Below are 55301 nucleotides of genomic sequence, written 5' to 3' on the forward strand. Positions count from 1 at the left end.
CAAGTCCGAGCTCGAACCCGGTCTGCCCGATGGCATGAAGTGCGACCAGCACGCCAATATCTGGGTCACCGCACCCGGCGGCGTCTGGGTCTATTCGCCGCGTGGCGAACTGCTCGGCAAGGTCCGCGTGCCGGAGTTGGTCGCCAACCTCGCCTGGGGCGGACCGGATTTCCGCACGCTTTATCTCACCTCGACCCATTCGGTGTACGCAATCCCGACCAGAGTCGGGCCTCGCCATGAGCCCTACATGAGCGGCAGGCGCCCCGGCGGCGGAGCAGGCCCGAGCTCATCGCCGCCCTCGCCCGTTCTGACCGAAGGCGAGATGCGGCTCGATCCGCATCGCTGCGCCATGATCATCCAGGACCTTCAGAACGACGTCATCATGGACGGCGGCGCATTCGCCGAGTCAGGCGCGCCGGATCATGCAAAGCAACAGCATGTCGTGGAGAATGTGCGACGTCTGGCGGAGGCCGCACGCGCCCGCGGTGTCGCCATCATCCATGTCTGGTTCATCGTCGAGCCCGGCGCCCCCGGCGTCACGCTGAATGCACCGTTGTTCGAGGGCCTCGTCGACAGCAAGGCGATGGTGCGCGGAAGCTGGGGTGCCGCACCCGTTTCCGGCCTCGAGCCGCGGCCCGGCGATTTCGTGGTCGAGAAGATGCGCATGAGCGCCTGGGAAGGCACGCGGCTGGAGACGATCCTGAAAGCGACAGGCCGCGACATGATCATCAACACCGGCGCCTGGACCAACATGTCGATCGAGCACACCGCTCGCACGGGCGCGGACAAGGGATATTTCATGATCGTGCCCGAGGATTGCTGCTCGACCATGAATGCCGACTGGCACAACGCCTCGATCAATTTTGCCATGCAGAACGTCGCCGTCGTGACCAGGGCCGATACCGTCATCAGAGCGCTGGGATGAACTGTGGCGAAGCTCCTGCATCTGTCCTGCTCGCCTCGCGCCGAGTCCGAATCGAATGCCGGCGCGCGCGTCTTTCTTGACGGATTCCGCCGGGCTCGGCCGGATTGGGACGTCGACGTCGTGGACATCTGGCGCGAGCGGATGCCGGAATTCACGGGCCCCATCGTCGAGGCCAAATATGCACGCATGAAGGCTCAAGCCTTCAACGACGCGCAACGCGACAGTTTTGCCGAAGCCGAGCGAATGGCGCTGCGCTTTTCGCTTGCCGATCGGGTCTTGATCTCGACCCCGATGTGGAACTTCAGTATTCCATACAAGCTCAAGCAGTGGTTCGACATCATCGTCCAGCCGGGGCTCACCTTTCGGTTCGATCCATCACAGGGCTATATTCCGCTGCTGCAGGACCGGCCGACACTGGTGATCCTCGCCAGCGGCAGCGATTTTGCCACCGGAATGAACCGCGGTCGCACCGATATGGCAACGCCTTACCTGCGGGAAATCCTGCGCTTTATCGGAATCAGCAATGTCCGCTTCCTGCTGATCGGTCCAACCACCGGACCGCAGCGGCCGATCGATGCTGCCCGTGAAAGGGCCCATCAACGCCTCGCTGCCATGGCCGCGACTTTCTAGAGGCCCACTTTGACGACGCATCGAGCTGGATCAGATCAGGCTCGACTTGCCCCGGCTCAGCACATTGCCTGCTCCCTTGGCGCCGACGATCCGACCCTGGTCATAGACCACTTGGCCGCGGGCGATCGTCGTCACCGGCCATCCCGTGACCTCGAAGCCTTCCCATGGCGTGTAGTCTGACCCGTGATGCAGATCGGCCTGCCGGATGGGCTTCTTCAATTTGGGATCCCAGAGAACGATGTCGGCGTCAAAACCGACGCCGATCGAGCCCTTGCGCGGATAGAGACCATAAATCCGCGCGTGATTGGTCGCGGTCAGCTCGACGAATTTTTGTAGGGTGATGCGTCCCTTCGTGACGCCTTCGGAGAACAGGATCGGAAGCCGGGTCTCGACGCCGGGGATGCCATTCGGCACCCAGCGGAACGAGGTGCGGGAATTCGGCGTCAGCTTGCCCTTGGGATCGTCGTAGCGGAACGGGCAATGATCGGACGAGAAGGTCTGGAACACGCCTGACGTGATGCCCTCCCAGATCGCCTGCTGGCTCTCAATATCGCGCGGCGGCGGCGAGCAGACGTACTTCGCACCTGATATGTCCATGTTCAGGCCCTTCATGTCGTCGGCGGTCAGCGTGATGTATTGCGGGCAGGTCTCGGCATGCACCGGCAATCCGCGCTGCTGGGCCCAGCGCACCTGCTCCATCGCCTCGCGGCCCGAGACGTGCACGATCATGATGGGAACGCCGATCACCTCGGCATGGCTGATGGCTCGGTGCGTCGCCTCGCGCTCCACGGCCTGGGGCCGAGAGGTGCCGTGATAATAGGGCGCGATGTGGCCTTCACGTTCCAGCTTGGTGGTGAGGAAGCGGATGGCATCGTAGCCCTCACAATGGACCATCACCAGCGCCTCCTCACGGCGCGCGACGTCGAAGACCTCGAGCAGCTGCTTGTCGCTGAGCACGAGGTCGTCATAGGTCATGAACACCTTGAAGGAGGTGTAGCCGTCCTTGACGAGAGCCGGAAGCTCCTGTCCGAGCACGACAGCCGTCGGATCGGAAATGATGAGATGGAACGCCGTGTCGATGTAGCACTCGCCCTCGGCAAGCTTGCGGTAGTTCTCCACGCAAGTACGCAGCGAGGTGCCCTTCTCCTGAAGCGCGAAGGGCAGCACCATGGTGTTGCCGCCGGCAGCCGCAGCGCGCGTCGCCGAGGCGAAGTCGTCGGCCATGACGACGTCGGGGCCCGAGGGCTGCGAGATGTGAACGTGGCTGTCGATCCCACCCGGCAACGCGAGCAATCCCGTCGCATCGACCTCGCGTGCCGCGCCCTCGATGCTGTCAGCAATGCTGACGATACGGCCGTCGCGAATGCCGATATCGGCGCGAAACTCGTCGCTGGCCGTCACGATGGTGCCGCCGCGAATGGCGAGATCGAGCTGCGTCACTGAGGCCTCCGTCACTTGATGGCTGGCACTGTCTGGAAGATCCGGCCCCATTGCGCAAGGGTCCTGGTGTCGCCGCCGGCGAGGCCGAGGGACCGCCAAAGCGTCACCGTGACCGAGTCGAGCACGGCGATGTCCAGCTCCCGCTCCAGCGTGGCCGCCAGCGCGGCGCCGTCGAGATTGGTGCACAGGATGACAATCGCGTCGGCACCCTCCACCGCCACGGCCCGGATCATGTCGGCGATCGTCGCAGGTGTGACCTCGCCGAACGAGAAATTGTCGCGCAGCCCGAGATGCCGCTCGGCATGCGGCGCCACTCCCTCCCCGGCCCAGACGTCCGCGATACGCCGCTGAACGTCGTCCGTGTAGGGCGAGACAAGTCCGACGCGTTTGGCGCCGATCGCACGGGCGGCATCGATGCAAGCCAGCGTCGACGTCGTCGCCGGCGCGCCTGTGCGCGCCGTGATCGCATCGCAAAGGCTTCGGTCGCGGTCGATGCCCAGCCAGCTCGCCGACGTGCCGTTCCAGGCGATCGAGTCGACCCTGGCATCGGCCAGCAGATCCGCCGCGGGCAGCATTGCCGAGGCATCGAACTGACTCAACGCGGCCGCGTCGAGTGCAATCTCCGTAACGCGGAAGCGCGAGAAATGCGCAGTGACGCCGGAAGCGCCGGCCAACATTGCGCTGGTGACGGGCTCGAGCACCGAATTAGAGGACGGCGTGATCATGCCGAGACGCTTGCGCATGCCGAAACCTTACGACGCCTGCGCAAGGCGCGTCGACTCCTCGCGGATCAGAGACAAGATGTGGCGCTTTGCGTCGTTGAACTCGGGGCTGGTGATATCGCGCGGGCGCGGCAGGTCGAAATTGACGGCCTCCCGGATCCGGCCCGGCCGCCTGGTCATCACCACGATCTTGTTGCCGAGCACCAGCGCTTCGTCGACACTGTGGGTGACGAATACGATGGTGCAGCGGCGCTTCTGCCAGATCGCGACCAGCTCCTCCTGCATTTCGAGCTTGGTCTGGGCATCCAGCGCCGCGAATGGCTCGTCCATCAGGATGACGCTCGGGTTCATCAACAGTGCGCGGGCGATGCCGACGCGTTGATTCATGCCGCCCGACATTTCGGAGGGATGATGATGCTCGAAACCGCGCAGGCCGACGAGATCGATGAACTCCATGGCGCGGTGGTGCCGCTCGGCCTTGGCGACGCCCTTGAGCTTGAGGTGGAAGGCGATGTTATCCATGGCCGTCAGCCACGGCATCAGGGTCGGCTGCTGGAACACCACGCCACGGTCCGAGCCGGGCCGCTCCACCTGCCTGCCGTCGACCAGCGTGCGGCCGGAGGTCGCCTGCTCGAAGCCGGCGATGATGTTGAGGAGGGTCGACTTGCCGCAGCCCGACGGGCCGAGCAGGCAGACGAAATCATTGGCCTCGATGTCGAGATTGATGTTGTCAAGCGTCAGCAGGTCGCGGCCGCGCCGCTTGTCGGAGAAAACCTTGACGATGTTGCGAAGCTCGATTGCCGCCATCAGCCCGTCCTGCCCTGCACCGTGGTTGTCTGCTGCCAGCGCAGCGTGCGCGCCATGATCGCCTTGAGGCCGAGGTCGGAGAGATAGCCGAGCAGCCCGATTGATATCATCGCCGCGAGCACGATGTCGTAACGCAGGAAGTAATAGGAATCCCAGAGCACATAGCCAAGGCCGCTCTTCACCGCGACCATTTCGGCCGTGACCGTCAGCATCCAGGCCGAGCCGACCGCGATGCGCAGGCCAGCGAAGATCGAGGGCAACGCCGCCGGCAGCACGATGTCGGTGAGCATCTGCCGTCCGTTCGCGCCCATCATCGCGCCTGCCCGCACGAGATTGTGGTCCACGGTCTTGACGCCATGAATGCTGTTCATCAGCACCGGAAAGAATGCGCCGAGGAAGACCAGGAAGATCGCCGGCTTGTCGGCGATCCCGAACCAGATGATGGCGAGCGGAATCCAGGACACCGGCGGGATCGGGCGCAACATCTGCAGTGTCGGCTCCAGTGTCTTCTCGAACAGCCGGGACCAGCCGATCGCGACCCCGGCAAGGATTCCGAGCAGGCTTGCCAATGCAAAGCCGCCAAAGACGCGAAGAGCACTGGCGAGCGCATCACGCAACCAATGGCCGGAGTAGGTCTGCGTGGTCTCGTCGAAGCCGAACACCCAGTCGCCGAGCGCATGCAGCACCGCGCTCGGCGCTGGCAGCAGCGCGGGCGGCAGCATGCCGCTGCGCGCAAAGGCCTCCCAGCCCGCGATCAGCAGCGCAGGCACCACGAGGCGCTCGAGCCCGTGGAACGCCCGCGTCAGCCGAAACGCCGGCCTGGCGGGCGAGACGTCAGTAACCGAGGTCATTCTTGGCCTTTCCCGTGGCCTTTTCCAGGAACGAATAGTCCATGTTCTTCTCCGCTTCCGCGGAGACGTCCTTGGAGATGTACTTGAGGTCGCGCATCATCGCCGCGATCGCCAGGGTCTGCGACCGATGGATCGCAGGATCGGGGGAGGCATTCTTGAGCGCCTCGGTCGCCACCGTCTTGTCGAGCCCGGTGAGCTTGTTGATGACCTCGATCCACGGTCCCTTGTCGGCGATCAGCTTGTTGTCGAGTTCGACCACGGCGGCGACGACGCCCTGGACGCCGGCGCGCTGGCTGGCGATCACGTCGGAACGGGTGACGATCAGGTTGGTCAGATTGCCTGCGGCCTGTTCATACGGCAGCACGAAGTGCTTGCCGGCACCGGCGAGCCGGATCTGCGAGGCGAACGGCTCGACCGAGCAGACCATGTCGACCTCACCGCGCTGGAGCGCCGCGAGATGGTCGGACGGATTGGGGATGTTGATGAACTGGATGTCCTTGTTGGGATCGACGCCCTGCTTGAGGAACGCGCCGCGCATATGGATGTCCTGCGCATTGCCGCGGGACGCCGCGACCTTCAGCGGCTGCCCGTCGCTCTTCGCCTTCGCAACGGTCGCCTTGAAAGCGGCCCAGTCCTCGGGCGGCAAGTTCAGCTTCGCGGAGGACAGACATTCCGAGCCACCGTTGATCTGGCCCGATACGGCGACGACGTCAAAACCTTTGTCCAGCGCGGTGATGTAGTGGAGGTAGGTGACCTGCGCGACGTCGATACTCTTCGATACCAGGGCGGTCAGAACGTCGTTCCCCGAGTTGAAGCCGGTAGCCTCGACTTCGACGCCCTTGGCCATGCCTGGGATCAGCGACATCGGCAGGCAGTGCGCGCATTTTGCGTAGCCGAGCTTGATCTTTGCGGTCTGCGCGGAGGCGGTCCCGCTTCCGCCAAGCACCGCCACCATCATCACGAGGCCCAGTCGCAAACCCGTCCGCATCGCTTACTCCGTTTCGAAGGCGCGGGATCCCGCGCGTTGGCAGCAATCATCCGCCGCTCTTCCCCGCAGCGCAATCCGGTTTTTGCATGCTGCATACAATTTGCGCGCTATGCCATTGTTTTCAGCGAGATAGGTCGATATTTTAGGCAGCAGTAGCAGCCGGGAAGCGGCTAGGATGAGCGGAAGCAGTGAGGCACGCGTGCAGCAGAAATCGGATGCGCCGAAGGGACGAAAGTCGCCGAAACTCAAGCGGATGGGCCTGCATGAGCGCGCTGCTGCGCGGATGCGGACGATGATCATTCGCGGCGAGCTGCCGCCGGGCTCGCAGACCCAGGAGACCCGGCTGTCGAAGGAGCTCGGCGTGTCGCGCACCCCCTTGCGCGAGGCCATGAAGGTGCTGGCCGCCGAAGGATTGATCGAGCTCCGCCCCAACCGTAGCCCGCGCATCGCCGACATTGCGGTCGACGGCATCTCGGAATTGTTCGAGGCCCTCGCCGGCATCGAGCGGCTCGCCGCCGAGCTCGCGGCGGGGCGCGCCACCGAGCGCGATCTCGCGCGCCTGCGCACGCTTCAGACCCGGATGGAAGGTCATCACCGCAACGGCAAGCTCGACGACTATTTCGCCATCAACGGCGAGATCCACAACACCATCGTCCGCATGGCCCGCAATACGCCGCTGCGCGAAGCGCACGAGACGTTGATCTCCCGCGCCGAGCGCGCGCGTTTTCTCGCGCTCGGCGCCGATCGCCGCTGGAGCAATTCGGTCGACGAGCACGCCGATATCCTGGCCGCCCTCGAAGCGCGCGACGGCGAAGCAGCCGGCCGCCTGCTCGGCGCGCATGTCGCACGCACCGGCACGGCGCTGCTCGAAGTCCTCGCCGCCTCTCAGGCCAAGCAGACGGCGGCATGAACATGAAGCTCCTGCTGCTTAACCCGAATACCAGCAAAGAAGTCACGCACCTGATGATGGGTGTCGGGCAGCGCGCGGCTTCCCCCGGGACGGAGCTGATCCCCTGCACCGCGACCCGCGGCGTGCCCTATATCGCGACGCGCACCGAGGCGCAGATCGGCGGGGCCATTGCGCTGGAGATGCTCGCCGAGCAGTACAGGACGGTCGACGCCGCGATCATCGCCGCCTTCGGCGATCCCGGCCTCTTCGCCGCGCGCGAGACCTTCGACATTCCCGTGGTCGGCATGGCGGAAGCGGCCATGCTGACGGCCTGCATGGCCGGGCGCCGATTTGCCATCGTCACCTTCGCCCAGGCGCTCGGGCCCTGGTACGAGGAGTGCGTTCGCGCGCATGGATTGTGGGAGCGTTGCGCCGGCATCCGTATGCTCGATACGCCGTTTCAGGCGATCTCCGAGGTCGGCACCGAGAAGGAGGACGTGCTGGTCGAGCTCGCCCAGCGCGCCATCGCCGAGGACGAGGCTGATGTACTGATCTTTGCGGGCGCCCCGCTCTCCGGCCTCGCAGCACGCGTCGCGGACCGGATCCCCGTTCCCGTAGTCGATCAGGTCGTCGCGTCGGTGAAGCAAGCGGAAGCGCTCCATGCACTGCGGTTGCGCAAGGCAAGGGCAGGCACGTTCCGGCGGCCCGCCGCCAAGCCGACCACGGGTCTTGCCGATGCGCTCGCCGCCCGGCTCGAGCATCGCGACAGCTGATCAGAGAGGCGGCCGCCGATGCGAAAAACCCAATTCGTTCTCGAGTACTCGGCCGAAGGCAAACAACCGGGATTCGCCTCCGGGCGGCGCGATGACCTGAATGCCGAAGGGCAATTCGTTCGGTTCTCGTCGTACCGGCACGGTCAGGACGGGGAAGCCGACCAGCGACACGATGAATGTCACGGCGAGATAGTCGATCGGCGTCTCCAGGGCGACCCCGTCAATGGCGGTGACATCGCTGATCTCGTTCGGCCAGGGAAACACCGACGCCGCAGGCACGACCAGGAAATCGGCGCGGGTGAAAAGCTCACGAAAGCTGCGGTAGATGACGGTGCGACGCCGTTCGGCGTTCAGGTAGTCCTCCGCGGACAGATTTGCGCCGGCCTCGATATTCCAGATCACCGTCGGAGTGAGCTCCGCGCGCCGGGCCCTCAGCAACTCGCCGTAGCTGTTGGCGATGTGCGCAGCTCGCAGCGTGCGGAATGTTTCGATCGCGCCGCTACAATCGGGCGAGGCCGGCACGATTTCGGCAACGCGGGCCAGCGCCTCGCACGCGGTGTTGAAACGCTCGCGAACGTCGCGCGCGACCGGTGCAACGCCGAAGTCGGGTGTGACGGCGATCCGGGGACGTCCCGCGATCGACCGGTCGTCGCTGCCGACGCCGATCGACACGGGGTCGCGCAAATCGCTTCCCTCGCACACCGACAGTGCAAGCGCGAGGTCATCGACACCGCGCGCAAGGAAACCGTGGGTGGCGAGCATATCCCAGCCGAGCGGCCGGCCCGGCGAAGGAATGCGGCCGGGCGTCGGCCGGATCGATGCGACGTCGCAGAAGCTGGCCGGCGTGCGTACGGAGCCGCCGAAATCGGTGCCGTGCGCCAGCGGCACCATGCCGGCCGCGACCGCGACGGCAGAGCCGCCGGACGATCCGCCGGAGGTCAGCGCGGTATCGAAGGGATTGCGCGTCGGCCCGCGCAATCGGTTGGTGCAGACCGCCCCGAAGCCGAATTCCGGCGTGTTGGTCTTGCCCAGACTGATCGCGCCGGCGCGGCGCAGCCGCGCCACCACGAGATCGTCCTCGGCCGGAACGTGATCGCGAAACAGCACCGATCCATAGGTCGTCTTGAGCCCGCCGGTGTCGGTGAGGTCTTTGATCCCGATAGGCACGCCGTGCAGCGGACCGAGCGGCGCCGATGCCGAATCGCAAATCTGTGCGGCGCGGCGAGCACCGTCCGCATCGACCGTCACGAACGCCGCCAATTGACTATCGAGACTCGCAATCCGCGCAAGATGCGTTTCAACGGCCTCACGCGAGGACAGTTCGCGCCTCGCAATCGCGCGCGCAAGCTCCGTCGCAGTGAGGTCGCAAACCGATTGATCCGATGTCATCGGGCCACCCTGCCTGAACGCGCGCCGAAAAGCGACAGGCACGGGCACGAGACTTGCTTTCTCCTCCGGAGCAACGGGAGGCAACACCATGGCTGAAACGCAAGGCGGCCGATCGCTCGTCGTCGACGCGGTCACCCACCGGTATCCGAGTGGCGCGCTTGCGGTCGAGAACATCAATCTCGACATCAAGGGCGGCGAGATCATCGCCCTGCTCGGCCCCTCCGGCTGCGGCAAGACGACCCTGCTGCGCATCATCGCCGGCTTCATCGCGCAGACGCAGGGGCGCATCATCATCGGCGACGACATCGTCGATGCGCTGCCTCCGAACCGCCGCGCCGTCGGCATCGTCTTTCAGAACTACGCACTGTTTCCGCATCTTTCGATCAGCGAGAATGTCGCCTACGGCCTCGCCGCCCGCGGCATCGACAAGGCGACACGCCAGCGCGAGGCGCAGCGCCTCTTGGAGCTGGTTCAGCTGCCGACCATGTCCGAGCGGCTGCCGCGGCAGCTCTCCGGGGGCCAGCAGCAGCGCGTCGCGCTGGCCCGCGCACTCGCGATCAAGCCATCGATCCTGCTGCTCGACGAGCCCTTCGCGGCGCTCGACAAGAATCTGCGGCTCGACATGCAGATCGAGGTCAAGCGGCTGCAGCGGGTCTCCGGCATCACCACGCTGATCGTGACCCACGATCAGGAAGAGGCGCTGTCGATGGCCGACCGTGTCGCCGTGCTCAGCCACGGCAAGCTCGAACAGTTCGGATCGCCGTCGGACGTCTACGACCGTCCGCAGACCCTGTTCGTGAACACCTTCGTCGGCTCCAGCAACCGCATGCCCGGCGTGGTGGTTTCGGCCGATCGCACGGCTGCAAAAGTTCGCCTCGATGCCGGCGCGGAGATCATCGCGCGCCCCGCGGGCGGCACGCTCACCGAGGGCGGTCGCGTCACCGTCTGCATCAGGCCCGAGCATCTGCAATTCGTCGGTGACGAGACCGGCTTTGCCGGCGTCATCGGCATGTCGCTGCCGCTCGGCGCCACCGTCGTGCACGAAGTCACAACTGCCGACGGCTCCGGCGTCAAGGTCTCGCAGGCGCGCATCGGCGAGACGCGCGCACTGGAAAACGGCGCTGCGGTGCGTCTTGCGCCGCTCGCCCCGTCGCTCGCCAACGCCTTTCCCGCAACGCTTTAGACCCAGTCATTGTCCAGAGGGAGTTCGACATGATCGTGAACCGCAGAAGCCTGATGACCACGGCGCTCACACTCGGGGCCATGAAAGCGTTTCCAGGCCTGAGCTTCGCCCAGGCCCGCCCGCTGGTCTTTGCGACCTTCACCGGGAGCTGGGAGGAAGCCCACAAGGCGGTGCTGGTTCCGGCCTTTCGCAAAGCGAACGCAGACGCGGCCATCGTGCTCGACCCGATGCTCTCGGTCGACCAGATCGCGAAGGTCAATGCCGCCAAGGCCAATCCGCCGATCGACGTCATGTTGCACGACCCCGGTCCGGCGCTTGTCGCCATCGGGCAGGGTCTGGTCGAGCCTTATCCGGTCGAGAAGAGCACCTACTACAAAGACCTGATCGCCGAGGCGCAGGAGCCGATGGGCCCTGCCCCGTTCTTCCAGGTCGTCGGCCTCACCTACAATCCGGAAGCCGTCAAGACGCCGCCGACGTCGTGGGCCGATCTCTGGAAGCCCGAGTTCAAGGGGCGGGTCGGCATCACCAACCTCAACTCGACGCTCGGCACCGGCTGGCTGGTCGAGATCGCCAAGATGCGCGGCGGCTCGGAAGCCAATATCGATCCCGCCTTCAAGGCGCTGGAGGAACTCAAGCCCAATCTCGCCGCGGTGGCCGCCAATCCCGGCGCACTCGCGACCCTGTTCCAGCAGGGCCAGATCGACATCTCGCCCGGCAATTTCAACGCCATCCAGATCCTGAAAGCGCGCGGCGTGCCGGTCGAGTTCGTTGCGCCGAAGGAAGGCGCCATCGCCTTCAAGACCACGATCCACATCGTCAAGAATTCGCCCAACCGCGAGCTTGCCTTCAAGCTGATCGAGGCGGCGTTGACACCCGAGGTTCAGACCACGCTGATGAACCCGCCTTATCTGATCGTGCCGACCAACTCCAAGGTGACGATGGGCGGCGAGATCGCGCGCGTGCTCGCCAAGGACACCGCCGAGCTGAAGAAGAAATTCGTGTTCCAGGACTGGAAGAAGATCAACGAGCAGCGCTCAGCCTGGATCGAACGCTTCAACCGCGAGATCAAGATCTGAACCATGGGCGCGGCACCGGCATCACGGGACGTCACCTCCTACGGCATGGGATTGGCGGCGCCGCTTGCGCTGTTTTTCCTGGTCTTCTTCGTCGCTCCGCTGCTGCAACTGTTCTGGCTCTCGCTGCACAACGACACGGCCGGGCTCCATTGGGGGCTCGGCCAGTACCTGCACTTTCTCACCGATCCCTTCAGCCTGAGCGTGCTCGGCTCGACACTGTTGTTGGGTGCAGAGGTGACGGCGGTGTGCCTCGTGCTCGGCTTTCCCATCGCCTGGCTCTATCAGCGGGTCGGACCAAAGCTCCAGACCATCATCATCCTGATCGTGCTGCTGCCGCTCTTGACCAGCGTGGTCGTGCGTACCTTCGCCTGGATCGTCATCCTGGGCCGGCAGGGCATCATCAACGCCACGCTGCAATCGCTCGGCGTCATCGATACTCCCCTTAAGCTGCTCTATACACAGTTCGGCGTCGTGATCGCGCTGGCGCAGGTGCAGATGCCGCTGATGACGCTACCGCTGATCACCGCGCTCGGCCGCATCGACCCCAATCTCGACGACGCCTCCTGCTCGCTCGGAGCCGGAAGCTGGCGCACCTTCTTCCGCATCGTGCTGCCGCTGTCGCTGCCCGGCGTGATCGCCGGCTGCACGCTGACCTATGCCGCCGCGATCACCGCCTTCATCACCCAGTCGCTGGTCGGCGGGGGTCAGATGCTGTTCATGCCGATGTATCTCTATCAGCAGGCCTCCACGCTCCAGAACTGGCCGTTTGCGGCGGCGATCTCGATCATCTTCCTGCTCGCCGTGCTCGCGGTCGTCTCGGTCTTCAACACGCTCGGCCGCCTGTCGCGCGGCTATGGAGGGGCGTGATGAGCGGCCGCAGGCGTACCCTGGAAGCCCTGAGCTTCGAGCTCGTCATGACCGTGATCGCGGTGATCGCGCTGATCATCATCATCGCGCCTTCGCTGGTCGTTCTGATCGTCTCCTTTACCAGCGGCTTCTCGCTGCGCTTCCCGCCGCCGGGCTATTCGCTGCGCTGGTACGCCGAATTGTGGAATGCCTGGCAGCTGCATTTCGCGGCGAAGAACAGCCTGATCGTGGCGTTCTGGGCGACCGGCCTCTCCGTCGTGCTCGGCGTCGCGGCCGCGCTCGCGATCTCGCGGTCGCGGACGTTGTCCGCACGGCTGCTCGATTCCCTCTTCATGTCGCCGCTGGTCCTACCGGCGCTCGCCTTCGGCCTTGCCGCCCTGATGCTGTTCTCGCTGGTCGGCCTGCCGGTGTCGCCGCTGACGCTGGTGATCGGACACACCGTGGTCTGCGTTCCCTATGTGGTGCGCAACACGGTCGCTGCCCTCGCCCAGCTCGAGCCGACCCTGCTCGAAAGCTCTGCCGTGCTGGGGGCAAGCCGTCTCTACACGTTCCGCCGCATCGTGCTGCCGCTGATCCGGCCCGGCATCATCGCGGGTGCCTTCATCGCCTTCATGTCGTCCTTCGACAACGTGCCGGTGTCGCTGTTCCTGCGCGATGCCGCGACCGACATGCTGCCGATCCGGATGTGGCAAGATCTCGAAGGCAAGCTCGACGTTACCATCGCGGCACTGTCGGGCGTTCTGATCATAGCCACCGTCGCGCTGGTCGCGGTCATGGAGCGCGTCACCGGCCTGTCGCGGCGGCTGACGAACTGATCAGGCGCCTCGAAACAGCGAGTAGCCCCAGCGCGTGAATTTCAGCGGCAGATGAAAATGCTCGTCAACTTTCTTGATGCGGAAGCGGAACGGCGTCACGGTCAGGAAGCCGCCGCCGTCGGAAAAGAACTCGCCGAGATGAAACAGCACCTCGTACTCGCCGGCCGTCACGCCTGCGCCTTGCGCGACGGGATGATCGAGCACGCCGTTGGCGCCGAGCCGCCCGTCGGCGATGCGCGAGGAGTCCGGATCAATCCGCCAGATCTCGACGCGCAACCCCTGCGCCGGGCGCCCGCTCGCCACATCGACCGCGTGAATGGAAATGCCGCCTGCCACGAGGTTCCTCCCTTGAGCACGCTACCATGGTAGACGGAAACACGGTCGGTCGGCCAGCACCCGCATTGCTGCCGGCGCTTGGCGCGATGACCTCGCTGCAGGCCCTCGTTGCGCTGGCCTTGTTCGCGCCCGGCGTGGTCGCGCCGCGCGCTCATATCGAGGTCTGGCAGCTCTCGCTGTTCTCCTGCGCGGTGTTCGCGGTCGGCATCCCCGCCTCGTTCTGGGGCGGCGGCTTCATCGCGCGGGTCGGCTCGCTGCGGATCGCGAGCCTCTGCGCGGCGGCCATTGTCGTCGGCATGGCACTGGCCTCGCTGGGTTCGAGCGCCGCCCTGCTGGCCGCAGGCCTGTGCATCGGCCTTGCCATGGGGCCCGAGACGCCCGCGAGCGCGGCGCTGCTGGCGCGGCTCGTGACGGCCGAGCGGCGCGCCTTCGTGTTCTCGGTGCGCCAGACCGGTAACCAGATTGGCGCAGTAGTCGGCTCGCTGGCCCTGCCCGCGATTGCCATCGCGTTCGGGCCGGCCTGGTGCTATGCGGTGGTTGGCCTCTGCGCGCTTCTCGCGATCGTTCTGTTTGAAGGCTTGCGGCCGGCCTACGCCGTCAAGCTCGTCCCGCCCCCAACGCTCGATCTCCGCGCACGGCTGGCGCTGATGACGGCGGACCGGCGCATCGCGATGCTGGCGCTGGCCTCGATGCCGTTCAGCGCGATGCAAGTGTCGCTCAATACGGTCTTCGTCACGCTTGGCACCCGTGAACTCGGCCTCAGCCATATCGAGGCCGGCATGGCGCTCGCCTGCGCGCAAGCCGGCGGCCTCGTCGGCCGGCTCGGTTGGGGATATGTGGCGATGCGGCTCGATGGTTCGCGGATGGTGCTCATCGTAATCGGTGTCGGCATGGCTTTCTGCGCCGCGCTGCTCGGCCTCGACGGAGGATCGCTCAGTCGCAACTGGCAGTTCGCGATTGCGACGCTGTTCGGCTTGACGGCATCGGGCTGGAACGGCGTTTTCATCGCCGAGATCGCCCGCCTCGCCCCGCAGGACCGGATCGGCGAAACCACCGGCGCGGTGTTGACCGCGTCCTATGCGGGCCTGCTGGCGGCGCCGGCGCTGGTTTCGATCCTGGATGGGGCCGCGACCCTCGGCGCTGCTTTCTTCGCCTTGGCCTGCCTGGCCCTCTGCGGCACGGTAGCGCTGATCTGGGGAGGCCATGACAATGCCAACGCATAGTGCCCGCGAGATCGCGGCCGATGTCGCAGCCGGGCGGACGAGCGCCGTCGAAACCGCAAAGGCCGCGCTCGCCCGGATCGAGATCGCCAAGGCGTTGAACGCGGTCGTCACGATCGATCCCGAACGCACGTTGGCCGACGCCGCGGCGGTCGATGATCGCCTGCGTGCCGGCGAGGTAATGCCACTCGCCGGCGTCCCCGTCATCGTCAAGGACAATATCTGGGTCGGCGGCTGGCGCGTGACGCAGGGCTCGCGGCTGTTTCGCGATTTCATCGCACCGCGCGATGCCATCGCGATCGAGCGCCTGCGCAAGGCCGGAGCGGTCGTGGTCGGCATCGGCGCAACATCCGAGTTCGCCTGCAAGGGGGTTACCACCTCGCCGCTGTATGGGCCAACGCGGCATCCCCTCGATCCCAAGCTGACTCCAGGCGGCTCGTCGGGGGGCCCGGCGGCCGCGGTTGCGGCCGGCATCGTGCCGCTCGCCATCGGCACCGATGCAGGCGGCTCGAGCCGCAGGCCGCCAGCCCATGTCGGGGTCGCCGGCTTCAAGCCGTCCTATGGCGCGATCCCCTACGGGCCAGGTTTCGCCGAGCCCTTCTTCGGCCTCTCCGTCATGGCACCGATCGCGTCCGATGCGGCCGATATCACGCTGGCGTTCGAAGCCATAGTCGGCGCCGATCCGCGCGATCCGGATTCTGCCGTCATTGCACCGCAGGCCGAAGACATCGCCGGTCAGCGTATCGCGTTCTCGCCGCGCCTGGGTCTCGATGTCGCGATCGATGACGTCGTCGCGGATGGGCTCGCCTCCGCCGTCGACCGGCTTTCCAGGAAAGGTCTGCGCATCGCAAGACGCGACCCGGTCTGGCCGGCAGGCGCCACGGAGGACGCCATCATGCCGCTTCAGCATGCGGGACTCGCTGCGCTCTATGGCGATACCCTCCGCAAGGATCCGGCTGTCTTCGATACCGACATCGCCAAGCAGATCGAACGAGGTCTCTCCTGGTCGGGTGCGGAAGTTGCCGGAGCGCTGCTCGCGAGCGCCGCGATCGCCAATGCCTTCGCAGCCTTCTTCACCGAGGTTGACCTGCTGCTGACGCCCACCGTTCCATGCGTCGCCTGGCCGCTGACGCAGCTCGGCCCGGACATGATCGGCGGAAAGGCCGTAAGTCCGCGCGCCCACGCGGCGTTCACGCCCTTCGTCAATCATGCGCGCCTGCCGGCGATTTCGATTCCTTGCGGAACGGATCGGTGCGGACTCCCGTTCGGCCTTCAGATCATCGCCGCGCGCGGACAAGACCGCTCGCTGCTTGGAGCAGCGCAAGCGATTGAGGCCATCTTGCGAACCTGACGCCAGCGGATCGGCGTCACTCTGCACGATGCAGGCTCGCCGGGCTGGCGCCGGCGCCCGCATCAAAAATGCGAAAACAACCCCATGCACAGTAGAACGCCGTTGATTTCAGAAGCGAATTTTTGAAGACAAATCGACGCGCCGACCGCTTTGACTCGTCGGGCAAAACAGGGGCATGATGCCATCATCGCAGAGGCTGTCGCTTCCGAGCTCGGTTCAGATTCGCGCGCTGATCAGACCTGGCCTAGTCTCACGATGATGTCCCCGGGCACAAGTGCTCCAGCCCCACTTCCGCGCAATCGCCACAGGCTGTCACCCTCGACCAGCCGCGGCATCGGGAGTTCGTGATCGGCGAAGTTGGCGACGATCTGCAGGACCTCGCCCTTCTCCGTCCGCCAGCGCACGTCTACGCCGCCCGTGCGGGGATCCGCGCCGAGTAGTTCCCGCTCTGCCGAAACGAACCCCCGTTTGACCAGCGGCACGATCTTCTCACGCCGTATCGTCAGCAACTGGGTCGTCAGCGCTCGAAACCTCGCGCCGGCAGGAGATTGATCGATGCTCGTCCAGTCCAGCTTGGATACCTGGAAGGTTCTTTCATCGCAGGGGTCCGGGATCTTGGCACGCGTTTCGGGCGTCGCGAAAGCCTTGAAGTTAGAAAACTCCCTGCGGCGGCCCTCCCGCGTCAGTTCGGCAGCTTCACCCGTCCAGTCCGCGAAGAACAGGAATGGCGTCTCGGCTGCGGCTTCCTCACCCATGAACAGCATGGGAATGTGCGGGCTCAGCAGAACCAGTGCCAGGGCCTGCTCCAGCTTCTCTGGGCTGACCAACCTCGAAAGCCGCTCCCCGAAGGCGCGGTTGCCGATCTGATCGTGGTTCTGGGCGAAGAAGATGGTCGCTTCGGGAGGCAGATGAGCGCTCGGCTCGCCGCGGGGCGCCTGGTGCAGAGGAAATATTTCGCCCTGATAGGCAAAGCCCTCGGTCAGGGATCGCGCGAGATGTTCGAGCGGCTTGTCTGCGAAGGCGCGGTAATAGCCCTCGTCTTCGCCCGTGAGCAGGACGTGAAGCGCATTGTGAAAATCGTCACCCCACTGCGCGTCATAGTGCTTCGCCCGTCCCTTCGAGCGCTCGAGCAGGTGCGCCTGATTGGCCTCGTTCTCCAGCATCAGATGCACGTGACGGCCCGCCAGCTGATCGCGCAGAGTCTCGGCGAGCTCGATCAGGAAATGTCGTTCGGAATCGTCTTTCAACGCGTGCACCGCATCGAAGCGCAATCCGTCGAAACCATAATCGCGCAGCCACATCAGGGCGTTCTCGACCAGAAACTCGCGCACGAACGAACCGTCGTGTCCTTCGAGGTTGACGGCCGGACCCCAGCCGGTGGCGTGGCGCGCGGTGAAGAAGTTTTCCGCATAGGAATGCAGATAGTTCAGCTGCGGTCCGAAATGATTATAGACCACATCCAGATAGACCATGATGTCGAGGGCATGCGCGGCCCGCAACAGCCGCTTGAGATCTTCCGGCCGGCCATAACGGGCATTCGGCGCGTTCAGCAGCACGCCGTCATAGCCCCAATTGTGCCGACCAGGGACGTCATTGAGCGGCATCAGCTCGATGGCGGTGATACCGAGATCGCGAAGATAAGGCAGCTTCTCCTCGACGCCGGCATAGGTGCCCGCCTCACTGAACGTACCGACATGCAGCTCGTAGATGACGGCTTCCGCCCAGGGACGGCCCGGATAGAGTAGGGAATCCCGCAGCGCGGCCGTATCGATCACCTCGCTCGCCGCGCCGACATCGTCGGGCTGGAAGAACGAGGCGGGATCGGGAACGACGAGGTCCTCGTTGATCCTGAACTGATAACGCGTGCCGACATGCGCGGTTGGGCTGAGCAGCTGATACCCGCCGTCGTCATCGCGCGGCATCTTGCGGGGCGGCTGGCCGACTTCGAGCAACTCGACCGATCGGGCCGAGGGTGCCCACAAGTTGAACGAGACACCATGATCGACAATTTGAGGACCATGGCGCCGACTCTGCTCGGCCATTCCCAATCTGTGCCTCAAACCCGTCCCCTTTCGCCCGCATGCCTCACGCCCTGGCATGCTTCAAGATCGCTGCGCGCGTCGGGACGACAAAGCGGAGTTGCGTGCGTTCGTTCCTCCACGGCGCCGACGCCGGGCATTTGCAGCACGTTGGGAACGGAATCAGCGGCGCGACGGTTACCGTCCCAGACAGGAGCTGTCGCCATGCGCCCCGCGAAGCCGCAACCGATCCGCAATAAACTCGATCTGACCGACCGCGCCCAAGTGCGCCTGGTCAAAAAGCGCCTTGGATTATCCGATGCTGAACTGACCAGCATCGTCGGCCGGATCGGCAACTCGATTTCGGCCATCAGCAAGGAGGCGGCCCTGCAAAGAGCAGCCGTACCGGCCAAGCCGGCCGATTTGCCTCCCGCCGCTGCGGTCGGCTCGGCAGTCGCCGGCGAGCAGCCGGCACCTGAGGTTGCCCCGATCGCGCCGACGTCCTGATGGCCTTTCTTGGGGGAATAGATGGACCAACCAGTACATTCAGACGATGCGCTGACGCAGGCGGCATCGAGCCTGCGGCGAACCCGGGTCACCGAGGGCAGGCCTTTTCCGCTCGGCGCCACCTGGGATGGGCTGGGGGTCAACTTCGCGCTGTTTTCGGCCCATGCCACCAAGGTTGAGCTGTGCCTGTTCGATGATACCGGCGAGACCGAACTCGAGCGCATCGAGCTTCCCGAATACACCGACGAAGTCTGGCATGGATATCTGCGGTCCGCCCGCCCCGGCACCGTCTACGGCTACCGCGTCCATGGCCCTTATGAACCCGACGCCGGCCACCGCTTCAATCCCAACAAGCTCGTGCTCGATCCCTACGCCAGGCAGCTGGTCGGCCAGCTTCGCTGGGGACCGGAGCTATTCGGCTACCAGCTCGACCATGCGGACAAGGATCTCTCCTATGACGAACGCGACAGCGCTCCGTTGATGCAGAAATGCCGCGTCATCGATCCAGCCTTCACCTGGGGCGTATCGCGCAAGCCGGAAGTGCCGTGGGAGCGGACGATCGTCTACGAAATGCACGTAAAGGGCTTCACCCAGCTGCATCCGCTGGTGCCGGAAGCCGACCGCGGCACGTTTTCGGGCCTCGCGCATTCGGACGTCCCGGCCTATTTGCGCTCGCTCGGCATCACGAGCGCCGAGTTGCTGCCAATCCATGCCTTCGTCGACGACAGCTACCTGGTCGAGAAAGGCCTGCGCAATTACTGGGGTTACAATTCCATCGCCTTCTTCGCGCCGGACCCGCGCTACCTCAAGGCGTCCTCCGCGAACGAATTCAAGGCCATGGTCAATCAGTTTCATGCCCACGGCATCGAGATCATTCTCGACGTCGTCTACAATCACACCGCGGAAGGCAATGAGCTCGGCCCGACCCTGTCGTTCAAGGGCATCGACAACGCCAGCTATTACCGCCTGCTGCCGGACAAGAAGCGCTACTACATCAACGATACCGGGACCGGAAACACCGTCAATCTCTCGCATCAGCGCGTGCTTCAGCTGGTCGCCGATTCCCTGCGCTACTGGGCGACGGAGATGCGTGTCGACGGTTTCCGTTTCGACCTCGCCACCATCCTCGCGCGGGAACCTTATGGTTTCGACGAAGGCGGCGGCTTCCTCGACGCGTGCCGTCAGGATCCCGTGCTGTCCAGCGTCAAGCTGATCGCCGAGCCATGGGACATCGGGCCGGGCGGCTACCAGGTCGGTCAGTTTCCGCCCGGTTGGGCCGAGTGGAATGACAAGTTCAGAGACACCGTACGCGCGTTCTGGAAGGGCGATCCCGGCACGCTGGCCGATTTTGCCAAGCGCATTTCCGGGTCAGGCGATCTCTTCAACAAGCGCGGGCGCCGGCCGTGGGCCAGCGTCAACTTCGTCACGGCCCATGACGGCTTCAATCTGAACGATCTCGTCTCGTACAACGACAAGCACAACGAGGCGAATGGCGAGGACAATCGTGACGGCCACAGCAACAACCATTCCTGGAACTGTGGTGCCGAAGGGCCGACCGACGACCCGGAGATCATCACGCTACGCGAGCGCCAGAAGCGGAATCTGCTGGCGACCATGCTGCTCTCCCACGGCACGCCGATGCTTCTCGCCGGCGACGAGTTCGGTCACACCCAGAACGGCAACAACAACGCCTACGCCCAGGACAACGAAACCACCTGGCTCGACTGGATGGGTATCACCGCGAATGGCCGCAGCCTTCGCGAATTCGCCCGCAAGCTGATTGCCACCCGCAAGGCATTTCCCATCCTCTACCGGAGCCGCTTCCTGGTCGGCTCGCACAACGAGGAGCTCGACGTCAACGACGTGACCTGGCTGTCGCCATCCGGCGAGGAGATGACGACCGAGCAATGGCAGGATGGCAATGCCAAATGCTTCGGAATGCTGCTCGATGGACGCGCACAGGAAACCGGGATCAAGCGCCGGGGCTCGGATGCGACCATGCTGCTGGTCTACAACGCGCATCATGACGTCGTGAACTTCACCCTGCCGGAGGTCACCGACGGCCGCAGCTGGCTGGGCCTGATCGACACCAATCGGCCTGACGCGCCGATGGCCGAATTCGAGTTCGGGCACGCTTACGCGGTGACGGGGCGATCCCTGCTGGTGTTTGGGCTTGCCAACGATAACATCGCGACGCGCCGCCTGCGGCAAGGTCTTGGTGCGCTGTTGGACATCGCCGACACACCCTTGTCTGGTTAGTCGGCGCAATTCCGGCGGCGCCGCTCAGCGGGAGCTCGCTGCCGATCAATCGTTCGATGGCAAGACTGGGGAGCGACGTAGTCGAGCCGATCGAAATACGGAACGGCCTGAAGGCAGGTCTTGGCCTCGATCAGCTTCTCGGTGCCCCGGTGCAGCAGGCCGAATCCGGATCGACACGCTCGACGACTTCGCCATCCAGTTCCAGGACGAGCCGCAGCACGCCATGGGCGGTGGGATGCCGAGGACCGGAATTGATGGCGAAGTTTCCGAGATTGGCAGACTGGCCGGGCATCCCGTTTCCAATCCAAGGCGTTGCACGGTCATGCTAACCGCGATCCGCCCCGGATCGCTTCACACAGGTCGATCGCGAGCCCCAATCCCCGAATACCGATGCTTCGCGCGGCTTTGGAACGCGGTTTCACCGGCCGCGTTCAATGTCAGAACTGGAGATTTCCATGAAACATCGTTTGCTCATGGCTTCCGCCGCCATCGCGATCGTGACGGGCTTCGGCGCCTCGACCGCCGTCGCGCAGGATCGCTACTGCCTTCAGGGCCGCATCTGGGGTTATCCAGGCAATTGCCAGTTTGCGAGTTATGCTCAATGCATGGCGACTGCGTCGGGAACGAACGCCTATTGCGGCATCAATCCTCGCCATGCCCATGCACGCCGCTATCGAGGATACCGGTAAACGAGGCTCGATTCTCGAGATGTCTGTGCCAGCTGAATTGCGCGACTGAGCCGAGCTGCGTCATGGAGCCGGACCGAACCCTTACGGCCGCCGTCTTCTCCGGCGGTTTGGGCCTTGGTGCCTATCATGGAGGAGCTTTCGAGGCCCTGACCGCGCGAGCGCTGCCGATCGACTGGGTGGCAGGTTCATCGGCAGGCGCGATCACGGCGGCGCTGATCGCCGGAAGCCCAGGCGCCGATCGACTACAGAACTTACGTCGCTACTGGCATGCTGGCGGTCCATCCGCCGCGCCGAATGCAAGTCGCCATCTTTTCGCATGGCTGAGCTCGATGAACACGCGCCTGTTCGGGCATACCGGGTTCTTTCATCCCCGCCTTCCCATCCCGGCATCACACTTCGGCGGGCTCTACGATCTTGGCCCGACGCGCGAATGCCTTCGGCACTTGGTCGACTTCGATCGCCTGAACGGCGGCGAGCCGCGCATCACCATCTGCGCCACGGACCTTGAAACCGGAGATGCCATTCTCTTCGACTCGTCATCGGAGCGAATCGAGATGGACCACATCCTGGCCAGCTGCGGCTTCCTGCCTGAATTCGGTCCGGTCCAGATCGCCGGCCGGTGGCTTGGCGATGGCGGGTTTTCGCTGAACACGCCATTTGATCTGGTTCTCGAAGCACCGGCTTCGCTCCGACTCTACGTCATCGACCTCTATGCACGCGACGGCGGAGTCCCCGACGGGCTCGAGGCCGCCGCCGAACGCAAGAACGATCTGATCTTCGGCAATCAGACCTATCAACGCCTTGGCCACGCCCTGCAAGCGCGGCGGCTCCGCGCCGAGATCCAGGGCCTCGTTCGCGACGATCTCATCTATCTCCTGAGCTATCGGCCGGGCCGCGAGGAGGCCGGTCCCGAGAAGTCCTTCGACCTGTCGGAAGCCGCAATGGCACAGAGATGGCGGGCGGGCTTTCTGGATATGCAGCACGCTGCCGGCCTGGCGCCCGACCGGAACGGCATCTGCAGCGTGCGCCGGCACTAGCTCGTGCCATATGGCTGAGAGTCGGGCCGATTCTGCGTATCCTCCTCGATGCGTTGACGGATGTCCTGGAGGAACCGGGTTAGTCCGTCATCAGGCGCGCTTCCCTCAGGCGGCGCAATGGTGGTGATGCCCCAGTTCGCCAGCACGGCCTCCTGCACCGGATTGCGCTGCGCGACGAACACGAAGGATTTCGGCCGATCGTGGCGATGCCCGGATTCGTCCCAGGTCTGCCAGATCCGGTGAAGCAGGAGCCGTATGTTCGGATCGGACATGCTGTAACCGATGAAGAGCAGCGTGCTGCCCAAGGCGTCGGCGCGAAAGCGGATGTCGAGCGGGGAGTCGAAAGCGAGGCGATTGAGAAAGTCGGTTTCGGTCAGAACCAGCGATGCATCATCGTCGAAGTCGCCGTGGAATTTGATGATGTGCGTGACGCCTGCAGCGGCGCTCGCGATCTCCTTCGCGTTGCTGATCTTTGCGTAAGGTTTCCCCAGGACCTCGAAGGCGGTCTCCAGATTGCGGTCGTAATTCGTCGTGTAGATGACGGGAAAATCGAGCTCGACGATCATCCGATGAAGCTGCGAGGCGCCGATCTTCGCAGGATCGATCCGCCAGTTGCGGTCGAGCCAGCTGCGGAGCGGGCCAATTCCGCCGCGCTTCAGCCGATAATACTCCGCGAGCATTTGATAACCGCCGTGCATCCCGTCGATGACGTCGTGCTCGAGACAGAGGTCATGCAGCAGATGGTCTATCAGCGACTGCCAGGATGGCAAACCGACCGCCATCGACACGCCCGCGCCGACGAACAGGATCGCACCGCGCCGCCTGATCGCGGCGGCCAGAATTTCGTGCGGCGGTTGTTCTCCAGACGCCAGGCCGGTGAGTTGCTCATTCATCCAGCTTGAAATGACCAGACCGGAAACGGGTTCCTAAAGGCGGCGCTCGCTCACCCGCCGGACGGCAATGACGCGCTCTTCTGCGTCTGCGCCGCGAAGCGGGCAATCAGGCGCCGGAGCCGAGCCTTGTGCACCAGACGCGCCGCAGTCTTCGGCGAGACCCATATGGCTTCCCGCTCTCCCTTTTCCGGCCACCAGCGCTCCTGTCCGTGGACCTTCATGGGGAAGACGGCCACATTCATGGTCTGCTTGCGGTCACCCTTCCGCTTGCGATGCTTGAAGCGACCCACAGCGCGCTCTGCGACGACGCCGACGAGGCCCGCCTCCTCATACGCTTCCAGCGCAGCCGTGCGGTGCGGCTCCGTGTTGCGCATCGGCGATCCCTTTGGGACGCTCCACCGGCGCTTGCGCCTGGTGGTGATCAGCAGGACGCGCAACCCGGAATTGTCCAGACGAAACGGCAAGGCTGCAAACTGCTTCTTTCCCATCAAGCGTCTCCGGTTCAAGGCTTGACAATCACACGTTGCGCCCATGGTTCCTCGCTGAACGACCGCGTCGGCAATGCGATCAGAACCTGCGCTCCACCATCTTGAGGCGCAGGGCGGAAATGGCTTCTCCAGGATTGAGGCCTTTGGGACAGGCTTTGGCGCAGTTGAGGATGGTGTGGCAGCGATAGATCCTGAACGGGTCTTCGAGCATGTCGAGGCGCTCCCCCGTCGCCTCGTCCCGGCTGTCGTTGATCCATCGCGCCGCCTGAATCAGAGCCGCCGGCCCCAGGAAACGTTCGGAATTCCACCAATAGCTCGGGCATGAGGTGGAGCAGCAGGCGCAGAGGATGCATTCGTAAAGCCCATCCAGCTTCGCCCGATCTTCATGGCTCTGCCGCCATTCCTTCTGCGGCGTCGGCGAAGTGGTCTGTAGCCAAGGCTCGATCAAGGCGAGCTGCGCGTAGAAATTCGTCAGGTCCGGGACGAGATCCTTCACCACCGGCTGATGCGGCAGGGGCAGCACGCGAAGCGGCGCGCCTGCCGGAACATCCTCGCTCATGGATTTAGTGCAGGCCAGCGTGTTCTGGCCGGCGATGTTCATCGAGCAGGAGCCGCAAACGCCTTCGCGGCAGGATCGCCTGAACGTCAGGCTGGAGTCGATGTTGTTCTTGATCCAGATCAGGCCATCCAGCACCATCGGCCCGCACTCGGACATGTCGACAAAGTAGATGTCGAGCCGGGGTTTGCGTCCATCGTCGGGATTCCAGCGGTAGACGTGGAATTCGCGCAAGCTCTCGCCGCACGGCTTGGGCCAGATCGTCCCTTGCTCGATTTGGGAGTTCTTCGGAAGCCTGAATTCGACCATCGTGACATTCTCCGTCAGACCGGCGACAGGCAGCGCAACTGCAAGAGGTCATCCACCGACAGACCGAACAGGACGACGCGAAACGCCGGTGCTGTTGCGAGCACCAGCAGCAGCAGAAAGACCGCGTAGACCAGGGCCGGCGGCGCGTTTCTAACGAGCCTGTAGGTTGCCTTGCGCATGCACTGCCTCCTTCGCTCCCGCACGCGCCATGGCGGCGCCCGTCACGATCATCGCAGCTCCCCACAGCAGGAAGCCGATGTCCCAGAGGAATCGTTGTCCATCAGGCACGGTCTCATTGACCTGATGCAGCCCGAGCACCTCGTGATCGATCACGCCCTCGACCAGATTGAAGATGCCCCATCCCAGCAACATCGTGCCGAGACACTGCCGGCTCGACCAACGCAGCTCCCCGCTGTGCGCTCGCTGCCACAGCAGATAGAGGCCTGCGAGCACGAGAACATAGGTGGCGCTGTGGAAGATGCCGTCCCAGGTCGTATTGAGCCTGATGTTGTCGATCGAGTTGAGCGGATACCAGCCGCTTAACATATGATGCCATTGCAGCAATTGATGGAAGACGATGCCGTCGAAGAATCCGCCAAGGCCGAGTCCGAGAAGGATGCCTGCTGCGGTCGGGAAGTTGCCTGGTCTGCCGTCTTTCATCGATGAGCTCTCGTGCGTGGTAGCAATGGCGGCGCAAGAACAAGCCATCCCACTTGCAGGCGTTCCTATGCTGATCGCATCCGGCCGCGATGGAGCTCGCGATGGCCGCGCGAGTCAGAGGGCTGATGTGCATGAAGCGGCCGAGGCTGTGCAAACGCGTGTCGGATTCGATCGATCGGATGACAGGAACAATCGAGATAGCGATGCGTCTGTCGCCCAAAGTTGGAAGTGCCTGCGGGTCGCCGTGCGATTCCTCCGCGGAAGGCAGGCGCAACACGGACGGTGAGCATCAAGACGAGAGGAGAGCCGTATGGCATATGCCCTGTTCAAGGACGGTGAGAAATTGAGCCGAACGTTTCCGACCAAAGAGGAAACCTTTGAGAAAGCGGACGAGGCCGGTCTGGTCGAGCACGGCCGGGGTCAGCCCATGCTCGAGGACGAGTTGAAGATCTACTCGTGCCCGGCCGACCCCGAACCTTGCGACGAAGCGGATCTCGATCGGACGCCGGACACACCGGCATCCTGATCATCCGCTAACATCCCTTGCAGATGCTCTTGATCTTCCGATCGACGTCGGAGTCCCGCGAGTTCTCCGATCGGATCTGGTCGTCGCCCGGCAACGATGGACCCGGCGTGACCGTTCCGTCGATCCGGCCGCTGCTGGTGCCGCCCGCCGGATTGCCGGGCCGTCCAACCGTCGTCGATCCGCGGGGGCCGGGCCCGCCACCGGATTGAGCCGTTCCAACGGAGTTGGTTCCCGTGGTCAGCCCACCGGATGGAGTCCCGCCGCTGCCCGCGGACGCAGCGCCTGTGCTTCCTCCTGCGCCGCCCCCCGAACTTCCACCGCCCCCGCCTCCCTGTCCCGATGCCGGCGCGATGGAAGCGGCTGCCAGCACCATGCCCAGCATGAGATGCGTAACGCGCACCGCGCTTCTCCCTTTGCATCTGTTCCGGTTGAGGATCATCGATCCTGCTGATAACCCTGATTGGTCGTGTTCTGCTTGATGTTGCCGTGGCGACCCTGGGTGTCAAAATTCTCGCGGCCCGGCACGCGCTCTTCCGCCTCGATCGCTGGATCTGAACCGGGTCCCTTGTTGCTCCGCTGCTCTTCGGGTACGGGAGGCATTTTCGACATGCATTGCTCCTATCGTCTTCTTGACGTGGAGAAATGAGCTGGCGCCGCGGTCGTTCCTGCGCCGATCGCCGCAGAGGGAGCGAATGCAGAGGGCATGAGGAACCACCTGTCGTCGCTTCGGTTGGTAATTCCATGCGTTAGCTCGAAGGGGATACAGATGCCCAAGGCGACCGAAAACGATCCGCGAGAGACACCGCTTGACGATCCGCGCCGGCAAACGGATATGCCGACGCACCGGCAGACCAATGAACCTTGGCGAGGAAATCCCGAGAAGGACCAAATTGATCCGAAACGGCCACCGGTGGACTTGGAGCGTTGGCAGCGATCGAATACGCACTAGCGCGCGGTGCAGGTGCGGAAACCTAGAATGTCCCCGCCAGGGTGACCCGGAACGTCAGCGGTTCCACCGGATGCAGCACGTAGTCCATGACGCCGTTCTGACAGACTGCCGTCGGCGCCGTTCCTGATGTGCAGAGATTGTAGAGCGTGTCGGTCTTGAGCAGCGACCCGTAGGCATAAGTGATCTGGTTCGCCTTTGCGTCGAAGAGGTTCAGCACGTCGAGCTGAAGGCGCCAGCCATTGTCCATACGGTAGCCGAGGCGACCGTTGACGATGCTGGTCGCAGAGGAGCGGAACGCGTTGTCCTCCGTCAGAGGACTCGAGGCCAGATAGCGCCAGCGCAAGGTTCCGAACCAGCCGGTCTTCTCGCCCAGCGTGACGCCGGCCGATGCAACCATCGCCGGCGCGTTCGGAATGTAGTTCCCGGGCGCATTGCCGATCTGCGCCTCGGGATAGCCGGAGAGCGAGGCATAGACCTCAGCCTGCTCGCTGTCATAGCCGCGGAAGCGGGCATGCGTCATTGCGAGATCAGCGTCGATGTCGATCCAGGACCGTGGCCGATAGTGGTTGGTCCATTCCAAGCCGTAGCGGCGGCTGGCGCGGGTCGCCGATGTATCGCCAGCATCGCCGGCGAACAGGATTTCGGAATCCTGGTCCAGGATGAAGAGGCTGAGCGAGGTGTCGAGACCCGCAACGATCCTGCTGCGGACGCCGATCTCGGCCCCCTTGGTGCGCACCAGGAGCGGCGACGGCGTCAGCCTTGTCGCGGGATCGCTCGGGTCTTCCGTGGTCGTTGAACCGCGCGCGTCGTTCGAGTGCATGCCGTAGCCGGCCCCGAAGAAGAACTCCGTGTGATTGAACGGACCCAGCACCATCCTGAATTTGGGACTGCCGAGGGCAGCATCGGTGCGGCCGGAATTGTTTGAATTGAATAGCGATGTGACGTCGGCGGCGTAATAGTCACCGCGCAAGCCAACGGTGGTCCGCAGCCAGTCAGTCCAGCGCACAGTGTTCTCGGCATAGACGCCGACGCTGCCTTCACCGACCTTGTCGCTGCGGACATTGGAGAGAAAGCTGCGCTGGAAAGTGTTGGTGAGCGCCAGATCAATCGCATCGTAGCGCGATTGCAGGCCGAAGGTGGTCTGCATCGGCAGGCCTGCGAACGAGCCGTTCAGCGTGCGCGAGATGTTGGCCCCGGCCATCAGGCGGTTGTCATGCTGATGGAACTGATCGCCCAGCACGGGATCGTCGAGGAAGTAAGTGAAGTTGTTGAAGAGGTCGAGCTGGCTCTTCACCACATAGGCATTGGCCTTCCACGACCCGAGATCGTCGCTCTGCGCCACGCGGCCGGACAGCGCAAAGCGGTTGGTGTTGCCGCCGTCGCTCGGGTCCTCCGAGCCGAAACGATCGAGCAGGCCGCCGGTGATCGCGCGCTGCGGCACCTGATCTGTCGAATTCCATTTGTTGACGTAGGCCATGCCGGTGACGGAGACGCCGTCGGTCGCGGTGCCCTGGCTGTAGCGCACGAGGCCGTTGATCTTTCGCACATTGTCCGGATTGTCCCACGGGCCGTTGTAGGTCCCGACTTCGCCGGCCATCAGCAGCGAACCGTCATCGACCTTCGCGGAATCCATGCCGAGCAGGCGGCGGTAACCGAAACTCCCGGCGCTCGCCTGCGCGAGTCTCCTGGTGCGATCGATCAGGCCGATATGAACGCTTCCGACCGAAGCGAAATCGCCTTCGTCGGCGAAGTAAGGTCCCTTGCGCACGTCCATTGCGGCCACCGTTTCCGGGATCAGCCAGTTGAGATCGGCATAGCCCTGGCCGTGCGCGTGGGTGCGCATGTTGACGGGAACGCCATCGACAGTGATCGCAAGATCCGTACCGTGATCGAGATTATAGCCGCGCAGGAAATACTGGTTGGCTTTGCCCTCTCCGGAGTGCTGCGTCACGATCAGGCCCGGCACGGCTTCGAGCACCTCACCGGGCCGCGAGACGGGGCGCGCGTTGAGCTCATCGCCGGAGACGGTGATCTCGCTCGCCATCCCGGCTTCGCCCTTTGAACCCGAGCCGGCACTGCGCCCATCCGACTCCTGCGTTGGTGCTGGTTGCACGAGGACGCGGTGACTGGCCCGGGGCGACCTGCCGGTGCGGCGCGATGCGCCCGGCAGCTTGCGTCCTTGCGTCTCGCCGCCACTGACCTCGACCGGCGGCAATTCGCGTGAGGAGCCATTGCTCTGTGCGAAGGCGCGGCCGCCATCCGCCAGAAGAACCAAGGCCGAGATTGCCGCCAGCGCGCCGCAACGACGGCCGGGCTCAGGCCGCCTCGGTCGCATCGGCGCATTCCAGAGCTTTCGTCCCGGCACGACGGTCCGCAAGCATGCGGCGATACAGCACGACCGAAACGAACCACGCCATCGCGAACAGCGCGATCACCGCGAAGCCGACGTTGGCCAGCGACTCGTTGAGGCCCTCGATCAGCGTCCACATGCCGCCGGAGAGACCGAGCCGATCGCCGATCAGGCCGAGCGCCTCGATGCCGCCGATGAACAGCGCGACCGCGACGGACGCCCCCGTGATCGTGAGGTTGTACCAGAGCTTTCGCAGGGGATCGACGAAGGCCCAGCGATAGGCGCTCACCATCAGCACGGAATCGGCAGTGTCGACCAGCGCCATGCCCGATGCGAACAGCGCCGGGAAGACCAGGATAGCGGCGAGCGAGGTGCCGCGCGCGGCTTCGCTGGCGGAGATGCTGAGCAGACCGATCTCGGTCGCGGTGTCGAAGCCGAGGCCGAACAGGAAGCCGAGCGGATACATATGCCACGGCTTCGTCACCATGCGGAACATCGGGCCGAGCAGCCGCGCCAGGACGCCGCGATTGGCGAGAAGCGCCTCAAGCTGCGCAGCATCGTGCACGCCCTGCTCCCGCGCCGCGCGAAACGTCCGCCAAAGGCCGGCGAAGATGACGAGATTGATGGCAGCGACCGCGAGCAGGAACAGCGCCGATACCGAGGTGCCGATGAAGCCGCCGATTTCCTTGAGCAGGCTGTCGCCGCCGAGGCTCACCACCCCGAGCGCGAGCAGCATGGTCGCGACCACGACCACGGTGGAATGGCCGAGCGCAAAATAGAGGCCGACGCTCCGCGGCGCTCCGCCCGTCTGCATCAGCTTGCGCACGACGTTGTCGATGGCCGCGATGTGATCGGCATCGACGGCGTGACGCAGACCGAACACCCAGGCGAGCAGCGCCGTCGCCATCGCCGTCGGCCGGTCGCCGAACAGCGCGAAGGCGAACACCCACGCGGCGACGTTGGCAGCGATGAGCCCGCCGAACAGCAACGCCACACCGGGCTCGACCGCCCGCAAAGTCCGCCTCACCGCTCGTTCCATCCACCTGATCCCGGTATGACGTTTATCAAAATATCTCATACTGGCAATAGCAAGAGCTGGACCACTTTCGCCGGACAGCTGAAAAGCCGACGAGAACAGCGGTCAAACGGCTGATCTCATGGGAGATTTTTGTGCCCAGCCTGGCGCAGGGCCGGAGCGGGACGCGGTGCTTCCATTGGCAGGCAGATATTCAGATTGGCAACCAAGTTGGCGGCAGGAGTTCACGGACCTGCTCGCAGCCTGCCGTCATCTCTCATCTGAAGATGATTGCATGTTGATGCCGCAAATTCAGGCGGCTTCCAGACCAGGCTTCGTCTCAACCGATTGAGCGCGATCGCTGTGAAGTGGCTCACATCCCGCGGGACAAACTGGGTGTATTCGTCGTGCCGGGTGGAGATGGCAGACGGAGATACGCATGAAACGCGTCATGCTCTCGCTCATTGCAGCCCTGCTTCTCGCCGGCGCGGCCAGCAACATGCTCAGATCGCATGCAGTGTTCAATTCTGGTCAGCACGGCATGGCATCCATTCAAGCCATGCAAGCGGGCCAGGGGAACAAGCTTCCCGATCAGGAGCTGCAGGATCGCTCCGTCCTGTATGTGAAAGAGCCGGCTCGGTAGGTCGGAGCGCGCCCGCTGGTGCTCCGCCTATTCGGCCGCCGCAGTTGCCGGTTGCGGTTGTCCGTCGTTCGGTCCCGTTCGCGCCCTCTGCTCGTCGAGCCAGAGGCTGTGGTGCTCGCGAGCCCAGTTGACGTCGACTTCACCGGTGCCCATGGCCTCGAACGCCCCTTCCATCCCGATGGTGCCGATATAGATGTGCGCGATCATCGCGGCGACGAACAGGACCGCCACGATCGAGTGGACGATCTGGGCCATTTGCATGCCCTCGATCCCGGTGCCGTAGAACGGGAACATCAGCGCATAACCGGATGCTGCGACGAGTCCGCCGCCGACCACGACGATCCAGTAGATCATCTTCTGGCCGCCATTGAAGCGGTACGCCGGCGGATGGTCATGTCCGATGAGACCGCCGCCGCGCTTCGCCCATTCGATATCCACCTTGCTCGGGATGTTGCCCCCGATCCACATCAGGAAGATCACGACCACACCGATGGTGAACGGGAAGCTCAGATAATTGTGAGCGAACTTTGCCCATTGCGACCATTCCGAGAAGGCCTCGAAGCCGATCAGCGGCAAAAGCAGCGGCCGGCCGAACGTGATGTTCAGCCCGGAAATGGCGAGGACGATGAAGCAGGTCGCCGTCAGCCAGTGCACGAACCGCTCAAATGCGTTGAAGCGCACGATGGTGCGACCCGACCGTCCGGCCTCGAGACGCACCATCCCGACGGTAAGATAGAAGATCACGATGCCCACGATCATGCCGAGGATCGCAATGCCGCCGATCCAGGGCAGCGTCACATTGCGGAATTCCCGCCACTCCCGTCCCTGCGGCTGCTCGAGAACGCCGGAGCGCTGATCGGGAATGCTGACGCGGCCCTGAATCCTGTTGAGCTCCTGCAGGAGCTGCTGCTCCTTGACCGAGCTCGCGGTCGGATTGACCTGTTGAGCACTCGCGGGCGCCGCCGACACCCAAAGAAGCAGCGCCCAGGCGCCCAACGCCAGACGAATGAACCTTGCAAACGACGCCATCACGTCCTCCCCGGTATTGCGCGCCCCTTCGGCTGCCCGCGTCAGGACTCGATTGTCTCGCGATAGGCGGTTTTCCAGCCCCATGCACCCGAGCCATAGCCGCGCTTCATGACGCGCTCCTTGTAGATCTGCGCAATGATCTCGCCATCGCCCGCAAGCAACGACTTGGTCGAGCACATTTCGGCGCACAGCGGCAGCTTGCCTTCCGCCAGACGGTTCGCGCCGTATTTCTCGTATTCCTCCTTGCTGCCGTCGGCCTCGGGGCCGCCGGCGCAATAGGTGCATTTGTCCATCTTTCCGCGCGAGCCGAAATTCCCGACCTTCGGATATTGCGGCGCGCCGAACGGGCAGGCGTAGAAGCAATAGCCGCAACCGATGCAGAGGTCCTTGGAGTGCAGCACCACGGCATCGGCGGTGGTGTAGAAGCAGTTTACCGGGCACACGGCCGCACAGGGCGCGTCGGTGCAATGCATGCAGGCCATCGAGATCGAGCGCTCGCCCGGCTTGCCGTCGCTGATGGTGACGACGCGGCGCCGGTTGATGCCCCAGGGCACCTCATGCTCGTTCTTGCAAGCGGTGACGCAGGCGTTGCACTCGATGCAGCGATCAGCGTCGCAGAGAAATTTCATCCGAGCCATGTGCGTGCTCCTCTCAGGCTGCGATGATCTGACAAAGCGTGACCTTCGGTTCCTGCATGCCCGTTGCAGGATCGTAGCCGTAGCTCGTAATCGTGTTGGCGCTCTCGCCCAGCACGATCGGATCGGTGCCGGCGGGGTAGTTCTTGCGCAGGTCGTTGCCGCCGAGCCAGCCGCCGAAATGGAACGGCATCCAGGCGACGCCCTTGCCGACGCGCTCGGTCACCAGCGCCTTCATCCTGGCGCGGGAATTGTTCTCGGCACCGCTGACCCAGACCCAGCCGCCGTCCTTGATGCCGCGATCGGCGGCATCGGCCGGGCTGATCTCGATAAACATGTCCTGCTGCAATTCTGCGAGCCACGGATTGGTGCGGGTTTCCTCGCCGCCGCCTTCGTATTCGACCAGACGTCCCGAGGAGAGGATCAGCGGAAACTGCTTCGCGATCCCCTTCTCCACCGCCGCCTTCTGCACGGAGAAGCCGATATTGGGCAGCCGGAACTGCTTGGCATCGGGCAAGGTCGGATATTTCTCGACGAGGTCGACGCGCGGCGTGTAGATCGGCTCGCGGTGCACCGGGATCGGGTCCGGCAGGCCGAACGCATTCATGCGCGCCTTGCCGTTGCCGAAGGGCACGCAGCCGTGCTTCAGCGCAACGCGCTGGATGCCGCCGGAAAGATCGACCGCCCACGACACCGCATCCGGATTGGCCGGGTTGACCCTCTGGATCGTCGCCATTTCAGCCTCTGTGAGATCCTGGTCCCAGCCCAGCTTCTTCAGACTTGCCAAAGTGAACTCGGGATAGCCGTCCTCGATCTCAGAGCCCTTGGAGAAGGATTTGTCGGCGAGCAGGCTCACTTTCCGCGTCGTGCCGTCCGCCAGCTTTTCCTCGCGCTCGAGGCCGAAGCGCGGGCGGAACGCGCCGCCGCCGTCCATGACGTGCAGATCGTTGTTGTAGAGCAGCGGCGAGCCGGGATGCTTCACCTCGGGCGAGCCCCAGCACGGCCAGGGCAGGCCGTAATAATCGCCGCCGACCTCCGGATCATCCTTGGGCGCGCGCATCGTCACCAGGTCGAACTTGTGCTGGTTCTTCATGTGCGCCTTGATGCGCTCCGGCGATTGCCCGCAGTAGCCGGTCGACCAGCTACCGCGGTTGATCTCTCGCAGCACGTCCTCGGCGACCGGAAGATTGTTCTCGACCTTGATGTTCTTGAACATCTTGTCGGCGAAGCCGAACTTCCTGGCCATCAAATAGATGACCTCGAGGTCGTCCTTGGACTCGAAGATCGGCTTGACGATCTGCTCGCCCCATTGCATCGAGCGATTGGAAGCGACGCGCGATCCCGTGCATTCGAACTGCGTAGCCACCGGCAGGATATAGACGCCGTCCTTGCGTCCCGCCTCAACCGCCAGAGACGCCCAGGTGGTCGGGTGCGGATCCGCGATCACCAGCAGCTCCAGCGCCTTCAGGCCCTTCATCGATTCGGGAATGCGCGTGATGCTGTTGCTGGCATGGCCTTGCACGAATACGGCCTTGACGTTGTCCTTCTGTGCGACGTCGGCCTTCGGCAACAGCGCGGCATCGAACCACCGCGTCAGCGGGATGCCTGGCGTCTCCATCAGCTTCTTCTCGTCGAAGCGGGAGACGAGATAATCGTATTCGACCTCCCAGACCCGGGACCAGTGCTTCCAGGCGCCTTCCGCAAGGCCGTAGTAGAACGGCAACGTCACGATATCGAGGCCGACATCGGTCGCGCCCTGCACGTTATCGTGGCCGCGCAGGATGTTGGCGCCGGCGCCGGCCTTGCCGATGTTGCCGGTCATCAGCAGCGCGATGCAGCTCGCCCGCACGTTGGCCGTGCCGACCGTGTGCTGGGTCTGGCCCATGCACCAGATGATGGTCGCGGGCTTGACCGTCGCGAACATCTTGGCGACGCGCTCGAGCTGCTCGGCGGGCACACCGGTGACGCGCTCGACCTCCTGCGGGTTCCACTTTTCGACCTCTTTCCGCAGGTCGTCGAAACCGTAGACGCGCCGGGCGATGAATTCCTTGTCCTCCCAACCGTTCTTCAGGATGTGCCACATCATGCCGTAGAGCACGGGAATGTCGGTCCCGGGACGGATCCGGACATATTCAGTGGCATGCGCCGCGGTGCGGGTCAGGCGCGGATCGAAAACGATGAAGTTGCCCTTGTTGAGCTCCTTGGATTCCAGCAGGTGCTGCATGCTGACGGGATGCGCTTCCGCGGCGTTGCTGCCGATGAACAGCATCGTCTTGGAGTTGCGCATGTCGTTAATGCTGTTCGTCATCGCGCCATAGCCCCAGGTATTGGCGACGCCGGTGACGGTGGTGGAGTGGCAGATTCGCGCCTGATGATCGGTGTTGTTGGTGCCCCAGAACGCGCCCAGCTTGCGGAACAGGTAAGCGCCCTCATTGGTCATCTTGGCCGAGCCGAGCCAATAGACGGAATCGCTGCCTGACTTCTCGCGAACCTGGAGCAGCTTGTCGCCGATCTCGTTCACCGCGGTGTCCCAGGACACGCGCGTCCACTGCCCATTCACCAGCTTCATCGGGTAGCGCAGGCGCCGATCGCTGTGCACGAGCTCGCGCACCGAGGCGCCCTTGGCGCAATGCGAGCCGCGGTTGATCGGCGAGTCCCAGCTCGGCTCCTGCCCGATCCAGACTCCATTGAGCACTTCCGCCGTCACCGTGCAGCCCACGGCACAATGCGTGCAGATGCTCTTCTTGACGACGGCGCCGGCCGCGAGCGGGCCGGCAGCAGCTGCTTCCGCCTTGCGCACGTTGCCGACCGGCATGGCGCCAAGGGCGGCGAGAGCGCCGCCGGCCAGTCCGGATTTGCGCAGGAAAGTGCGGCGATCAAGTCCCCCGCCCTGGCCGGCAAGGGCTTCGGCGACGGAGCCTCGGCGATCGGAACGCTGGTGTGTTCGCTTGATAAGCACGGGCAGCCTCCCTCTCAGGCTGGATAACGATTGACGCGGTAGAACGTCTTCACGTGATCGGATTCCTTGTAGCGCGCCTTCCGCTTCTCATCGTTGTTTTCGCTGTCCGCCTGCGCGGGCCCGACCAGGGGTGTCGCAAGCGTCGCGCCGACACCGGCCGTGCCCAAGCCGACCTTGCGAAGGAAATCGCGGCGTCCGACCTTTGCTTTGGTTTCGTCACTCATCGCATCTCTCCCGGACCAAGGCGCCTCGGTCAGTTGGCGAATGTGAATGCTTCCGTCTCGATTTCGACGAAGATGCGGCCGAGCGCGCCGACAGATCGATAGAAGCGGGCACCATCGGCGTTCTCGATGTCGGCGAACAACCGCCCTATCCAGGGCGAGACATGCTTTTCGAAGAAGGCGCGCTGCGCCTCGGCCGAGGCATCGAAGCGCCCCTCGGCGAGGCCCGACATGATCTCGCACAGGATGGCGGCGTGATCCTCGGGCTCGGAATTGTTGGCAACCCTCTCGATGCCGAGCATCGTCAGGTCGCCGCGCAGGCGCGACAAGGGCCGCTCGTTGAGAAAGCCGGTGAGATAGTAGGAGGCATAGGGCAGCAGTTCGCCGCGGCCGAGGCCTACGAACAGCTCGAAATATTCCCGCTCGACCTGCGCGGCGACGGCATTTGCGGCGGCGTCCGCCAGCGCCGCATGCGCGCGCCCGAGAGGCGTCGCGTCACCGGTCAACGCAGCGAGCTGATCGAGCAGGCGTTTCGACGGAGGCGCAGACAGCAGCGCCGCCAGCAGCGCGTATTCCCGGGCGCGGGCCGCATCGATGGGGTCGATGAGATCGGCGGAGCCGACTTGTTCGCCGTAAAGATCGGGCCGCAGATCGCTTCTGGACACTCCGGTGGCAGTTTCGACTGCAATCACCCGTTGCGCGGGCACGCGGGTCCAATTCGATACGGAGGGCTGGCTGATGCCGATTTTGCGCGCAAGCTGAGCGATGCCACCCGCGGCATCGATTGCGCGATCAAGCCCGTCATCCCGCACGTGGACCTCCCATCCGAGTCCCGTCTGCTGATTATCGCTTTTGTTACATAGCAGTACGAAGCGTAATCCTCCCCCCGTAAACCGTCAACGCTTGCCATAGCCTGAGCCTATAGCCTTTGGTCGTGCTGCTCAGCGCGGCAATGCACTGCCGTGCGTCCGCGGCCTGATGGGCTCGGCAAAATCGTCAGATCTGTCAGCCATATTCGGTTGCACCGCAACAGGGGCAGCCGGGTGCTCCGTCTCGTCCGGCAGCTCGACCACATTGGATATCTCCGGCACATCGGCCTCATGCAGTTCCGCCGAAGAAGCCTCTGTCTCGGTCGGCGTCTCGGGAAGCGACCGGGCCGCCTCGCGCACTCCGCCGACGATGCGGTCGACGAGTGCGGCCAGCTCTTCCGACGTACAATCCAGCGGTCCAAAACCAGGCATCGCAGTCGGATCGTTGAAGTCCCAGGCATTCTCCGCAAGTCCGACGAAGTCGCGAATGGTGGGATCTGTCGTCCAGGCGCGCCGGAGCGCCGCGCGGCTCAACTCCCGAGGAACACCCTTGCTGAGGAAGGCTGTGATGTCGGTTGCGGCATTGATCTCGTCGATCGAGGGCAGGCGCGAGAGATCGAACTCGCCCTCCTCGTCCTTGGCCGCGACCGGCGGCGTGGACTGCGCCGGAGCAGGCTCCGCCGGCTCCGCGCGCGATTCGCGCTTGCGGCGGGACCAGCGTGCCAGGAATTCTTCCTCACTCATTCCTGCCCGCCTTCATGTTCGCGTCGGGCCAGCGCCTCCGGGTCGGCGCGGCGCCGCTTGCGCTTGACGAATTCCCGCTCGACATGGTGCTCCGCCACGAAGCTTTCAATCGCTTCCCGCAGCACCTCCGGCATCGACACGGCCTCGACAAGGTTGTCGGCGCCTTCGGTAAAGCCTTCGCCCTCGGCGGGGTCGGCGGTAACCGCGGTGACGGCATAGGGCCAGGCGCCGTCCGAGGGCGACAGCACAATCCAGATGCTCGGACTGCCGGAGGCGAGATTGTCGCGATAGCGCGCCGTCTCGGACGGATAGAGATCGACGGTCGCGCTTCCGGCATAGAACAGGGTCGTACCGTCCTGCTCGCGAAGCACGGTCCACGGCTGTGTCACCGGCTCGTCCGGCAGCACGGCAAGTCCGCGCCAGATGAAATCGACCCACGGCGAGTCGGCCTTGCGCCGCTCGACCACGACACCGACGGCAATCGAGAGGGACGGCAACGCCGCAGGGCTCATGTCGCCATCTCCAGGTGCTTCACCGGCAAGCCGGTCAGCAAATTCTGTGGCTTCATCCGGAGCTTCTGATCCGCCGTCATCGAGAGGATCAGGTACACCGGTTCACGCCCGACATCGTCGAGAGCGCAGCTTGAATCAGCAAACGTCAGGCGGAACAGCGCGAGCACACGATCCGCCTCGCGCTCGCCGGGTTCTTCGTCGTGCCACAGCCGGTCGCCGAGCCTCGTGGCGTCGGCATCGAGCCCGACATACCAGGTGAGGCTTGCCTCGTGCAGCGCGCGTAGCGGCTCGATCATGACCTCGATGCCGAGCAGATGGGAGACCCAGCGCGTCATCGCCTGCGCCAGCGCGACCGGCCCACGGCCGCCGGCCGTGAGGTCGAGGGCCATGTCGAACTGGTCGCTGCGCTGGCAATAGGCACCGGCATTCTCCTCGCTGAGCACCTCGACCACCGCATCGGTGGTGGCGCCCAGCATCGACATCAGGGAGAGCACCGGAGTCGGGCTCCGGCCGCCGACGATCTCCTCATCGCCGAGCAACAGGGCGTGCTCATGCGGCAGGATTCGCTGGGCCCGGAAGAACAATTCGGCCGCCCGCAGCACGAACGGGTCGTCGCAGCCATCGAGCGCGTTCCGCAGGATGACATGCACCAGCTGGTTGACGAAGATCGGCGGCAGATCGTTCGCGCCTGACCGCACCGATGAAAGATAGGCGGCTTCGAGCGTCGGATGCCGCAACAGAAGATCGCGGAACGCCAGCACGAACAGCCAATTCTCCCGGGCATCGGCATCGGCGATCCCGGCGATTTCGCCGGCGCTGACCGCCTGGCGCGGGTCGGCGAGCAATTCGCGGTGCAGCCGGCGTTCGACCGGGCACGCATCGTCCGGCGGCATCAGTTCGGGACGGGCAAAATAGGCCTTGAGGAACTCGTCCGTGACGCGGAGCCCACCGCCCTCGTCGCGATCGAGCAAATGGTGACCACAGGCGATCCAGAAATCGTTCATCGGACGGTCGGCTCCCGGCCCAGATCCGCAAGCCTGAGATCGCCGTCAGGCTGGACGTCGTCATCGATTTCCATGAACGAGAACGCCTTGCTGTGTCCTTGCCCTTGCCGGAGTTGCAGTCGGCGGAACGACTCGCGGACTTCGCCGTCACTCGAGGTGCGGTGCACTGCAACGAGAGAGCTGATCGGGTGGCTGCAGAGCGACTGCGCGAAAGCGACCTCCTCTTCCGCGGCCGTCTTCGCCGCCGCCATGTCCGGCGCACCGAAGCGATCGACGAGTTGCCTGGCAAGGAGATCGATCAGGCTGCGATAATCGTCTTCGGTTGCCGGAACGATTTGCGCCAGCGTCGACCAGCCCCAGGACTGCACCCCGAGGAAACCGCCGCGAAACGCCGCCCGTTCCTTGCCCTCGAGCCTGACAGCGTCGTGATCCCAGAAGCGGAAAGCACCGGAAACGGCCCATTCTCCCGGCTCGGCCGCCACATCGAAGACGAAGGTGTCGGAGGGATCGAGAGCGATGGTGCGAAGGAGCTTCACAGGCGCGGTCCCCCGAGGGCCGGATCGAGCCAGGACGGCGTCGCGAGCGCCTGCATGAGGTCGCTTCGCTGGATCGCATCCGTCCCGATGCGGCGCGTCAGGACATCGCCGCGATCGTCGATGCGCTGAATCGTCTGCCTTTCACGCGGCATCCGAGTGAGATAGTCGCGCGCGACACTGTCAAATCCGTCAACCCGCCAGCCATCCAGCGCCAGCATCAGGTGCCGGGCAAAGCTTTCCGTGATCTGCGCCGCGCCAGCCTCGCCAAAACCCTCCTGGTCGAGTGCCGAGGCCAGCGGGTGGATACCTGGATCGTCATCGTTCATGGCAACCGTCCGGATCATGGCCCCGAAGACCAGCCAGGGCGGCGGCGCATCCTCGTCAGCGGCGAACGGCCAGCCCATCCGTCCGCCGCCGACCAGCCCTCCGTCGATCCTCACCGCATCCGGCCAGTCGATCGTGATGGGCTTGCTCGGCGGCGCATAGGCGCGAAGCGCATCCGTGAGCGCGACCATACCCGCGTAGAACGCGCGCCGTGCGCTGCGTAGCGGCTCTGCCGGCTCCAGCACCACGGCAAACTCTGCGAGGTCAAAGCGGCCGACATACACGAGCGTTCCCGCGCCGCTCTCCGGTGCAATGCGGCATGCATGGGCAAAAGCGTCGCCGCTCTCGCGCAATCGCACCAATGTGAACGGCGGCGGCAGGTGGATTGGTTCCGCCGCGGAAACATGACTGATGAGGGTCGAGGGCAGGCGGTCCTCCGCTTTCCTTTTCTTCCCGACGGATAATGTCTATACGAGGCGAAGGGCCGGCGCGAGTCCGTCGTCGGCATGCGAATGGCGGAGGCGTTAAACTGGAGCAGCCGGCGAAGACCATCCTGATCTGCTCGTGCGAAGACACGATGCGTCTCGACGTGGCTACGATCCGGCGCGGATGCCCGAACAGCGAGGTCAGGAGCTTTCGCCATTTGTGCGGTGCGGAGCTCGATCATTTCCACAAGTTGGCCGCGGCAGAAGGCGCGTTGACCGTCGCCTGCACCCAGCAGGCAACGCAGTTTTCGGACGAGGCCGGCGAACGGCCTGATGCGATCAGCTTCGTCAACATCCGCGAAGCGGCCGGCTGGTCCCGCGACGGCGCGCGCGCTGGTCCGAAAATGGCCGCCCTGCTCGCATCCGCCTCCGTGCCGTCCCCGGACTATCCGCTCGTCACCTTATCGAGCGAGGGCGTGATCCTGATCTACGGACGCGATGAGGCCGCGATCGAGGCCGGCCGGCTGCTTGCCGACCACCTCGACGTCACGGTGATGCTGAAGCAACTCGATGACACGGTGTTGCCAGCTGCAACGGTCTTTCCGGTCGTGAAGGGCACGATCCGCTCCGCGAAGGGACATTTCGGCGCATTTGAGATTGCGATCGACGACTATGCGCGTCCCCGCCCCTCCTCTCGCGATCGTTTCGTGATGGACCCGCCGCGAAGCGGCGTCACCTCGCGCTGCGACATCGTGCTGGATCTTTCCGGCGACATGCCGCTGTTTCCCGCCCATGAGCTGCGAGACGGGTACCTTCGCGCCGACAGGAAAGATCCCGCTGCGGTGCTGCGCGCCGTGCTGACTGCGCGCGATCTCGTCGGCAGCTTCGACAAACCGAAATACGTCGACGTCGCCCCCGCTCTTTGCGCCCATTCGCGCTCGCAGCGCACAGGCTGCCATCGCTGTCTCGATCTCTGCCCGACCGGGGCGATCACGCCCGTCGGCGATCATGTCGCGATCGATCCGAACGTCTGCGCGGGCTGCGGCCAATGCGCAGCTGCCTGCCCGACCAGTGCGGTATCCTACACGCTGCCTCCGGCCGATGCGCAGCTTCAGAGAATTCGCGCCATGCTGCTCGCCTACCGCGAGGCGGGTGGCGCGAATGCAGTGCTGCTCTTTCATGACAGCCCGCACGGCACGCCTCTGATCGATGCCCTCGCTCGCTATGGAGACGGCCTGCCGGCGAACGTGCTTCCCTTTGCCGTCAACGAGCTCACGCAGCTGGGACTGGAAGCGATCGTCGGCGCCTTCGCCTATGGCGTATCGGCCGTGCGGTTCCTGCTCCGTGCCAAGCCGCGCCACGATGTGACCGGCCTGTCGCAGACGATCGCGATGGCCGAAGCCATCCTCGGCGGTCTCGGGTTTTCGGACCGTCGCCTCGCCACGATCGAAACGGATGATCCCGATGCGCTCGGCGAACATTTGGCGGGGATCGGCACGCACGCCGCGGTCGCGACGCCCGCGACCTTCAAGACCGTCGGCAAGCGGCGCGACCTCCTGCGGTTCGCCCTGAGCGAGTTGCATCGGCTGGCGCCGCAGCCGGTCGATGTGATCGCCCTGCCGCAGGGTGCGCCGATCGGCGCAATCACCGTCGATACCGATGGCTGCACGCTGTGCCTTGCTTGCGTCTCGGCATGTCCGACCGGCGCGTTGCGCGACGATCCCGAGCGGCCCGTGCTGAAATTCATCGAGGATGCCTGCGTGCAATGCGGCCTCTGCCAGAGCACCTGTCCGGAAAAGGTCATCAGCCTCAAGCCGCAGATCGATTTCCGCGCGGCCCGAGCGCCCGCGGCGATCATCAAGGAAGAGGAGCCCGCGCTCTGCATCCGCTGCGGCACGGCGTTCGGCGTCAAGAGCACGATCGACCGCATCGCAGCCAAGCTCGAGGGCCGACACTGGATGTATCCGGCCGGCGACCGTCGGATCGAGGCCATCAGGATGTGCGCGGACTGCCGCGTCGTCGTCATGAGCGAGCAGCAATTCGATCCGTTCAAAGGCGTTCCGGAACGAACGCCGCCGCGGACGACGGACGACTATCTGCGCCAGCGCGAAAGCAAGGACTAGCTAATCTGGACGAGGCAAACATCTTCGCGGGGGCGGAAGGGGCGGCTATCGCGTCGCGCGGCCCAGAAATTCGGTGAGCGCGCGCCGGTCCTCTGCCGAGCCGATGCGCTGCTCCGGCATCTTGGTGCCGGGCGTATAGGCATTCGGTCCAACCTCGAACAGCTTCGCGACCGTCTCCGGCGTCCAGACGATGTCCATGGTCTTCAACGCATCGGAAAAGCGGTATCCCGGCAGCGAGGCGATCTTGCGGCCGTATAGTCCCGCAAGTGTCGGACCTGCGCGCTGCACCTCCTTATCCGAGAGCGTGTGACAGGCAATGCACGCGCGAAACACCTCTGCACCGTGGTCGCCAGCATAGGCCGCCAGCGGATCGGCCGATTTGCCGGATAGGATAGAGCTGATCGGCTCGCCGGTGCGTCCATTCCAGCGCCGGATCTTGCCGTCCGCGCCACCGGTGATCAGCGTCTCGCGATCCGGGAGGAAAGCTACCGACCATACCGGCAGCCCGGGCCCGACCAACGTGCGCAGCAGGCTGCGCGACTTGCGGTCGATGATCGCCACCGTGCCGCCGATGCCGGCCGCGGCCATCAACGAGCCGTCCGCCGAGATCGTCAAGGCCACCACCGGTGTCGGGCCGGCCGCAACCTCGCCGCGGACCTTGCCGTCCGGGGTCAGCATGCGCAGCGTGCCGTCGACTGCGCCCGTGACGATTTCACCATCCGGCGCCACGGCCACGACGTTCAGCGGCGCCGGCAAGGTCACGATTTCGGGCTGCCTGTCCGGCAAACGCCAGATGCGCAACGTCAGATCGTAGCCGACGCTCACAAGCGACTTGCCGTCCGGCATGAAAGCGACGCCGTTGACGTTCTGTGAATGCCCTTCGAGCACGTGCGAGGCGCCGCCCGACAGCGACCAGAGCCGCACCGTCCGATCCCATGAAGCCGATGCGAGAAGCGACCCATCCGGCGACACGGCAAGCGCAACGATCGGAGCGACATGTCCCTCCAGCACCCGGTCCGGCTGCGGGCGGCCCGCCGTCCATATCGCAATTCGCGCATCGGCGCCGGCCGTGATCATGCGGCCGTCCCTCAGAAAGGCGACGGCATTGACGCCATCCGCATGATGCCGCAGCACTTGCTCTGCGGTTTCCATCTTGAGCGACCAGCGGATAGCCGCCGTGTCGAAGCTGCCGGAGAGAAGGCTGTCCCCATCGGAGGAAATGGCAAGTGCCCGTATTGGGCCACCGTGCCCGATCATGTCGGCATGCACGGACGAACCGGCAAAGATGGCCCACAGCGCTACTGCCACCTTCGTCCAGAAAGGTGATCTGTTCACTTCCGGCCGGCCCTGCTTGACGTTCACAGTCTCAAGATTGCCAGAACGGGCGGCCGAAATGAACATCCGGCGCCGGTCTACTTGGCCGGTGCCGTGGTGGTCTTGGAGGATCCCTCCGGCGCGGCCTGCATTCCAGGCGGACTCTGGCCTTGGGGACTTTCGGGGGGCGCACCACCCGAACCTGTATTGATTGGGCCCGTCCAACCTTGCGGCTGTGCCTGGCCCTTCGCTTCAGGAGGGGTTTGCGTCGCCGAAGGGTTGGTTTGCGCGGGTTGGGCCAAGGAACTCTCGACAAAGCAGAGTGCTGCGAAGCACAAGATCGCTCTCGTTAATTTCACGCAAGGCCTCCGATGCGCTCACTAGGCCTGCAAGAAACTTGCGAGGCCTGCTTCCGTTCCGAATCGTGCAGCGCAACAGCCCACCTCGCGCATCCTCCGCGACGAGCTTGCTCGCGACAAGCCGTGTCGTATAGATGGCTTGATGTTCCAATCGAGGGAGGCTGAGGTGAAGGCTTTTTTGCTTGGCTGCGTCGCGGCCCTGGTCATCGCGATTGCGGGAATGGTGATCCTGAATCGAGTCCAGGAGCCCGTCGCCCAAGCGTTTGCTACGTCCGCGGTACGGCTCTGAGAAGCGTCAGTCGCGCTTGAGGCCGATCGACCTGACGATGGGAGCCAGGCGGGCGAACTCGTCCTCAACCAGGCGCTGAAACTTGTCGGGGCCTGAATCGATGTCCGGCTCCAGACCTTGCGACCGATAGCTTTCCTGCAACAGGGGATCAGCCATCGCGGTGCGTGTCGCCGCAGCGATCCGCTCCACGATCGAATCCGGGGTTGCTCTTGGGGCAAACAAGCCAAACCAGCCGGCATATCTGAGGCCGGGCATGCCGGATTCGATGATAGTCGGAATCTCCGGCGCGCCGCTCAGCCGCCGGTCGCTCGTCACGGCGATCAGCCGCAGCTTGCCCGAAGAGTGCAATTGCAGGTTCTGGCTCGAGACCACCGCAATGACCGAGTTGATCTGGCCACTGACGAGGTCGTTGGTAGCCGCCGCCATGCCCCGGTAAGGCACGTGGATCAAATTTGCCGCAAGATCCGATTGCTGCCTGAACATCTCTCCGACGAGATGATTGCCGGTGCCGACCCCCGGAGTGCCGTAGGAAAGCCCGCCCGGGTTCGCCTTCGCAAAAGCTGCCAGCTCCCGCAGGTCCTTCACCGGCAAGGATGGGTGAACCGCGAATGCAAGCGTGCTTGTAATCAGCCGATAGATGGCGCGGAAATCGCGAACCGTGTCGTAGGCAGGCTGCGCCGAGGACAACGGAATCGTCACCTGCGTGCTGCCATTGCCGAGCAGAAGCGAGTAGCCGTCGGGTGCGCTCTGCGCCACCGCTGCGGAGCCGATCGCACCACCGGCACCGCCGATATTCTCGACATAGACCGGGCCGAGCAGCGGCGCGACCTTGTCGGCCCAGGGACGGCCGATCTGATCACCCGCGGCGCCAGCCGTATAGGGAATGACCAGCCTGATGGAGCGGGAGGGGTAATCGTTGGCGGTCGCACCGCCGGGCCAGGCAGCCAGCGCCGTGAGACGCGCCGCCACATCGAGCAGTTCTCGCCGTGAGAGGAGGGACATCTTCTGCGTGTTCGGGACCGAGCGGGCTATCTTGCACGAATGAAGGGTCCCGAATATCCGCGCAGGGAGATCGCTGCCCTGCACAATGCGGGCAGCAGTGGCCGCGCTGGCGCGGTGCGATCACGCGGTCAGACGCGGGTGACAGATTTGCGTTCAGTCTTCAGGCCTCAGAATTGCACACCTCGCGTCAGGGCGCCGTCGACGACGAGGTTCGTTCCCGTGATGAAGCTGGCGGCGCCACTTGCGAGAAATACGACGGCGTTCGCCATCTCCTGCGGCGTACCCATCCGGCCCGTGGGATTGAGCGCAAGCGCCGCCTTGTAGAGGTCGGGATTGTTGTCCTTGATGGTATTCCAGACACCACCTTCGAAATAGGTGTTGCCCGGCGAGACCGTGTTGGCGCGGATACCCTTGTGTGCAAGTTGATTGGCGAGACCCTGCGTGTAGTGAATGATGGCGGCTTTGAAAGTGCCGTAGGGACCGGCCGCGAAATCGACCTCGCGCCCGGAGACGCTGGAGATGGCGACGATCGCACCGGCACGGCTCTTCTCCAGATAGGGCATGGCCGCATTCACCAGCCGGACAGTGCCCATCATGTCGGTCGAGAATTCCTTGGCCCAGCTCTCATCGTCCTGCCCGATGGCGAGCGCGCTCACATTGGCGACGACGACGTCAATTCCGTCCAGCTTGGTCGCCATGTCGGCTACCCAGGCCTTGAGCGCCGCACCATCGGACACGTCAACCGCAGCGCCAAAGGCCGCGACGCCTTTGCTCTTGAGCGCTGCAACGGTGCTGTCGACGTCCGCCTGATTGCGCGCACAGATGCCGAGATTTGCGCCCTCGGCGGCAAAGGTCTCCGCAATCGCACGGCCTATCCCCTTGGTGCTGCCGGTGACGAGAACCTTGGCACCCGCAAGTCCTAGATCCATGATCGGCTCCTTCTTCCCAGTAGATTCACACGTTCAATGGTTATTCGCCGTAGCCCTGACCAACCCTCGATAGCTGTGTGGCATCCGCATCGAAACGAGGTCTTTTCGTCGCACGACGTTGGTCGGATACACGCTGTCGAGGTTGGTGGTATCGACGAGAGCGGTAGCAAGGTTCGTGCCGTCCGCTGCGATGGCTTCGCGGCGCGGGAATTCGAACGTATCGGGGCCGAATACGCCGCTGAGGCCGGGATAGCCGCGTTCCGGGTCGAATACATTGGCAAACGCCAGGAACACGTTGTTCTCACCGGCGCGGACCCGGAAGTGATGCCAATGATGCGGATCGGCGCCGGTCGGGATCGGTGCCGGCTGCAGAACGGAAGTCCCCGGATGTGGTGAACCGAAGGGTCCCTTGACCGCCGCGCAGCATACGATGATGTCGCAGCCCCGAAGTGCGAGTACCCTCCCCGCCTCCGGAAACGCCGCATCATGACCGATCAAGAGGCCTATTCGCCCGATCGGCGTGTCGACCACGGCCCAATCATCGCCCGCAGTCGCCCAGCTACGCTCTTCTTCCGTGAGATGCGTCTTCCGATAGAGCGTGATTTCTCCATCCGGCGTGATCAGGCAGGCGCTGTTATGGACGGCATCGGCCACGCGCTCGGCCATCCCGCAGACGATGTAGATCTGAAGCTGCGCAGCGACCGCGCGCAGGCTCTCGGTGGCGGGGCCCGGTATCGGCTGCGCCGATCTCTCCGGATCTACCAGGCCGGTGACCGCGAGTTCCGGGAATACGACGAGCTCCGCGCCGTCGGCCTTGGCCTGCCGCGCAAGATTCGCGATCACCTCGAGATTTCGCGCAACACTGGCACCGGGTGCGAATTGGGCCACGCCGATGCGCGAGCGTACTCCTTCAGGCCAGGGCTCGTGACCGTAAAGGCCGAAGAAATCTCGCGGATTCCAGCTGAAGGTGTCGGTGAGCAACTCCGGATAGAGCTCGGGCCGGCGCTGACGGAACACGGGCTCGCCCAACACGCGGCGTGCGCGCGCAATATCGAGATCAATCTCGACCAGCGCGAACCCGTCGCCCTTGTCGAGGACCGTGATCACCTGACCATCCGGCGCGATCACGCAGCTCCCGCCGCTGAACTGGACGGTCCGCTCGAGTCCCCAACGGTTGCTCTCGATCACGTAGCAGCCGTTCTCGAAGGCACGGCTGATCCAGTAAGGCGCCGGCGTTCGCTCCGCGAGCCAGTTGGAGATATGGCAGATGACGTCCGCGCCCCCGAGCGCCATCAGTCGCGCGGTCTCCACAAAATGGATGTCCATGCATATGAGGAGCGCGATCCGTCCGATCGGCGTGTCGAAAACCTGGTTATGCAGGTCGCCCGCGGCCGCCCATTTCGGTTCGGAGATAAAAGGATGCGTCTTGCGATGGCGGCCGACAATGCCATCGGGCCCGACGAGCACCGCCGAGTTGAAATAGATGCCGTCCTCGTCGACTTCAGGCATGCCGACCACGATGTAGCAATCACACTTGCGTGCGAGCGCTACAAACCGGTCGGTGGTCGGCCCCGGAATTCTTTCGACAAAGGGCCGAACCTCGGCACGGTCGAACCAGCAATACCCCGTGGTTCCCATTTCCGGCGTGACGATGAGCCTCGCGCCGGCCGCCGCCGCCTGCTCACAGAGTTCGAGCAGGCGCGCGATGTTGCGCTCCTTCTCGAACATGATCGGCTCGAACTGGACGGTGGCGACCTTGTGCACAGTGGACATGAGCAGGCTGGCCTCAACCGAGATAGGACTTCTTGATGGAAGCGCCGAGCGTATATTTCGGATCGACCATGTTGCCGAGACGCACCCGGCCGGCCTGAGTCAGCAGCATGTAGGCATCGATCTCGTCGAAACCGTAGTCCACCGCCATCCAGCGGCAGAGCTCGCGATAGGCGATGCGGGCTGCATCTTCCATCGGACGCGCCGAGCCGATCGTCATGATGAAGTCCTTGGTCTCTAGCCGCGGCCAGGCGATGGTCCAGCCCTTGATCAGGTCGACCTGCACCGTGGTCACTGTCGGATGCTCGATGGCGACGCCGCAGAGCTCGCCGTCGCCCTGCGCTGCATGGCAGTCGCCGAGATAGAGCAGCGCACCCTTGGTGTTGACGGGCAGATAGATGATGGCGCCGACGCCCACGTCGGGCAGATCCATGTTGCCGCCATAGTAATCCGGGACCAGCGAAGAGATCGCCTCGATCTCCGGCGAGGTGCCGATGGTGCCGATGAAGGGCTCATAGGGCAACGTGATCTTGTCGTTCCATTTGGTGCCGGTCGTGGCGTCGATCTCCAGCTTCTTGACGCGCTCGGGCAGCGCCGGATTGAGCAGCGCCGTGTTGCCCGTACTGACCAGGCCACCGAACTCCGGCATGATCACCGTGGTGCCACGCGGCTGCGGCCCACGCGGCACGATGCTCTCGATATAGACCGCGAGCGTATCGCCCTTCTCGGCGCCGTTGACGTGGATCGGCCCGTTCTGCGGATTGAGGAATGGGAAGTTGAGAATCTTCGATGGGCTGTCCGTCTCTTTCTTGATGGCGCCCTCGAACGCGTCATGGGTCTCTGCGGAGACGACGGCGCCGGGGTCGACCGACAGCACCGGCTTCACATACGGGCCGTAGACGTAGTGGTACTTGCCCTGCTCGCTTTCCGTGATCGTGTAGCTGGTGCCGCGCTCACCCTTGGCGACGCCCTTGCGGGCCATGATGGAGTCTTTCTGCCAGGACATTCGCTTTTCTCCTTGTGTCGTTGGCGTAGGTCTTCAAACCGCAAGATGACGGCGCATCTCTGCCGCGTCGTCGAGCGCCGCGCGATCGAGGCTTGCGACGATGCGTCCCTTGTCCATGACGTAGCAGCGCTGCGCCATGGCGCGGATCATGTCGAGATTCTGCTCGACCAGGATGATCGTCACCCCGGTCCTGTGGTTGAGCTCGACCATGTTGCGCGCGATGTCCTGGACGATGTTGGGCTGGATGCCCTCCGAGGGTTCGTCGAGCAGGATGAGGTTGGGATCGGCGATCAGGACCCGTCCGATCGCGAGCTGTTGCTGCTGGCCGCCGGACATGGTGCCGGCGCGTTGATGCCAACGCTCCTCGAGGATCGGAAAAGCTTCGACGATCTTGCGCCGGCCCGCTTCGGGAACGCCGCCGCCCTTGATCGCTGCGCCGACCGCGACATTCTCGCCGACGGTCAGCCGCGGAAACACGTCGCGCCCCTGTGGGACATAGCCCATGCCGAGGCGCGCCCGCTTGTGCGCGGGAAGAGACTCCACCGCCTCGCCGCGAAAGACGATCGAGCCGCTCATCGCCGGTACCAGTCCTATCAGGCTCTTCATCAGCGTGGATTTGCCGACGCCGTTGCGACCGATGACGGCCACGATCTCCCCTTCCCGCACCTCGATCTCGAGGCCCTGGAGCACCGGCTTGCCACCATAGCCGGCGCGCAAGGCCAGGGTCGACAAGATCACTTCCTTGCGCGGCTGATCAAGCATGGGCCTGCCCCAGATAGATCGCCGCCACGCGTTCGTCGGCCACGATCTCGTCGATCGAGCCCTGCGCGAAGACCTGCCCGAGATGCAGCACCGTGACGCGATGCGCGACCTGCCGGACGAAGGCCATGTCGTGCTCGATCGCCAGCACCGTCATGCCGTCGGCATTCAGCCGCTGCACCATCTCGCCGGTCATGTGGGTTTCCTCGGGCGACATGCCGGCGGTGGGCTCGTCCAGCAGAAGAAGCCGCGGCTTCAGGCTGACGGCCATACCGATCTCGAGCCATTGCTTCTGGCCATGGCTGAGATTGCCGGCGATCTGCGCCTGCTCCGATTCCAGCCCGAGGAAGGCCAGCAGCCGGCCGATCTCCGATTCCAGCTCCGCCCCGCGATGCCGGCTCTGCAGCGCGATCTCGAGATTCTGACGGACCGACAGGCCCTTGAAGACGCCGGGCACCTGGAACTTGACCGAGAGGCCGCGGTGAATCCGCGCAAAGGATTTCAGCGCCGTGATGTTCTCGCCGGCGAAGAGAATGTCGCCGCTGCCGGGATGATGCTCGCCCAGGATCAGGCGGAACAGCGTACTCTTGCCGGCGCCGTTCGGGCCGATCAGGCAATGGATCTCGCCGGGTTGCAGCGTGAGATCCACGGAATTGGTGACGTGCAGACCACCGAAATGCTTGTTCAGCTTGCGCAGCTCGAGCAGCGACATCAGCCGGCCCTCTGGGTGAGGCGGGCGGCGATGCGGCCGAGCCAGTTCATCGCCCCGAGCACGAGACCGTTCGGGGCGATCAGGACCGTGAGCACCAGCAGCACACCCATGAAGACCAGCGCGTACTGGCTGCCATAGATGGTGAGCGCCTGGAACGCGGCGAGCACCACCAGCGTGCCGATCACGGTCGACGTCAGGTCGCTGCGGCCGCCGACTGCCACCCAGATCAGCGGCAGCGACGCGGCCGTCATCCCCATGCTCGACGGCGTGATGTACTGCCCCCACACCGTGTAGAGCACGCCGGACAGGCCCGCGAGCGCGGCGCCGATGACGAAGGTGATGAGCTGGTATTTGCGGACGTCGTAACCCAGCATCTCCGCCCTTTCGGGGTTCTCACGGATCGCGACGATGACGTTGCCGAAAGACGAGTTCATCAGGATACGCAAGGCCAGATAAACGAAGACGAGGAGACCAAGCACGAAGTAGTAGAGACCGACATCGGCGAACAGCACGATCGGCTCGCCCGGCCAGGGGATGGTCAGCGGCGGCATCGCACTCATGCCGTTGAATCCGTTGAGCCGCGCAGCTCCGATGTGCCATTCCGGCCCCGCGGTCTGTGCCATGAAGCGTTCCAGCATCAGGGTCACTGCGAGCGTGACGATGCCGAGGAACACCCCGGCGATGCGTCCGAAGAACATGAAGTAGCCGAGCAGGACCGCGAACAGCGCGGCGATCGCTACCGCGATCACCAGCGCCAGCAGCGTAAATCCGTAGGCAGAGCCAAAATTGATGGTGAGGATGCCGTAGCCATAGCCTGCGATCCCGAAGAAGGCGGTCTGCCCGAAGGAGAGCGAGCCGCCATAGCCCCAGATCAGGCACAAGCTGAGTGCGATGAACACCCAGACGAAGAAGTAGACGGTGTTGCCGACCGTGTAACCGTCGCTGAACAGCGGATACGCGAGTGCGACAGCAAGCACCAGTGCGAACAGGCTCCAGAAGGCCGGACCGCGACCGACGGTCTGCGGGCCTTCGAGGCGGCGAAACATTGCGGGGAGACCGGTCACGACGCGATCACTCCGTCAAGTGCGTTCGCGCAGCACGAAGCCGGAAATGCCTTTCGGCAACACCCGGACGACGATGATGACGGCGACCAGCAGACCGATCTGGCCGAACAGCTGTCCCTGCCAGGACGTCATCACCGACTTCACCACCGCAAGCACGCCGCCGGCCGGTGCCGTACCGAGGAAGACGTCGGCGCCGCCGATCACGACGGTGACGAAGGCTTCCATGATGAAGGTCGCGCCCATGGTTGGCACCAGCGTCATGGTCGGCGCATAGAGACCACCGGCAAGACCGGCGAGCCCTGCCCCGCAGGCGAAGGTGAGGCTGTAGATCAGGCGGGTGTCGACGCCGAGCGCGGCCGCCATATGCGGCACCTGGATGGTAGCGCGCGCCAACACGCCGAACCGCGTCCAGTTGAACAGCGCATAGAGCGCGGCGAGCACGCCGAATGCGGCACAGAACAGCACGATGCGATAGATCGAGTAGGAGTAGTCGCCGACCTGGAAGCTGCCGAACGGTGTGCCGACGCCTGCCATGGTCGAGCCGACCATGATCAGCGTGCCCTGCGTGGCGATCAGGCTCAGCCCCCAGGTCGCGACGATGGTGTCGAGCGGCCGGTCGTAGAGATGACGGATGACCGCGAGCTCCACCACGACGCCGACCAGCGCCGACACGAGCGTGCCGGCCAGTATTCCCAGCGGCAGCGGAAGGCCGGCATGCACGGTCGCGGCGGTGACGTAGGCGCCGCACATGATGAACTCGCCATGGGCAAGATTGATCACGCCCATCATGCCGAAGATCACCGCGAGCCCGCAGGCCGAGAGCACCAGAAATGCGAAGGCGTCGCCGAATTGATAAAGCGCCGAGAACACGTGGGTCGCGATGTCCATGAATCAACCAGGATGTGAGAGGATGCGGGGTCGCCGCGCAGATGTCCGGGATCGCCCCGGCGCGCCGCAAGCGCCGGGGCGATCAGCCGCCGGTCAGGGTTTCGGCGGCGGATTCGACGGCGTGTACTGGGCCATCGGATCCTTCTTGGTGAGATCGCAGCCGGCTTCACCCAGCCAGTACGGCTTGATGTCCTCCCAGACCTTCGGGAAGGAGATCGAGTGATCGGCGCCGACCTTGGCGAGATAGATCGTGTGCGACATGTGCTGGCTCTTCGGGTCGATGCAGACCTTGCCCTCCGGCGCGTCCATGCAGACGTCGCCCAGCGCGATCACCTTGCGGATCTCCTCGCGCTTGGTCGACTTCGCACGCTCCACCATCTGCTTGTAGAGATAGACGGCGAGATAGGAGTTCTCCGCCTCCTGGTTCACATAAGGTTCGCTCGGAAACTTGGCCTTGAACTTGGCGTAGAACTCCTTGCTCTTGGGCGAGTCGATCTCCTCGATGTAGTTGGTGGTGACGTACATGTCCTTCAGGCTCGGCGGCTTGAAGCGCTTGTGCTCGTAGCCTTGGCCGACATTGACCGAGGAGGCCATCGGCAGGTTGACGTTGGCGGAGGCCGCCTGCTCATAGTAGGAGGCCTGCGCGGTACCGACCAGCAGGGTGACGACGAAGTCCGGCTTGGCCTTCTGGATGTTCTGAACGCTCTGCGAGAATTGCGACACGCCGAGCGGGATGAACTCCTCGCCGGCCATCTTGCCGCCGTTCTCCTTGACGATCTTGCGGACCCACTCCGCCGAGATCTGGCCGAAATTGTAGTCGGCTGCGAGCGTGTAGACGTTCTTGCCGTACTTCTCCATCATGTAGGGAATGAGCGTCGAGAACTGCTGCTCGGGCACGGCGCCTGTCACGATCATGTGGCCGTCGCAGACGCCGCCTTCATACTGGTTGTTGTAGAAGGCAAAACCGTTGAACTGATCGACGATCGGGCGGTACGCCTCGCGCGAGGCCGAAGAGAATCCTGCGAACACGACGTCGACCTTGTCGCGCTGGAGCACACGCCGCATGAACTCCTGGTAGCGGGTGTTGTCGGACTGCGTGTCGTAAGTGACGAGCTCCAGCGGCCTGCCCATGATGCCGCCGGCCTTGTTGATCTCCTCGGCGGCGAGCTGGATGGCGTGAACCTTGCCGATCGTAGCCGCTGCGAAGTCGCCGGACTGGTCCTCCAGCACCCCGAGCTTGATCGGGTTTTCCGCCGCGTGCGCCAAGTGTGATCCAACGGGTGATCCGAGGACAAGCGTCCCCGAGAGGGCTGCGGCGCGCAGCCCCCGCAATACAGACTTGCTCATTTTGCTTCTCCTAGATGGCCTGCTTGTTGCCGCCTTGCAGCGTGATGCCGGTCGTGCGGCTGGACGTGTCGGGCGGCTTCGCCCGCTTGCTCAGAAACTCTTCGCAATAGAGTTCCATGTTCTGCCGCGCGCGCATGCTCTCGCGGCGGAGCTGTGAATAGGCGCCTTCCTCGTCGAGGCCCTCCTGCCGCATCACCAGGATGACGGCCCGGATCACCGCGCGGCGGCCGCGGCGGCGCTCCTCGAGACCCTGCAGGCGCTCATACATTTCGGCGCGAAGCAGGAACTGGTTGATGCCCATGAACAGGGACGTGTAGACCGCGCCGCCATGCACCGGCTTGCGCAGGAATGAGGTGGCGCCCAGATTGACCAGCGCCTTGAGCCGGCTCGGGGCTTCGACGCCGACGAGGCCGATGACCGGCGCCGGCGGCAATCGCGAGGCGGGATTGACCTCAATGGCGACGGCGCCTTCGAGATCGCCGTCGATGAACAGGATGTCACGGTCGGCCTGCAGACTAGCAACATCGATCTGAGCGCGACCGTCGATGATTTCCGGGTACTCCGTGGAAACGCCGAGCTTGGCCAGCGTCGTTTCCAGCGCGCTCTCCCACCCTCCTCGCCTGGTCACGACGATGGCACGGCCGCCCTTGAAGTTCTGCAGCAGTCGGGAGCTCATGATTGCACCACCTTCAAATGTGGAGAGCGCATTGCGCTGGCAAAGCGCGGCGACGACTGAACGAGATAGGGATCCGGCGCGATCGGCTCGCGGGATTCCAGCAGCACTTCGAATTGCCCGCTGGCGGTCGATCGGCCGATCCGAGGGGTGAGCCAGGCGTGGAAGGTCTGGCGATCGATGCGAACCTCGCCTTGCGGCGCGTGCAGCCGCTGGTCTGCCACGGCGGCGCGGACCGTCCGGGCGTCATCGGTGCCCGCCTGCGACAAGGCCGCTCCGAGCAGCTTGACGGCGATGTAGGACGCTTCGGCGTCCGCCGACGAGACCGGCCCATCCGGGAAGCACGTGGTATAGGCGCGAATGAAGGCGCCATTCTCCGCCGAGTTCAGCGAAGAAAAATAGACACTCGAGGACAGATGTCCGTCGATCGCATCCGGGCCGATCTCCGGCAATTCCGGCTCCGACAGCGTGCAACTCGCGACCGGGATTTCCGCAGCCTGATCGATGCCGCGCGCGCGGCAGGCAGCCCGGAACGCCCGGAAGAACGCGTAGGCGCTGGTGCCGATCAGATTGTTGAAGACGAAGTCGGGCCGTTGGTCGATGATTGCCGCGATCACCTGGTCGACCTCGGTATCGCCGACCGAGAGATACCGTTCGGCGAGCACGGTGCCACCGCGCGCAGCCAATGCCTCTCGGAAGATGCGGTT

General features: G+C 64.4%; 56 protein-coding genes and 1 pseudogene (2 of these 57 cut by a window edge). 18 read left to right on the forward strand and 39 right to left on the reverse strand.

What is annotated here, in order from left to right:
• Together ACYCVF_RS25785 and ACYCVF_RS25790 are read left to right on the forward strand one after the other, a co-directional pair.
• Positions 1-925 carry the 3' portion of an isochorismatase family protein gene (locus tag ACYCVF_RS25785; protein ID WP_459601018.1) on the forward strand. It extends 650 nt beyond the left edge of the window, so the window shows 925 of its 1575 coding nt (coding positions 651-1575); its start codon lies beyond the left edge, outside the window; its stop codon occupies positions 923-925.
• 3 nt (positions 926-928) lie between these two features.
• Positions 929-1555: an FMN-dependent NADH-azoreductase gene (locus tag ACYCVF_RS25790; protein ID WP_459601020.1), complete on the forward strand. Its 627-nt coding sequence runs from the start codon at positions 929-931 to the stop codon at positions 1553-1555.
• A 30-nt stretch (positions 1556-1585) separates the two neighbouring features.
• On the opposite strand, the gene hydA is transcribed toward ACYCVF_RS25790, so the two are convergent.
• From hydA to ACYCVF_RS25815, 5 genes are read right to left on the reverse strand one after another with little or no spacing between them, the layout of a single operon-like run.
• Positions 1586-3046 (reverse strand): dihydropyrimidinase, encoded by a 1461-nt coding sequence (gene hydA, locus ACYCVF_RS25795; protein WP_459601022.1) that lies wholly within the window; start codon positions 3044-3046, stop codon positions 1586-1588.
• Entirely contained in the window at positions 3007-3738 is a 732-nt protein-coding gene (locus ACYCVF_RS25800) for a maleate cis-trans isomerase family protein (RefSeq protein ID WP_459601024.1), read from the reverse strand. The genes hydA and ACYCVF_RS25800 overlap by 40 nt, the downstream gene beginning before the upstream one ends.
• A 9-nt stretch (positions 3739-3747) precedes the next feature.
• Positions 3748-4524 (reverse strand): ABC transporter ATP-binding protein, encoded by a 777-nt coding sequence (locus ACYCVF_RS25805; protein ID WP_459601026.1) that lies wholly within the window; start codon positions 4522-4524, stop codon positions 3748-3750.
• Complete coding sequence (locus ACYCVF_RS25810; protein ID WP_459601028.1) at positions 4524-5375, reverse strand: ABC transporter permease; 852 nt, start codon at positions 5373-5375, stop codon at positions 4524-4526. The genes ACYCVF_RS25805 and ACYCVF_RS25810 overlap by 1 nt, the downstream gene beginning before the upstream one ends.
• Positions 5359-6363, reverse strand: coding sequence for an ABC transporter substrate-binding protein (locus ACYCVF_RS25815; RefSeq protein WP_459606674.1), 1005 nt, complete (start codon positions 6361-6363; stop codon positions 5359-5361). Before ACYCVF_RS25815 ends, ACYCVF_RS25810 begins: the two co-directional genes overlap by 17 nt.
• Before the next feature lie 175 nt (positions 6364-6538).
• Between ACYCVF_RS25815 and ACYCVF_RS25820 the strand changes: the two genes are divergently transcribed.
• Together ACYCVF_RS25820 and ACYCVF_RS25825 are read left to right on the forward strand one after the other, a co-directional pair.
• Complete coding sequence (locus ACYCVF_RS25820) at positions 6539-7273, forward strand: GntR family transcriptional regulator (protein ID WP_459601032.1); 735 nt, start codon at positions 6539-6541, stop codon at positions 7271-7273.
• Between the two features lie 2 nt (positions 7274-7275).
• Positions 7276-8025 carry an aspartate/glutamate racemase family protein gene (locus ACYCVF_RS25825; protein ID WP_459601791.1) on the forward strand — a complete coding sequence of 250 codons (750 nt, stop codon included), beginning with the start codon at positions 7276-7278 and terminating at the stop codon, positions 8023-8025.
• Here ACYCVF_RS25825 and ACYCVF_RS25830 read toward each other — a convergent pair whose 3' ends face one another.
• Positions 8026-9414, reverse strand: coding sequence for an amidase (locus tag ACYCVF_RS25830; RefSeq protein WP_459601034.1), 1389 nt, complete (start codon positions 9412-9414; stop codon positions 8026-8028).
• Positions 9415-9502: 88 nt separating this feature from the next.
• Between ACYCVF_RS25830 and ACYCVF_RS25835 the strand changes: the two genes are divergently transcribed.
• The 4 genes from ACYCVF_RS25835 to ACYCVF_RS25850 are packed head-to-tail and all read left to right on the forward strand — an operon-like array spanning position 9503 to position 13355.
• Positions 9503-10597, forward strand: coding sequence for an ABC transporter ATP-binding protein (locus ACYCVF_RS25835; protein WP_459601036.1), 1095 nt, complete (start codon positions 9503-9505; stop codon positions 10595-10597).
• 29 nt (positions 10598-10626) lie between these two features.
• The gene (locus ACYCVF_RS25840; RefSeq protein WP_459601038.1) at positions 10627-11673 is read left to right on the forward strand and encodes an ABC transporter substrate-binding protein; all 1047 of its coding nucleotides are present in this window, start codon (positions 10627-10629) and stop codon (positions 11671-11673) included.
• Between the two features lie 3 nt (positions 11674-11676).
• Complete coding sequence (locus ACYCVF_RS25845; protein ID WP_459601040.1) at positions 11677-12540, forward strand: ABC transporter permease; 864 nt, start codon at positions 11677-11679, stop codon at positions 12538-12540.
• Positions 12540-13355 carry an ABC transporter permease gene (locus tag ACYCVF_RS25850; protein ID WP_061020900.1) on the forward strand — a complete coding sequence of 272 codons (816 nt, stop codon included), beginning with the start codon at positions 12540-12542 and terminating at the stop codon, positions 13353-13355. The genes ACYCVF_RS25845 and ACYCVF_RS25850 overlap by 1 nt, the downstream gene beginning before the upstream one ends.
• Here the strand turns inward: ACYCVF_RS25850 and ACYCVF_RS25855 are convergent, their stop codons facing one another.
• Entirely contained in the window at positions 13356-13691 is a 336-nt protein-coding gene (locus ACYCVF_RS25855; RefSeq protein ID WP_459601043.1) for a hydroxyisourate hydrolase, read from the reverse strand.
• A gap of 26 nt (positions 13692-13717) precedes the next feature.
• On the opposite strand from ACYCVF_RS25855, the gene ACYCVF_RS25860 reads away from it, so the two are divergent.
• Together ACYCVF_RS25860 and ACYCVF_RS25865 are read left to right on the forward strand one after the other, a co-directional pair.
• Positions 13718-14914, forward strand: coding sequence for an MFS transporter (locus tag ACYCVF_RS25860; RefSeq protein ID WP_459601045.1), 1197 nt, complete (start codon positions 13718-13720; stop codon positions 14912-14914).
• Positions 14895-16262, forward strand: a complete 1368-nt coding sequence (locus ACYCVF_RS25865) for an amidase (RefSeq protein WP_459606675.1) — start codon at positions 14895-14897, stop codon at positions 16260-16262. Before ACYCVF_RS25860 ends, ACYCVF_RS25865 begins: the two co-directional genes overlap by 20 nt.
• A 233-nt stretch (positions 16263-16495) precedes the next feature.
• Here ACYCVF_RS25865 and treZ read toward each other — a convergent pair whose 3' ends face one another.
• Entirely contained in the window at positions 16496-18304 is a 1809-nt protein-coding gene (treZ, locus tag ACYCVF_RS25870; RefSeq protein WP_459601049.1) for a malto-oligosyltrehalose trehalohydrolase, read from the reverse strand.
• 201 nt (positions 18305-18505) lie between these two features.
• On the opposite strand from treZ, the gene ACYCVF_RS25875 reads away from it, so the two are divergent.
• A complete protein-coding gene (locus ACYCVF_RS25875) occupies positions 18506-18787 on the forward strand; it encodes a hypothetical protein (protein ID WP_459601051.1) in 282 nt (93 codons plus the stop codon).
• 21 nt (positions 18788-18808) lie between these two features.
• Positions 18809-21046: a glycogen debranching protein GlgX gene (glgX, locus tag ACYCVF_RS25880; RefSeq protein WP_459601053.1), complete on the forward strand. Its 2238-nt coding sequence runs from the start codon at positions 18809-18811 to the stop codon at positions 21044-21046.
• A gap of 19 nt (positions 21047-21065) precedes the next feature.
• Here the strand turns inward: glgX and ACYCVF_RS25885 are convergent.
• Positions 21066-21338: pseudogene (locus tag ACYCVF_RS25885) on the reverse strand (NADH-quinone oxidoreductase subunit D); the annotation flags it as partial.
• 163 nt (positions 21339-21501) lie between these two features.
• On the opposite strand from ACYCVF_RS25885, the gene ACYCVF_RS25890 reads away from it, so the two are divergent.
• Together ACYCVF_RS25890 and ACYCVF_RS25895 are read left to right on the forward strand one after the other, a co-directional pair.
• Positions 21502-21735 carry a DUF3551 domain-containing protein gene (locus ACYCVF_RS25890; RefSeq protein ID WP_459601055.1) on the forward strand — a complete coding sequence of 78 codons (234 nt, stop codon included), beginning with the start codon at positions 21502-21504 and terminating at the stop codon, positions 21733-21735.
• 62 nt (positions 21736-21797) lie between these two features.
• Positions 21798-22772 (forward strand): patatin-like phospholipase family protein, encoded by a 975-nt coding sequence (locus tag ACYCVF_RS25895; protein WP_459601057.1) that lies wholly within the window; start codon positions 21798-21800, stop codon positions 22770-22772.
• Here the strand turns inward: ACYCVF_RS25895 and ACYCVF_RS25900 are convergent.
• The 5 genes from ACYCVF_RS25900 to ACYCVF_RS25920 all read right to left on the reverse strand — a co-directional run bounded on the left by ACYCVF_RS25900 (position 22769) and on the right by ACYCVF_RS25920 (position 25678).
• Positions 22769-23665, reverse strand: coding sequence for an SIR2 family NAD-dependent protein deacylase (locus ACYCVF_RS25900; protein WP_459601059.1), 897 nt, complete (start codon positions 23663-23665; stop codon positions 22769-22771). The genes ACYCVF_RS25895 and ACYCVF_RS25900 overlap by 4 nt on opposite strands.
• 50 nt (positions 23666-23715) lie before the next feature.
• A complete protein-coding gene (locus tag ACYCVF_RS25905; RefSeq protein WP_459601061.1) occupies positions 23716-24153 on the reverse strand; it encodes an NUDIX hydrolase in 438 nt (145 codons plus the stop codon).
• Positions 24154-24232: 79 nt separating this feature from the next.
• Entirely contained in the window at positions 24233-25018 is a 786-nt protein-coding gene (locus tag ACYCVF_RS25910) for a succinate dehydrogenase iron-sulfur subunit (RefSeq protein ID WP_459601063.1), read from the reverse strand.
• Positions 25019-25032: 14 nt separating this feature from the next.
• Entirely contained in the window at positions 25033-25197 is a 165-nt protein-coding gene (locus tag ACYCVF_RS25915; protein WP_459601065.1) for a hypothetical protein, read from the reverse strand.
• The gene (locus tag ACYCVF_RS25920; RefSeq protein ID WP_459601067.1) at positions 25169-25678 is read right to left on the reverse strand and encodes a DUF2243 domain-containing protein; all 510 of its coding nucleotides are present in this window, start codon (positions 25676-25678) and stop codon (positions 25169-25171) included. The genes ACYCVF_RS25915 and ACYCVF_RS25920 overlap by 29 nt, the downstream gene beginning before the upstream one ends.
• 310 nt (positions 25679-25988) lie before the next feature.
• Between ACYCVF_RS25920 and ACYCVF_RS25925 the strand changes: the two genes are divergently transcribed.
• Together ACYCVF_RS25925 and ACYCVF_RS25930 are read left to right on the forward strand one after the other, a co-directional pair.
• Positions 25989-26204 carry a hypothetical protein gene (locus ACYCVF_RS25925; protein WP_459601069.1) on the forward strand — a complete coding sequence of 72 codons (216 nt, stop codon included), beginning with the start codon at positions 25989-25991 and terminating at the stop codon, positions 26202-26204.
• A gap of 29 nt (positions 26205-26233) precedes the next feature.
• On the forward strand, positions 26234-26413 hold the full coding sequence (locus ACYCVF_RS25930; RefSeq protein ID WP_459606676.1) for a hypothetical protein: 180 nt from the start codon (positions 26234-26236) through the stop codon (positions 26411-26413).
• 226 nt (positions 26414-26639) lie between these two features.
• Here ACYCVF_RS25930 and ACYCVF_RS25935 read toward each other — a convergent pair whose 3' ends face one another.
• The 3 genes from ACYCVF_RS25935 to ACYCVF_RS25945 form a co-directional block, all read right to left on the reverse strand.
• Positions 26640-26813, reverse strand: a complete 174-nt coding sequence (locus tag ACYCVF_RS25935) for a hypothetical protein (protein ID WP_459601071.1) — start codon at positions 26811-26813, stop codon at positions 26640-26642.
• Positions 26814-27175: 362 nt separating this feature from the next.
• Positions 27176-29488, reverse strand: a complete 2313-nt coding sequence (locus ACYCVF_RS25940) for a TonB-dependent receptor (protein ID WP_459601073.1) — start codon at positions 29486-29488, stop codon at positions 27176-27178.
• Complete coding sequence (locus ACYCVF_RS25945) at positions 29469-30542, reverse strand: HoxN/HupN/NixA family nickel/cobalt transporter (protein WP_459601075.1); 1074 nt, start codon at positions 30540-30542, stop codon at positions 29469-29471. Before ACYCVF_RS25945 ends, ACYCVF_RS25940 begins: the two co-directional genes overlap by 20 nt.
• A gap of 415 nt (positions 30543-30957) precedes the next feature.
• Between ACYCVF_RS25945 and ACYCVF_RS25950 the strand changes: the two genes are divergently transcribed.
• Positions 30958-31161, forward strand: a complete 204-nt coding sequence (locus ACYCVF_RS25950) for a hypothetical protein (protein WP_459601077.1) — start codon at positions 30958-30960, stop codon at positions 31159-31161.
• Between the two features lie 27 nt (positions 31162-31188).
• On the opposite strand, the gene ACYCVF_RS25955 is transcribed toward ACYCVF_RS25950, so the two are convergent.
• From ACYCVF_RS25955 to ACYCVF_RS26000, 10 genes are all read right to left on the reverse strand, one after another.
• A complete protein-coding gene (locus ACYCVF_RS25955; protein WP_459601079.1) occupies positions 31189-32190 on the reverse strand; it encodes a formate dehydrogenase subunit gamma in 1002 nt (333 codons plus the stop codon).
• A 41-nt stretch (positions 32191-32231) separates the two neighbouring features.
• Positions 32232-32828 (reverse strand): formate dehydrogenase FDH3 subunit beta, encoded by a 597-nt coding sequence (gene fdh3B, locus ACYCVF_RS25960; RefSeq protein WP_459601081.1) that lies wholly within the window; start codon positions 32826-32828, stop codon positions 32232-32234.
• 13 nt (positions 32829-32841) lie between these two features.
• Positions 32842-35784, reverse strand: coding sequence for a formate dehydrogenase subunit alpha (locus ACYCVF_RS25965; protein ID WP_459601083.1), 2943 nt, complete (start codon positions 35782-35784; stop codon positions 32842-32844).
• A gap of 14 nt (positions 35785-35798) precedes the next feature.
• Complete coding sequence (locus tag ACYCVF_RS25970) at positions 35799-36008, reverse strand: twin-arginine translocation signal domain-containing protein (protein ID WP_459601085.1); 210 nt, start codon at positions 36006-36008, stop codon at positions 35799-35801.
• Between the two features lie 29 nt (positions 36009-36037).
• Positions 36038-36817, reverse strand: a complete 780-nt coding sequence (locus ACYCVF_RS25975; RefSeq protein WP_459601087.1) for a molecular chaperone TorD family protein — start codon at positions 36815-36817, stop codon at positions 36038-36040.
• Between the two features lie 129 nt (positions 36818-36946).
• The gene (locus ACYCVF_RS25980) at positions 36947-37558 is read right to left on the reverse strand and encodes a DUF3306 domain-containing protein (protein ID WP_459601089.1); all 612 of its coding nucleotides are present in this window, start codon (positions 37556-37558) and stop codon (positions 36947-36949) included.
• On the reverse strand, positions 37555-38070 hold the full coding sequence (locus ACYCVF_RS25985) for a DUF3305 domain-containing protein (protein ID WP_459601091.1): 516 nt from the start codon (positions 38068-38070) through the stop codon (positions 37555-37557). Before ACYCVF_RS25985 ends, ACYCVF_RS25980 begins: the two co-directional genes overlap by 4 nt.
• Positions 38067-39074 carry a DUF6352 family protein gene (locus tag ACYCVF_RS25990; RefSeq protein ID WP_459601093.1) on the reverse strand — a complete coding sequence of 336 codons (1008 nt, stop codon included), beginning with the start codon at positions 39072-39074 and terminating at the stop codon, positions 38067-38069. Before ACYCVF_RS25990 ends, ACYCVF_RS25985 begins: the two co-directional genes overlap by 4 nt.
• Positions 39071-39610, reverse strand: a complete 540-nt coding sequence (locus ACYCVF_RS25995; protein ID WP_459601095.1) for a DUF6505 family protein — start codon at positions 39608-39610, stop codon at positions 39071-39073. Before ACYCVF_RS25995 ends, ACYCVF_RS25990 begins: the two co-directional genes overlap by 4 nt.
• Positions 39607-40314, reverse strand: coding sequence for a biotin/lipoate--protein ligase family protein (locus ACYCVF_RS26000; protein WP_459606690.1), 708 nt, complete (start codon positions 40312-40314; stop codon positions 39607-39609). Before ACYCVF_RS26000 ends, ACYCVF_RS25995 begins: the two co-directional genes overlap by 4 nt.
• 197 nt (positions 40315-40511) lie before the next feature.
• Between ACYCVF_RS26000 and ACYCVF_RS26005 the strand changes: the two genes are divergently transcribed.
• Positions 40512-42482, forward strand: coding sequence for a 4Fe-4S binding protein (locus ACYCVF_RS26005; protein ID WP_459601097.1), 1971 nt, complete (start codon positions 40512-40514; stop codon positions 42480-42482).
• Positions 42483-42527: 45 nt separating this feature from the next.
• Here the strand turns inward: ACYCVF_RS26005 and ACYCVF_RS26010 are convergent, their stop codons facing one another.
• The 12 genes from ACYCVF_RS26010 to ACYCVF_RS26065 form a co-directional block, all read right to left on the reverse strand.
• A complete protein-coding gene (locus tag ACYCVF_RS26010; protein WP_459601795.1) occupies positions 42528-43739 on the reverse strand; it encodes a c-type cytochrome in 1212 nt (403 codons plus the stop codon).
• Positions 43740-44450: 711 nt separating this feature from the next.
• Positions 44451-45446 carry a Bug family tripartite tricarboxylate transporter substrate binding protein gene (locus tag ACYCVF_RS26015; protein WP_459601099.1) on the reverse strand — a complete coding sequence of 332 codons (996 nt, stop codon included), beginning with the start codon at positions 45444-45446 and terminating at the stop codon, positions 44451-44453.
• Between the two features lie 167 nt (positions 45447-45613).
• Positions 45614-46375, reverse strand: coding sequence for an SDR family NAD(P)-dependent oxidoreductase (locus tag ACYCVF_RS26020; RefSeq protein WP_459601101.1), 762 nt, complete (start codon positions 46373-46375; stop codon positions 45614-45616).
• Between the two features lie 33 nt (positions 46376-46408).
• Positions 46409-48148, reverse strand: a complete 1740-nt coding sequence (locus tag ACYCVF_RS26025; RefSeq protein WP_459601103.1) for a nitrilase-related carbon-nitrogen hydrolase — start codon at positions 48146-48148, stop codon at positions 46409-46411.
• Between the two features lie 13 nt (positions 48149-48161).
• On the reverse strand, positions 48162-49151 hold the full coding sequence (locus ACYCVF_RS26030; protein ID WP_459601105.1) for an acetamidase/formamidase family protein: 990 nt from the start codon (positions 49149-49151) through the stop codon (positions 48162-48164).
• Between the two features lie 33 nt (positions 49152-49184).
• Complete coding sequence (locus ACYCVF_RS26035; RefSeq protein WP_459601107.1) at positions 49185-49913, reverse strand: ABC transporter ATP-binding protein; 729 nt, start codon at positions 49911-49913, stop codon at positions 49185-49187.
• Entirely contained in the window at positions 49906-50622 is a 717-nt protein-coding gene (locus ACYCVF_RS26040) for an ABC transporter ATP-binding protein (protein WP_061020876.1), read from the reverse strand. The genes ACYCVF_RS26035 and ACYCVF_RS26040 overlap by 8 nt, the downstream gene beginning before the upstream one ends.
• The gene (locus ACYCVF_RS26045; RefSeq protein ID WP_459601797.1) at positions 50622-51668 is read right to left on the reverse strand and encodes a branched-chain amino acid ABC transporter permease; all 1047 of its coding nucleotides are present in this window, start codon (positions 51666-51668) and stop codon (positions 50622-50624) included. Before ACYCVF_RS26045 ends, ACYCVF_RS26040 begins: the two co-directional genes overlap by 1 nt.
• A 33-nt stretch (positions 51669-51701) precedes the next feature.
• Positions 51702-52574: an ABC transporter permease subunit gene (locus ACYCVF_RS26050; RefSeq protein ID WP_459601109.1), complete on the reverse strand. Its 873-nt coding sequence runs from the start codon at positions 52572-52574 to the stop codon at positions 51702-51704.
• Positions 52575-52667: 93 nt separating this feature from the next.
• Complete coding sequence (locus tag ACYCVF_RS26055) at positions 52668-53921, reverse strand: urea ABC transporter substrate-binding protein (RefSeq protein WP_459601111.1); 1254 nt, start codon at positions 53919-53921, stop codon at positions 52668-52670.
• A gap of 10 nt (positions 53922-53931) precedes the next feature.
• Complete coding sequence (locus ACYCVF_RS26060; protein ID WP_459601113.1) at positions 53932-54597, reverse strand: ANTAR domain-containing response regulator; 666 nt, start codon at positions 54595-54597, stop codon at positions 53932-53934.
• Positions 54594-55301, reverse strand: partial view of a transporter substrate-binding domain-containing protein gene (locus ACYCVF_RS26065; protein ID WP_459601115.1) — the 3' portion only. The gene runs 453 nt beyond the window's last position; the window shows 708 of its 1161 coding nt (coding positions 454-1161); its start codon lies off the right edge, out of view; the stop codon is at positions 54594-54596. Before ACYCVF_RS26065 ends, ACYCVF_RS26060 begins: the two co-directional genes overlap by 4 nt.

The sequence above is a fragment of the Bradyrhizobium cedriense genome, from assembly GCF_054602315.1.

Bases quoted from the DNA above. Each gene is read 5' to 3' on its own strand.
- ACYCVF_RS26035 (WP_459601107.1), bottom strand. From the start codon at position 49,913: ATGCTTGATCAGCCGCGCAAGGAAGTGATCTTGTCGACCCTGGCCTTG.
- ACYCVF_RS25850 (WP_061020900.1), top strand. From the start codon at position 12,540: ATGAGCGGCCGCAGGCGTACCCTGGAAGCCCTGAGCTTCGAGCTCGTC.
- ACYCVF_RS25900 (WP_459601059.1), bottom strand. From the start codon at position 23,665: ATGAATGAGCAACTCACCGGCCTGGCGTCTGGAGAACAACCGCCGCAC.
- ACYCVF_RS25905 (WP_459601061.1), bottom strand. From the start codon at position 24,153: ATGGGAAAGAAGCAGTTTGCAGCCTTGCCGTTTCGTCTGGACAATTCC.
- ACYCVF_RS26060 (WP_459601113.1), bottom strand. From the start codon at position 54,597: ATGAGCTCCCGACTGCTGCAGAACTTCAAGGGCGGCCGTGCCATCGTC.
- ACYCVF_RS25805 (WP_459601026.1), bottom strand. From the start codon at position 4,524: ATGGCGGCAATCGAGCTTCGCAACATCGTCAAGGTTTTCTCCGACAAG.
- ACYCVF_RS26030 (WP_459601105.1), bottom strand. From the start codon at position 49,151: ATGTCCTGGCAGAAAGACTCCATCATGGCCCGCAAGGGCGTCGCCAAG.
- glgX (WP_459601053.1), top strand. From the start codon at position 18,809: ATGGACCAACCAGTACATTCAGACGATGCGCTGACGCAGGCGGCATCG.
- ACYCVF_RS25980 (WP_459601089.1), bottom strand. From the start codon at position 37,558: ATGAGTGAGGAAGAATTCCTGGCACGCTGGTCCCGCCGCAAGCGCGAA.
- ACYCVF_RS25810 (WP_459601028.1), bottom strand. From the start codon at position 5,375: ATGACCTCGGTTACTGACGTCTCGCCCGCCAGGCCGGCGTTTCGGCTG.
- ACYCVF_RS26055 (WP_459601111.1), bottom strand. From the start codon at position 53,921: ATGAGCAAGTCTGTATTGCGGGGGCTGCGCGCCGCAGCCCTCTCGGGG.
- ACYCVF_RS25800 (WP_459601024.1), bottom strand. From the start codon at position 3,738: ATGCGCAAGCGTCTCGGCATGATCACGCCGTCCTCTAATTCGGTGCTC.
- ACYCVF_RS25845 (WP_459601040.1), top strand. From the start codon at position 11,677: ATGGGCGCGGCACCGGCATCACGGGACGTCACCTCCTACGGCATGGGA.
- hydA (WP_459601022.1), bottom strand. From the start codon at position 3,046: ATGGGGCCGGATCTTCCAGACAGTGCCAGCCATCAAGTGACGGAGGCC.
- ACYCVF_RS25990 (WP_459601093.1), bottom strand. From the start codon at position 39,074: ATGAACGATTTCTGGATCGCCTGTGGTCACCATTTGCTCGATCGCGAC.
- ACYCVF_RS25895 (WP_459601057.1), top strand. From the start codon at position 21,798: ATGGAGCCGGACCGAACCCTTACGGCCGCCGTCTTCTCCGGCGGTTTG.
- ACYCVF_RS25915 (WP_459601065.1), bottom strand. From the start codon at position 25,197: ATGCGCAAGGCAACCTACAGGCTCGTTAGAAACGCGCCGCCGGCCCTG.
- ACYCVF_RS25955 (WP_459601079.1), bottom strand. From the start codon at position 32,190: ATGGCGTCGTTTGCAAGGTTCATTCGTCTGGCGTTGGGCGCCTGGGCG.
- ACYCVF_RS25920 (WP_459601067.1), bottom strand. From the start codon at position 25,678: ATGAAAGACGGCAGACCAGGCAACTTCCCGACCGCAGCAGGCATCCTT.
- ACYCVF_RS25890 (WP_459601055.1), top strand. From the start codon at position 21,502: ATGAAACATCGTTTGCTCATGGCTTCCGCCGCCATCGCGATCGTGACG.
- ACYCVF_RS25835 (WP_459601036.1), top strand. From the start codon at position 9,503: ATGGCTGAAACGCAAGGCGGCCGATCGCTCGTCGTCGACGCGGTCACC.
- ACYCVF_RS26020 (WP_459601101.1), bottom strand. From the start codon at position 46,375: ATGGATCTAGGACTTGCGGGTGCCAAGGTTCTCGTCACCGGCAGCACC.
- ACYCVF_RS25910 (WP_459601063.1), bottom strand. From the start codon at position 25,018: ATGGTCGAATTCAGGCTTCCGAAGAACTCCCAAATCGAGCAAGGGACG.
- ACYCVF_RS25985 (WP_459601091.1), bottom strand. From the start codon at position 38,070: ATGAGCCCTGCGGCGTTGCCGTCCCTCTCGATTGCCGTCGGTGTCGTG.
- ACYCVF_RS25815 (WP_459606674.1), bottom strand. From the start codon at position 6,363: ATGCGGACGGGTTTGCGACTGGGCCTCGTGATGATGGTGGCGGTGCTT.
- ACYCVF_RS26005 (WP_459601097.1), top strand. From the start codon at position 40,512: ATGCGTCTCGACGTGGCTACGATCCGGCGCGGATGCCCGAACAGCGAG.
- ACYCVF_RS26050 (WP_459601109.1), bottom strand. From the start codon at position 52,574: ATGGACATCGCGACCCACGTGTTCTCGGCGCTTTATCAATTCGGCGAC.
- ACYCVF_RS25865 (WP_459606675.1), top strand. From the start codon at position 14,895: ATGACAATGCCAACGCATAGTGCCCGCGAGATCGCGGCCGATGTCGCA.
- ACYCVF_RS25945 (WP_459601075.1), bottom strand. From the start codon at position 30,542: ATGGAACGAGCGGTGAGGCGGACTTTGCGGGCGGTCGAGCCCGGTGTG.
- ACYCVF_RS26010 (WP_459601795.1), bottom strand. From the start codon at position 43,739: ATGATCGGGCACGGTGGCCCAATACGGGCACTTGCCATTTCCTCCGAT.
- ACYCVF_RS25860 (WP_459601045.1), top strand. From the start codon at position 13,718: ATGGTAGACGGAAACACGGTCGGTCGGCCAGCACCCGCATTGCTGCCG.
- ACYCVF_RS25820 (WP_459601032.1), top strand. From the start codon at position 6,539: ATGAGCGGAAGCAGTGAGGCACGCGTGCAGCAGAAATCGGATGCGCCG.
- ACYCVF_RS25840 (WP_459601038.1), top strand. From the start codon at position 10,627: ATGATCGTGAACCGCAGAAGCCTGATGACCACGGCGCTCACACTCGGG.
- ACYCVF_RS25970 (WP_459601085.1), bottom strand. From the start codon at position 36,008: ATGAGTGACGAAACCAAAGCAAAGGTCGGACGCCGCGATTTCCTTCGC.
- fdh3B (WP_459601081.1), bottom strand. From the start codon at position 32,828: ATGGCTCGGATGAAATTTCTCTGCGACGCTGATCGCTGCATCGAGTGC.
- ACYCVF_RS26045 (WP_459601797.1), bottom strand. From the start codon at position 51,668: ATGTTTCGCCGCCTCGAAGGCCCGCAGACCGTCGGTCGCGGTCCGGCC.
- ACYCVF_RS25925 (WP_459601069.1), top strand. From the start codon at position 25,989: ATGGCATATGCCCTGTTCAAGGACGGTGAGAAATTGAGCCGAACGTTT.
- ACYCVF_RS25935 (WP_459601071.1), bottom strand. From the start codon at position 26,813: ATGTCGAAAATGCCTCCCGTACCCGAAGAGCAGCGGAGCAACAAGGGA.
- ACYCVF_RS26015 (WP_459601099.1), bottom strand. From the start codon at position 45,446: ATGTCCCTCCTCTCACGGCGAGAACTGCTCGATGTGGCGGCGCGTCTC.
- ACYCVF_RS25875 (WP_459601051.1), top strand. From the start codon at position 18,506: ATGCGCCCCGCGAAGCCGCAACCGATCCGCAATAAACTCGATCTGACC.
- ACYCVF_RS25825 (WP_459601791.1), top strand. From the start codon at position 7,276: ATGAAGCTCCTGCTGCTTAACCCGAATACCAGCAAAGAAGTCACGCAC.
- ACYCVF_RS26025 (WP_459601103.1), bottom strand. From the start codon at position 48,148: ATGTCCACTGTGCACAAGGTCGCCACCGTCCAGTTCGAGCCGATCATG.
- treZ (WP_459601049.1), bottom strand. From the start codon at position 18,304: ATGGCCGAGCAGAGTCGGCGCCATGGTCCTCAAATTGTCGATCATGGT.
- ACYCVF_RS25830 (WP_459601034.1), bottom strand. From the start codon at position 9,414: ATGACATCGGATCAATCGGTTTGCGACCTCACTGCGACGGAGCTTGCG.
- ACYCVF_RS25940 (WP_459601073.1), bottom strand. From the start codon at position 29,488: ATGCGACCGAGGCGGCCTGAGCCCGGCCGTCGTTGCGGCGCGCTGGCG.
- ACYCVF_RS25950 (WP_459601077.1), top strand. From the start codon at position 30,958: ATGAAACGCGTCATGCTCTCGCTCATTGCAGCCCTGCTTCTCGCCGGC.
- ACYCVF_RS26040 (WP_061020876.1), bottom strand. From the start codon at position 50,622: ATGTCGCTGCTCGAGCTGCGCAAGCTGAACAAGCATTTCGGTGGTCTG.